51 protein-coding genes, 1 tRNA gene and 1 riboswitch (1 of these 53 running past the window's edge) are annotated in these 57,671 nt (G+C 62.9%); of the genes, 24 read left to right on the forward strand and 28 right to left on the reverse strand.

Annotation, left to right across the window (positions count from 1 at the left end):
* The 3 genes from B7X65_RS18035 to B7X65_RS18045 all read right to left on the reverse strand — a co-directional run.
* The coding region (locus tag B7X65_RS18035) for a tetratricopeptide repeat protein (RefSeq protein ID WP_293595682.1) at positions 1-1,642 on the reverse strand (1,642 nt) is incomplete at its 3' end.
* Complete coding sequence (locus B7X65_RS18040) at positions 1,542-2,900, reverse strand: tetratricopeptide repeat protein (protein ID WP_293595683.1); 1,359 nt, start codon at positions 2,898-2,900, stop codon at positions 1,542-1,544. The genes B7X65_RS18035 and B7X65_RS18040, both read right to left, overlap by 101 nt.
* Before the next feature lie 75 nt (positions 2,901-2,975).
* Entirely contained in the window at positions 2,976-3,758 is a 783-nt protein-coding gene (locus B7X65_RS18045) for a DUF4189 domain-containing protein (RefSeq protein ID WP_293595684.1), read from the reverse strand.
* 225 nt (positions 3,759-3,983) lie between these two features.
* On the opposite strand from B7X65_RS18045, the gene B7X65_RS18050 reads away from it, so the two are divergent.
* The 4 genes from B7X65_RS18050 to B7X65_RS18065 are packed head-to-tail and all read left to right on the forward strand — an operon-like array spanning position 3,984 to position 7,214.
* Entirely contained in the window at positions 3,984-4,679 is a 696-nt protein-coding gene (locus tag B7X65_RS18050) for a ProQ/FINO family protein (RefSeq protein WP_293595685.1), read from the forward strand.
* Between the two features lie 19 nt (positions 4,680-4,698).
* A complete protein-coding gene (locus B7X65_RS18055; RefSeq protein WP_293595686.1) occupies positions 4,699-4,959 on the forward strand; it encodes a hypothetical protein in 261 nt (86 codons plus the stop codon).
* 60 nt (positions 4,960-5,019) lie between these two features.
* Positions 5,020-6,750, forward strand: coding sequence for an ABC transporter ATP-binding protein/permease (locus B7X65_RS18060; protein WP_293595687.1), 1,731 nt, complete (start codon positions 5,020-5,022; stop codon positions 6,748-6,750).
* An 11-nt stretch (positions 6,751-6,761) separates the two neighbouring features.
* Positions 6,762-7,214: a GNAT family N-acetyltransferase gene (locus B7X65_RS18065; RefSeq protein WP_293595688.1), complete on the forward strand. Its 453-nt coding sequence runs from the start codon at positions 6,762-6,764 to the stop codon at positions 7,212-7,214.
* A gap of 92 nt (positions 7,215-7,306) precedes the next feature.
* On the opposite strand, the gene B7X65_RS18070 is transcribed toward B7X65_RS18065, so the two are convergent.
* The 11 genes from B7X65_RS18070 to B7X65_RS18120 form a co-directional block, all read right to left on the reverse strand.
* Positions 7,307-8,173, reverse strand: a complete 867-nt coding sequence (locus B7X65_RS18070) for an alpha/beta hydrolase (RefSeq protein WP_293595689.1) — start codon at positions 8,171-8,173, stop codon at positions 7,307-7,309.
* A gap of 52 nt (positions 8,174-8,225) precedes the next feature.
* Positions 8,226-9,368 (reverse strand): ABC transporter substrate-binding protein, encoded by a 1,143-nt coding sequence (locus B7X65_RS18075; RefSeq protein WP_293595690.1) that lies wholly within the window; start codon positions 9,366-9,368, stop codon positions 8,226-8,228.
* A gap of 28 nt (positions 9,369-9,396) precedes the next feature.
* On the reverse strand, positions 9,397-10,488 hold the full coding sequence (locus tag B7X65_RS18080) for a branched-chain amino acid ABC transporter permease (protein ID WP_293595691.1): 1,092 nt from the start codon (positions 10,486-10,488) through the stop codon (positions 9,397-9,399).
* Positions 10,489-10,498: 10 nt separating this feature from the next.
* Positions 10,499-11,482, reverse strand: a complete 984-nt coding sequence (locus B7X65_RS18085; RefSeq protein WP_293595692.1) for a branched-chain amino acid ABC transporter permease — start codon at positions 11,480-11,482, stop codon at positions 10,499-10,501.
* Positions 11,479-12,204, reverse strand: a complete 726-nt coding sequence (locus B7X65_RS18090) for an ABC transporter ATP-binding protein (RefSeq protein WP_293595693.1) — start codon at positions 12,202-12,204, stop codon at positions 11,479-11,481. The genes B7X65_RS18085 and B7X65_RS18090 overlap by 4 nt, the downstream gene beginning before the upstream one ends.
* Complete coding sequence (locus B7X65_RS18095) at positions 12,201-12,977, reverse strand: ABC transporter ATP-binding protein (protein ID WP_293595694.1); 777 nt, start codon at positions 12,975-12,977, stop codon at positions 12,201-12,203. The genes B7X65_RS18090 and B7X65_RS18095 overlap by 4 nt, the downstream gene beginning before the upstream one ends.
* A gap of 143 nt (positions 12,978-13,120) precedes the next feature.
* Positions 13,121-14,314 carry a substrate-binding domain-containing protein gene (locus tag B7X65_RS18100; protein WP_293595695.1) on the reverse strand — a complete coding sequence of 398 codons (1,194 nt, stop codon included), beginning with the start codon at positions 14,312-14,314 and terminating at the stop codon, positions 13,121-13,123.
* Between the two features lie 151 nt (positions 14,315-14,465).
* On the reverse strand, positions 14,466-15,959 hold the full coding sequence (locus tag B7X65_RS18105; RefSeq protein ID WP_293595696.1) for a sigma 54-interacting transcriptional regulator: 1,494 nt from the start codon (positions 15,957-15,959) through the stop codon (positions 14,466-14,468).
* A gap of 144 nt (positions 15,960-16,103) precedes the next feature.
* Positions 16,104-17,606, reverse strand: a complete 1,503-nt coding sequence (locus B7X65_RS18110) for a tripartite tricarboxylate transporter permease (protein ID WP_293595697.1) — start codon at positions 17,604-17,606, stop codon at positions 16,104-16,106.
* A 237-nt stretch (positions 17,607-17,843) separates the two neighbouring features.
* On the reverse strand, positions 17,844-18,365 hold the full coding sequence (locus tag B7X65_RS18115; protein WP_293595698.1) for a tripartite tricarboxylate transporter TctB family protein: 522 nt from the start codon (positions 18,363-18,365) through the stop codon (positions 17,844-17,846).
* Between the two features lie 141 nt (positions 18,366-18,506).
* Entirely contained in the window at positions 18,507-19,466 is a 960-nt protein-coding gene (locus tag B7X65_RS18120; protein WP_293595699.1) for a tripartite tricarboxylate transporter substrate-binding protein, read from the reverse strand.
* A 97-nt stretch (positions 19,467-19,563) separates the two neighbouring features.
* Between B7X65_RS18120 and B7X65_RS18125 the strand changes: the two genes are divergently transcribed.
* From B7X65_RS18125 to B7X65_RS18135, 3 genes are all read left to right on the forward strand, one after another.
* Positions 19,564-20,259, forward strand: coding sequence for a response regulator transcription factor (locus B7X65_RS18125; RefSeq protein ID WP_293595700.1), 696 nt, complete (start codon positions 19,564-19,566; stop codon positions 20,257-20,259).
* Between the two features lie 200 nt (positions 20,260-20,459).
* Entirely contained in the window at positions 20,460-21,860 is a 1,401-nt protein-coding gene (locus B7X65_RS18130) for a sensor histidine kinase (RefSeq protein ID WP_293595754.1), read from the forward strand.
* 48 nt (positions 21,861-21,908) lie between these two features.
* Positions 21,909-22,316 (forward strand): S4 domain-containing protein, encoded by a 408-nt coding sequence (locus B7X65_RS18135; protein ID WP_293595701.1) that lies wholly within the window; start codon positions 21,909-21,911, stop codon positions 22,314-22,316.
* A gap of 59 nt (positions 22,317-22,375) precedes the next feature.
* On the opposite strand, the gene B7X65_RS18140 is transcribed toward B7X65_RS18135, so the two are convergent.
* The 11 genes from B7X65_RS18140 to cysS form a co-directional block, all read right to left on the reverse strand.
* On the reverse strand, positions 22,376-24,979 hold the full coding sequence (locus B7X65_RS18140) for a TRAP transporter permease (protein WP_293595702.1): 2,604 nt from the start codon (positions 24,977-24,979) through the stop codon (positions 22,376-22,378).
* A 124-nt stretch (positions 24,980-25,103) separates the two neighbouring features.
* Complete coding sequence (locus B7X65_RS18145; RefSeq protein ID WP_293595703.1) at positions 25,104-26,093, reverse strand: TAXI family TRAP transporter solute-binding subunit; 990 nt, start codon at positions 26,091-26,093, stop codon at positions 25,104-25,106.
* A gap of 31 nt (positions 26,094-26,124) precedes the next feature.
* Positions 26,125-27,465 (reverse strand): aspartate aminotransferase family protein, encoded by a 1,341-nt coding sequence (locus tag B7X65_RS18150; RefSeq protein ID WP_293595704.1) that lies wholly within the window; start codon positions 27,463-27,465, stop codon positions 26,125-26,127.
* Positions 27,466-27,469: 4 nt separating this feature from the next.
* Entirely contained in the window at positions 27,470-28,375 is a 906-nt protein-coding gene (locus tag B7X65_RS18155; protein WP_293595705.1) for a MurR/RpiR family transcriptional regulator, read from the reverse strand.
* A gap of 82 nt (positions 28,376-28,457) precedes the next feature.
* Positions 28,458-28,781, reverse strand: a complete 324-nt coding sequence (locus B7X65_RS18160) for an I78 family peptidase inhibitor (RefSeq protein WP_293595706.1) — start codon at positions 28,779-28,781, stop codon at positions 28,458-28,460.
* A 137-nt stretch (positions 28,782-28,918) separates the two neighbouring features.
* Positions 28,919-29,011: transfer RNA gene (locus B7X65_RS18165), tRNA-Ser, on the reverse strand.
* A 52-nt stretch (positions 29,012-29,063) separates the two neighbouring features.
* Positions 29,064-30,338, reverse strand: a complete 1,275-nt coding sequence (locus tag B7X65_RS18170) for an aspartate kinase (RefSeq protein WP_293595707.1) — start codon at positions 30,336-30,338, stop codon at positions 29,064-29,066.
* Positions 30,339-30,451: 113 nt separating this feature from the next.
* Positions 30,452-31,408 (reverse strand): tRNA lysidine(34) synthetase TilS, encoded by a 957-nt coding sequence (tilS, locus tag B7X65_RS18175; protein ID WP_293595708.1) that lies wholly within the window; start codon positions 31,406-31,408, stop codon positions 30,452-30,454.
* A gap of 28 nt (positions 31,409-31,436) precedes the next feature.
* Positions 31,437-32,414 (reverse strand): acetyl-CoA carboxylase carboxyltransferase subunit alpha, encoded by a 978-nt coding sequence (locus B7X65_RS18180; protein WP_096669818.1) that lies wholly within the window; start codon positions 32,412-32,414, stop codon positions 31,437-31,439.
* Between the two features lie 28 nt (positions 32,415-32,442).
* Positions 32,443-33,141 carry a DNA-3-methyladenine glycosylase 2 family protein gene (locus tag B7X65_RS18185; protein ID WP_293595709.1) on the reverse strand — a complete coding sequence of 233 codons (699 nt, stop codon included), beginning with the start codon at positions 33,139-33,141 and terminating at the stop codon, positions 32,443-32,445.
* A 55-nt stretch (positions 33,142-33,196) separates the two neighbouring features.
* Positions 33,197-34,573, reverse strand: coding sequence for a cysteine--tRNA ligase (cysS, locus tag B7X65_RS18190; protein ID WP_293595710.1), 1,377 nt, complete (start codon positions 34,571-34,573; stop codon positions 33,197-33,199).
* Positions 34,574-34,849: 276 nt separating this feature from the next.
* Between cysS and B7X65_RS18195 the strand changes: the two genes are divergently transcribed.
* The 6 genes from B7X65_RS18195 to B7X65_RS18220 all read left to right on the forward strand — a co-directional run bounded on the left by B7X65_RS18195 (position 34,850) and on the right by B7X65_RS18220 (position 40,024).
* Positions 34,850-35,911, forward strand: a complete 1,062-nt coding sequence (locus tag B7X65_RS18195; RefSeq protein WP_293595711.1) for a tetratricopeptide repeat protein — start codon at positions 34,850-34,852, stop codon at positions 35,909-35,911.
* A gap of 68 nt (positions 35,912-35,979) precedes the next feature.
* Positions 35,980-37,269 (forward strand): L,D-transpeptidase, encoded by a 1,290-nt coding sequence (locus B7X65_RS18200; protein ID WP_293595712.1) that lies wholly within the window; start codon positions 35,980-35,982, stop codon positions 37,267-37,269.
* Positions 37,266-37,874, forward strand: coding sequence for a peptidylprolyl isomerase (locus B7X65_RS18205; protein ID WP_293595713.1), 609 nt, complete (start codon positions 37,266-37,268; stop codon positions 37,872-37,874). Before B7X65_RS18200 ends, B7X65_RS18205 begins: the two co-directional genes overlap by 4 nt.
* Before the next feature lie 6 nt (positions 37,875-37,880).
* Positions 37,881-38,390 carry a peptidylprolyl isomerase gene (locus B7X65_RS18210; RefSeq protein WP_293595714.1) on the forward strand — a complete coding sequence of 170 codons (510 nt, stop codon included), beginning with the start codon at positions 37,881-37,883 and terminating at the stop codon, positions 38,388-38,390.
* A gap of 35 nt (positions 38,391-38,425) precedes the next feature.
* Positions 38,426-39,217 (forward strand): UDP-2,3-diacylglucosamine diphosphatase, encoded by a 792-nt coding sequence (locus tag B7X65_RS18215; protein ID WP_293595715.1) that lies wholly within the window; start codon positions 38,426-38,428, stop codon positions 39,215-39,217.
* A 9-nt stretch (positions 39,218-39,226) separates the two neighbouring features.
* Positions 39,227-40,024 carry a M90 family metallopeptidase gene (locus B7X65_RS18220; protein ID WP_293595716.1) on the forward strand — a complete coding sequence of 266 codons (798 nt, stop codon included), beginning with the start codon at positions 39,227-39,229 and terminating at the stop codon, positions 40,022-40,024.
* A 103-nt stretch (positions 40,025-40,127) separates the two neighbouring features.
* On the opposite strand, the gene B7X65_RS18225 is transcribed toward B7X65_RS18220, so the two are convergent.
* From B7X65_RS18225 to B7X65_RS18235, 3 genes are all read right to left on the reverse strand, one after another.
* Positions 40,128-42,932 (reverse strand): DUF349 domain-containing protein, encoded by a 2,805-nt coding sequence (locus B7X65_RS18225; protein ID WP_293595717.1) that lies wholly within the window; start codon positions 42,930-42,932, stop codon positions 40,128-40,130.
* A gap of 211 nt (positions 42,933-43,143) precedes the next feature.
* Positions 43,144-43,515 carry a hypothetical protein gene (locus B7X65_RS18230; protein ID WP_293595718.1) on the reverse strand — a complete coding sequence of 124 codons (372 nt, stop codon included), beginning with the start codon at positions 43,513-43,515 and terminating at the stop codon, positions 43,144-43,146.
* A gap of 372 nt (positions 43,516-43,887) precedes the next feature.
* On the reverse strand, positions 43,888-44,034 hold the full coding sequence (locus B7X65_RS18235; RefSeq protein WP_293595719.1) for a hypothetical protein: 147 nt from the start codon (positions 44,032-44,034) through the stop codon (positions 43,888-43,890).
* Positions 44,035-44,739: 705 nt separating this feature from the next.
* On the opposite strand from B7X65_RS18235, the gene B7X65_RS18240 reads away from it, so the two are divergent.
* The 11 genes from B7X65_RS18240 to ribD all read left to right on the forward strand — a co-directional run.
* Positions 44,740-45,582, forward strand: a complete 843-nt coding sequence (locus B7X65_RS18240) for a lytic transglycosylase domain-containing protein (RefSeq protein ID WP_293595720.1) — start codon at positions 44,740-44,742, stop codon at positions 45,580-45,582.
* Positions 45,583-45,638: 56 nt separating this feature from the next.
* Positions 45,639-45,770, forward strand: a riboswitch (ZMP/ZTP riboswitch).
* Positions 45,771-45,814: 44 nt separating this feature from the next.
* Positions 45,815-47,059, forward strand: a complete 1,245-nt coding sequence (glyA, locus tag B7X65_RS18245) for a serine hydroxymethyltransferase (RefSeq protein WP_293595721.1) — start codon at positions 45,815-45,817, stop codon at positions 47,057-47,059.
* Positions 47,060-47,159: 100 nt separating this feature from the next.
* A complete protein-coding gene (nrdR, locus tag B7X65_RS18250; protein ID WP_293595722.1) occupies positions 47,160-47,609 on the forward strand; it encodes a transcriptional regulator NrdR in 450 nt (149 codons plus the stop codon).
* Positions 47,610-47,727: 118 nt separating this feature from the next.
* On the forward strand, positions 47,728-48,372 hold the full coding sequence (locus tag B7X65_RS18255; RefSeq protein WP_293595723.1) for a GspH/FimT family pseudopilin: 645 nt from the start codon (positions 47,728-47,730) through the stop codon (positions 48,370-48,372).
* Positions 48,363-48,980 carry a type IV pilus modification protein PilV gene (gene pilV, locus B7X65_RS18260; protein ID WP_293595724.1) on the forward strand — a complete coding sequence of 206 codons (618 nt, stop codon included), beginning with the start codon at positions 48,363-48,365 and terminating at the stop codon, positions 48,978-48,980. Before B7X65_RS18255 ends, pilV begins: the two co-directional genes overlap by 10 nt.
* The gene (locus B7X65_RS18265; protein WP_293595725.1) at positions 48,977-49,978 is read left to right on the forward strand and encodes a PilW family protein; all 1,002 of its coding nucleotides are present in this window, start codon (positions 48,977-48,979) and stop codon (positions 49,976-49,978) included. Before pilV ends, B7X65_RS18265 begins: the two co-directional genes overlap by 4 nt.
* Positions 49,978-50,679, forward strand: coding sequence for a PilX N-terminal domain-containing pilus assembly protein (locus tag B7X65_RS18270; RefSeq protein ID WP_293595726.1), 702 nt, complete (start codon positions 49,978-49,980; stop codon positions 50,677-50,679). The genes B7X65_RS18265 and B7X65_RS18270 overlap by 1 nt, the downstream gene beginning before the upstream one ends.
* A gap of 10 nt (positions 50,680-50,689) precedes the next feature.
* On the forward strand, positions 50,690-55,795 hold the full coding sequence (locus tag B7X65_RS18275) for a PilC/PilY family type IV pilus protein (RefSeq protein WP_293595727.1): 5,106 nt from the start codon (positions 50,690-50,692) through the stop codon (positions 55,793-55,795).
* Between the two features lie 7 nt (positions 55,796-55,802).
* Positions 55,803-56,315, forward strand: a complete 513-nt coding sequence (locus tag B7X65_RS18280) for a type IV pilin protein (protein ID WP_293595728.1) — start codon at positions 55,803-55,805, stop codon at positions 56,313-56,315.
* A 33-nt stretch (positions 56,316-56,348) separates the two neighbouring features.
* Positions 56,349-56,954 carry a hypothetical protein gene (locus B7X65_RS18285; protein WP_293595729.1) on the forward strand — a complete coding sequence of 202 codons (606 nt, stop codon included), beginning with the start codon at positions 56,349-56,351 and terminating at the stop codon, positions 56,952-56,954.
* Positions 56,955-57,038: 84 nt separating this feature from the next.
* Positions 57,039-57,671 carry the 5' portion of a bifunctional diaminohydroxyphosphoribosylaminopyrimidine deaminase/5-amino-6-(5-phosphoribosylamino)uracil reductase RibD gene (ribD, locus tag B7X65_RS18290; RefSeq protein ID WP_293595730.1) on the forward strand. It continues 453 nt past the right edge of the window, so the window shows 633 of its 1,086 coding nt (coding positions 1-633); it begins with the start codon at positions 57,039-57,041; the stop codon falls past the right edge of the window.

Here is a 57,671-nt window from a genome sequence, read left to right on the forward strand (position 1 = left end):
CCCAGTCGCCAGGGGCGCTCTGCCTGAACAGCCGCGCTGAGCCGTACCACGGGCTGTCGCTTCGCCCCAGCAGCCAGCGCCAGTCCGGGCTGTAGGCCAGCAGCAGCCACACTTCTTTGCCCATCGCCCCTGCCAGATGCGCCACGCTGGTGTCCACCGTGATCACCAGGTCCATCAACTCCACCACCGCGGCCGTGTCGCTGAAGTCTTCGAACGAATCACCCAGGAAGGTCAGCCCGGGTGTGTTTGCAAGTGCCGCCCGGTCGTCCGGGCGCAGCTCTTTTTGCAGGCAGTAGTACTGGGCATCGTCGCTGATCAGGGGGGTGATCTGCTGAAGACCCAAGGATCGGTTGTGGTCGTTCTGGTGGCCGGTGCTACCGCTCCATACCAGGCCGATGCGGGGTTGGGTGCTGGCGCCCAGTCGTTCTTGCCATTGGGCTCGTTTTTTGGGCTCGCTGTGCAGGTAGGGCGCGCCGCTGATGTTGCCCAGATCGACCTTGAACGCCAGCGGCAGGCTTAGCAGTGGGCAGTGGTAGTCAAAGTCGGGCAGGCGTTCTCCCCGCCCCAGCACCAGGCTGACACCTTCAAGGCCTTGAAGCAGTGTCTTGAGTGCGGGCTGCACTTCGAGCACCACTCTGGCGCCCAGCGCCGCCACCTGTTTGGCGTAGCGGCAGAACTGAAGGGTGTCGCCCAAGCCTTGTTCGGCGTGCAGCAGTATCGTCTTGCCCTGCAGCGGCTCTTTGCCCAGCCACAGGGGTTGGGAGAAGTTGCGAAGCTTGTCCTGGTTGAGCTTTCGCTTCCAGCGCCATTCGTAGTTCTTCCAGCCCTGCGTAAAGTCACCCAGCAGCAGTTGGCACAGCGCTTCGTTCCAGTGCGCTTCGGCATAGTCGGGCTTGGCCCGCCATGCTTTTTGATAACTTGCCAGCGCTTCCTGCGGACGCCCCAGCGCCAGCAAGGCCACGCCCCGATTGTTCAAAACTTCTGCATGGTCGGGACTGACCTGCAGTGCGCGCTCATAACTTGCCAGCGCGTCTTCAACACGTTGAAGCCTTCGCCAGGCATTGCCACGATTGACAAGGGCATCCACAAAGTCCGGCTGAATGTCCAACGCGCGACCGTAACTCTGAAGCGCCTCCTCCATTTTTCCCTGGGCTTGCAAAGCATTTCCCAAATCATTGAGTACGCCCACATGGTCAGGCCGGGTCCTGAGCGCCTGCTCAAACAAAACAACTGCATCAGCGTTGTCCTTGCGATGCGCAGCAATGGTCGCCAGCATCTGCAGCGCATCAAAGTGCCGGGGCTGCGCAGTCAGAATCTCCTTGTACAAAACCTCAGCCTTGGTCAGATCGCCTTTTTGATGCAGGGCCAAAGCGCTGGTCAGCTTGCCCGCCACGCCACGCGTGTCTGCAGCCGCGTTGTCTTTGTGTCGACCCAAGCGCAGCTTCAACGCCGCCCACACCTGAGTCAACACACCGGCCCAGTCGCCCGGGGCACTCTGCCTGAACAGCCGCACTGAGCCGTACCACGGGCTGTCGCTGCGTTCAAGCAACCAGCGCCAGTCCGGGCTGTAGGCCAGCAGCAGCCACACTTCTTTGCCCATCGCCCCGGCCAGATGCGCCACGCTGGTGTCCACCGTGATCACCGGGCGTGTTTGCCAGCGCCTCCCGGTCGGCCGGGCGCAGCTCTTTTTGCAGGCAGTAGCAATCGGCCTGCTCGCTGAGCAGTCCCTGGATGTCCGTCAGCGCCAGGGATCGGGTGTGGTCGTTCTGGTGGCCGGTGCTGCCGCTCCACACCAGGCCGATGCGCTTGTTGCGGCCAGGGCCCAGTCGCTCTTGCCAGGCCTGGCGTTTGTCCGGGTCGCTGTGCAGGTAGGGCTCGCCGCTGATGGTGCCCAGATCGACCTTGAACGCCAGCGGCAGGCTCAGCAGCGGGCAGTGGTAGTCAACGTCGGGCAGACGCTCGCCGCGCCCCAGCACCAGGCTGACACCTTCCAGGTCTTGAAGCAGTGTCTTGAGCGCCGGCTGCACTTCGAGCACCACTCGCGCGCCCAGGGCCGCCACCTGCCTGGCGTAGCGGCAGAATTGAAGGGTGTCGCCCAGGCCTTGCTCGGCGTGCAGAAGTATCGTCTTGCCCGCCAACGACTCTTTGCCCAGCCACAGGGGTTGGCTGAAGTTGCGAAGCTTGTCCTGGTTGAGCTTTCGCTTCCAGCGCCATTCGTAGTTTTGCCAGCCCTGCGCAAAGTCGGCGCGGCCAAAATCCTCCAGCGCCTCCGCATGGCGGTTGAGGTCCTGCAAGGCGGCGCCCCGGTTGTTCAGTGCCTGGGCAAAGGCCGGACGGATCCGGAGCGCGCGGTCATAACTGTCCAGCGCCTCGGCATGGCGGTTCAGGGCCCGCAAGGCCGCACCGCGGTTGCTCAGCGCTTCAGCGTAGTCCGGCTTGAGTTTCAGTGCATGGTCGAAACTCTGCAGCGCCTCCGCCGGGCGCTTCAGCGCCCACAAGGCATTGCCGCGGTTGCTCAAGGCCTCTGCATAGTCAGGCCTGACCTGCAACGCGCGATCACAGCTGTCCAGCGCTTCCTGCGGCCGGTTCAGGTTCAGCAAGGCGGACCCCCGGTTGCTGAGCACGCTGGCATTCGCGGGATGGATCTTCAGTGCCAGCTCGAACAGAACCATGGCTTGCGCCGCATGGTTTCGTTGCACGGCCAGCGTTGCCAACAATTGCAGTGCATCAAAGTGCCGCGGCTGCGCCTGCAGGATTTCCTTGTACAGCACTTCCGCCTGATCGAGCTGCCCCTGCTGATGCAGGGCCGCAGCCGCTTGCAGCTTCACGCCCAGGGGCTGGGCCACCATGGGCGCAAGCGCAGGCCCGGGCTGCGGTGAGGGAACTCTGCGGTGTTTCATTCACCCGGATTTTAGGTCGGGCCCGATGTGCAGGCGCTGGCCCAAGCGGGACACCCGACCGCCCCCCGGAGGGGTTTATCGCCGGGTGATCACCACGGAACCGCCAGCGCCCCCGGCATCGTTGTTCTGGCCGCGCATGACATTGGAACTGCCTATGGTCATGGTGTAAGTGTCGGGATCGTAGTTGCCCGAACCCTGCAGGTAGACAGGATTGCTGCCCTTGATCGTGACGATGTTTCCGCGAACCGTGATCAGCGTGTTCTGCTGAACCTTCTTGGATTGGCCCTGATTGTTGGTGTAAGCCAGAACCATCACGCCCCGATAGACGCCGTTGCCGGACTTTTCGTTGACGCGCAAGGTTCCCCGGTAAGGAAATCCGGCTGATCCGGCATAGTCGACCTCCCAGTCACCCTGCATCTGGAATTCCGCGCTGGCCGCGTTGTTGTCCCTGGACCCGGAATCCTGGTCGGCCGAGGCCTTCGTGGCGTCACAGCCCCATGAACGGACCTTGCAGCTTGAGCCGCCCTTGGCCCGGCATTCCGACAATGCGCGCTGCTGGACGATGGAACTCGTCGCACCCGTTCCCCAACCGTAGGCATTGGAGCCCTTGGCCTGGTCTGCGGCGTAGGCGCCGCATTCGGCGCGGAAGCGCAGCACCACGGCGCAGTCTGAACCACACTCCCTCATCGCACGCTTCTCGGCCTGGTCGGACGTCGGGTGGTTGAAGGAGAATCCGTATTTTTCACCCTGCAGGCTGTCAATGGCCAGCGCGCCCGCGGCCATGGCCTGGGCCCCGGCAAATGAAAGCAGCAAGGCAAAAGCGAGTCTGGCTGCGACAGCCTTGATTCCAGAAGTCATGGTTGTTTCCTGTCAGAAATATTTTGAACACAAAGCGCAAACAAACCGGCGTGCGCGGCAGGCCTGGCATGCGGCGATCCCTTCCCGCATGACAGGTCAAATTATGGATGCCCGGAGCAGCCAAAAACCAGAGGCTGACGACAATTCAGCCCCCATGAACATGGGGTTTACACAGCGGGCGGGCCGTTTGGTTGACAATCACGGGTTGACCCCAAGATGACCCCCATGACCATGACCCCTTCAGAAACAAGCGTTGCCCCCGGTGAAACCGTCCTGGCGGACGAGATCACGCCGGCCGGGCAGCCCTCCAGCGCGCCGGCAGGCGAGCCCACCCCTGCAGCGGGTCGTTCGCGTTCGGTGCAGCCCGTGCTGGAAAAGCTGTTCGAGCTGTACCCGCACCTCTTCGGCGCCAATTTCCTGCCGCTCAAGCTCGGCATTTTTCAGGAACTGCTGGCCGCGCACCCCGAACACTTCCAGCGCGACAGCCTCAAGGCGGCGCTGGGCATCCACACACGCTCCACGCGTTACCTGCAATGCGTGACCGCCGGCAACAAGCGCCACGACCTGCAGGGCAATGCGGGTGACGACGTGGCGCCCGAACATGTCTACCTGTCACTGCTTGAACTGTTCCGCCGCCGCCAGGCCCGCGCCCGCGAGGACCTGCGGCCCAAATTCCGTGCACAGTTGATGGCCGCTTTCGAGGCCAGCGGCCTGACCCGCCAGGACTACCAGGCCCGGGTCCAGACCAATGACCTGGAGGCCACCGCCCTGCTCGAGGAAGCCTTTGCCGAGCGCGACCAGAAGCTGGCCAAACGCGAAGCACTGCGCCGCACGTTTGAAAGCAGTGGCAAGACCGCCGAGGAATTTGCCGACATGTACGGCCTCGACAAGCGCGAGCTCTTCGCGGCCATCAGGGCCTGACGATGGCCGGTGGCCGGGCATGTCCGGGCAAGCGCAGATGAAGGCCTTGCCAGCCCTGACGCTCAGCAGGGTCAATGACGGCGTGTACCGCGTGCTCGCCGGTCCGGACCTCCACGTGGGCAACCTCAAGCTGATTGGGGGGCAGTGGAAGTTCAAGGCCATTGGTTACGGCGCCCAGGGTGAAGTTTTTCCCGGCGGCGGCCCCCTGACCGAGCGGCACAACACCACCTTCGCGGCGCCCGACGAGGCCGTGATCACCGCCGTGCTGACCCCGCCCTGAATTCATGTCCAATAGGGGAATGGACCTCCCCTCCGACATCGGCCCGCAGGCCTTGCACCCATGACCCCGGAAGCAGCACCCGGCTTCAATGCCCGCCTGTGGCGACGCTTCGTCGCGATCGCCCGGCCCTACTGGCTCGCGAATGAACGCTGGCGTTCCCGGGGGTTGCTGGCCCTGCTGATTTTGCTGTTGCTGGCGCAGACGGCCGTCAGCGTGCTGTTCAACCACGAGACCGGCGAGTTCACCTCGGCCCTGGCCGCCGGAGACACCGAACGCTTCTGGGCCTCGATCTGGCGCTACACGGCCATCCTCGTCGCGGCGGTTCCGCTCTATGGCCTGTACTACTTCGTGCGCGACACCCTGGGCCTGCGCTGGCGCCGCTGGCTGACACACCACTTCCTGGCGCGCTATTTTCATCAGCGCGCCTACTACCGGCTCAACGCCGTCGCCGGCATCGACAACCCCGACCAGCGCATTGCCGAGGACATCAACACCTTCACCCAGCAGTCGCTGTACTTCTCGATGATCGTGCTGGGCTCCTTCATCCAGCTGATCGCCTTTTCCGGTGTGTTGTGGTCCATTTCCCAAGGGCTGGTTTATTTCCTGATCGGTTATGCCGTGTTCAGCACCTGGTTCACCGGCTCGGTGTTCGGCAAGCGGCTGATCGGCCTGAATTTCCGCCAGCTGCAGCGCGAGGCAGATTTCCGTTTCAGCCTGGTGCGGGTGCGCGAACATGCAGAGCCGATCGCCTTTTACGACGGAGAAGCGCGCGAGATGTCGGCGCTGCAGCGTGTCTTCCAGGCGGCTTATGCCAACTTCCAGCAGGTGATTCGCTGGCAATTCAAGCTCAACCTCTTCCAGTTCGCCCACAGCTTTCTGACGGTGGTGCTGCCTACCGTGATCATTGCAGGCGATGTGCTCTCCGGGAAGCTGGAGGTCGGCCGGGCTATCCAGGCCGCCGGCGCCTTCGCCGCCATCCTGAGTGCGCTGACGGTGATCGTCGAACACTTCGAGGGCCTGAGCCGCTTCTCGGCCGGGGTGGACCGGCTGCATGCCTTCTCGCAGGCGCTGGACGCCCAGGCCAACCAGCCCCCCGGGCCCGGCGATGACGCCCCGCCACAGATCAGCACCACACCCGGCTTTGCGCTGGCCCTGGACCGCCTGACGGTGCTCACGCCCAACCGGGAGCACCTGCTGGTTCAGGGGCTCACGCTGGCGGTCCCCCCGGGCGAAGGGCTGCTGATCGTCGGCGCCAGCGGCGCAGGCAAAAGCTCGCTGCTGCGGGTGATGGCCGGCTTGTGGAACACGGGCTCGGGCGAGGTGGTGCGCCCGGCCGGGCCGGACATGTTGTTCCTGCCCCAGCAGCCCTACCTGCCGCTGGGCGATCTGCGCTGCCAGCTGACCTACCCCCAGACCGATCGCGAAGTCTCGGACCAAGAGTTGCTGTCATGGCTGGACCGGGTGAACCTGCCGACGCTGGCGGAACGTTTCGGCGGCCTGGACGCCGAGCTGGACTGGGCCAAGGTGCTGTCCGTCGGCGAGCAACAGCGGCTGGCCTTCGCCCGCGCCCTGCTCGCCAAGCCGCGCTACCTGCTGCTCGACGAGGCCACCAGCGCGCTGGACGCGACCAACGAGGAGCGCCTGTACGGCCAGCTCGCCGGCCTGTCGATCACCCCTGTCAGCGTCAGCCACCACCAGGCACTTTTGAAGCACCACCACCAGGTGCTGGAGCTGCCCGGTAACGCCAGCTGGACGCTGCATGCGGCGGCCACCTACCACTGGGCCCCCTAAGATGGCGACCCTTGATTGAACAGGAGAACAATGTGCCGCTGGTCTGGACCCACCTCGTCGACAACATCGACTGGAACGAACTCTCCGCCCTTTACCTCGCGGCGCCGCTGGGGAACAAAAAGCCGGCCGACCTGAAAACCGTCTTCACGAACAGCATGTTCCGGTGCTTCGTTCGCGAGGACGGCAAGCTGGTCGGGGTTGGCCGGGCGCTGGCCGATGGCGTGGACTGCGCCTACATCTGCGACATCGCTGTCTTGCCGAGTCATCAGGGCACCGGCCTGGGTAAAGAGATCGTCGGCAAACTCGTGGACCTGTCCCGTGGCCACCGGAAAATCATCCTCTACGCGGTTCCCGGCAAGGAAGGCTTCTACCGAAAACTGGGGTTCAGGCGCATGCGCACAGCCATGGCGATTTTTGAAAACCAGGCCTTGGCCACGGAGCGCGGCTATCTCGATGAAACGTGATCCGCGCCAGCGCGTTGGCGCCGGGAAGATGCATAAAATTGCTCTCCAGCCCTTTCTCCACGGGCGCAACCAGCTATCGAATCAATAGCAACTCAGCCCGCCGCGTCGATGAATGCCGCCACCCGCTCCAGCTGATCGGGCACGTTGAGCGCCGGCGCATGGCCGCAGCCCTCAATCTCCACCACTTGCGTCAAGCCGGCCGCACCCGGCCCCCGCGTCAGCATCTCGGCGGTGGTGTCGCGCAGCACGAGGTCGGACTCCGCGCCACGCAGGCACAGGACCGGAATCTTGAGCGCGTCGTAATGCTCCCAGATCAGGTAGTCGCCCGGGTGGTGGGTGAACTGCTGCACCATGGCCGGGTCGTAGTGCGGTGTCAGGCGGCCGTCGGGCAGGCGGCGCGCCGAGGTCTCGGTCATGCGGCGCCACTGGACGTCGCTGAGCCAGCCATAGGGCTTGTACACCTGCCGGAAGAAAGCTTCGAGCGCCAGCATGGTGTCAAAGGCCGGCGGGTTGCCGGCGTAGGACTTGATCCGCTCGACGGCTGGATCGGCAATCTGCGGCGCCGTGTCGTTGAGCACCAGGCTCTGGATGCGGCCTTTCATGGCGGGCTCGAACAGGCCGGACGCGCAGACCGTGCCGATGGCGCCGCCCATGGAGGTGCCGACCCAGTGCGCCTTGTCGATGTGCAGTTGCTCAAACAGATCAGCCGCAATACGCGCGTAAAACGCCAGCTGGTATTCGCCTTTCGGGTCGGGGCTCCACTGACTCAGGCCGCGTCCGATGGTGTCGGGGCAGATCACGCGGTAGCGGTCGCTCAGGTGCGCCGCCAGTTCGTCCATGTCGCGTCCGGTGCGGGCCAGCCCGTGCCAGGCGATGACGGTAGCGCTGTGCTGCGCTCCCCATTCGGTATAGTGGATCTCGCGCCCGGCGCAGGTCAAATACTCAGACGTGAATTGCATGAAGCGGACTCTCTTGTTTAATCTGTTCGTCTCTGGGCGCGCGCCGCAGTGGCTACTTCAGCAGCTTGCCGGAGCTGCCGATCACGGTCACTTCCACATAACGTGAGCCGATGCGGTTGGCAGGTGAATAGTTGACGATGACACCGCCGGTGTCGAAGCTGTTCATGGACTCCAGCGCCTTGACCACCCTGGCGCGCGTGGGGTTGGGGCCGGCGCGCCGCAGGGCTTCGACCAGCACCTTGGCGCCGACAAATTCTTCAAAACTCGTGTAGTTGACGACTTCGCCGGGCGCGTATTTTTTCAGCAGCGCATGGTATTCGCGCACCACCGGCGTGTTCGGCATGAAGGGGTAAGGCACCACCTGGCTGATGCCCAGTCCGTGGGCGTTTTTCAGGCCGGCGAGCCTGACGAGTTCGGCCGGATCCACCACCGAGATGTTGTAGAGCTGCGCGCCGCCGCCAGTCTCGCGGTAAAGCTTGACAAAGGCCGCCGTGGACTTGTTGACCGAAATCATGATGATGGCCTGCGCGTCCGACGCCTTGATCTTCTTGACCGCCTCTTCGACCTTGTCGGTGTTGCGCTCATAACCGGCCGCCACGACCAGCTTCAGCTTGCGTTTGGCCAGCGCGTTTTCGACGCCCAGCAGGCCGGCCTTGCCGAAGCCGTCATCCTGGTACATCACGGCGATGCGGCTCATGCCCAGCGTGGTCACCTGCTGCACCATGTGTTCTGTCTCGTCGGCATAGCCGGCACGCACATGGAAGATCCAGGGGTTGAACGGGTTGCGCAGCGACTCGCCGCCGGTGTAGGGCGCCACCAGCGCGGCACCGCCGACATCGAGCACCCCGTCTGTCAGCAGTTGGGTGACGTTGGCCGTGCCGGCAAAACCGAACAGCGCCACCACTTCCGGTTTGGCCAGCATGTCGCGCGTGAGGCGCACGGTCTCGGGCACCTTGTAGCCGTCGTCCACCACTTCGTGGCGGATCCTTGCGCCGTGCACCCCGCCCTGCGCATTGATGTGGTCGAAATAGATCTTGCCGCCCACCACCATCTGGTGGCCGGTGCTGGCCAGCACGCCGGACAGCGGCGCCACCTGGCCAATGACCAGATCAGCCGCCTGCGCCATCCCGCCCAGCCCGCAAAGGGCCAGCACGGCCAGCGTCTGCCGGCCCCAGGTCTTCAAGCTTGTCTTCATTTTTTGTCTCCTGCTTGTGGCCTGGCGTTCAGGTCCGGGTTGTTGTTCCCTGACTGCGCACGGCCCTGAGCCGCCCCACAACGCCGGTGGGAAAGTAATACACCGATAAAACAAACAGGACGCCGAGCCAGAGCAGCCAGCGGTCGGGTGAAAGCAAGGCCGCCAGCCACGGCAGGCCGGCCGCGGCTTCGCTGCCCAGGCGCAGCAGGTCCTGCAGGTAGCTCTGTGCCACCAGAAACAGGGCCGCGCCTATGGCTGCGCCATAAATCGTGCCCATGCCGCCTATCACGACAATCAGCAACACGTCGATCATGATTTCGAAGGACAGCGAGGTGTCCGGGCCGTTGTAACGCAGCCAGAGCGCGAGCATGGCGCCGGCGACGGTGGCAAACAGGGCCGACAACACGCTGGAAGTGGTGCGGTAGACCACCACGCGGTAACCAATGGCTTCAGCGCGGAACTCGTTCTCGCGAATCGCCTGTAGCACGCGGCCGAAGGGCGAGTTGACGATGCGCAACAGGCTCAGCAGCAACACCAGGGTCACCACAAATAGCAGGTAGTAGGTCAGCAGGCGCCCGTCGATGGACACACCGAGGAAGGGCTGCTCAAAAAACTCCATGCTTGGCGACAGCAGCTCAGGCACCTTGAAGCTCAGCCCGTCTTCGCCGCCGGTGACCTCCGACAGTTGCGAGGCCAGCGTCTGGAAGGCCGACGCCACGGCGAGCGTGATCATGGCAAAAAAGATGGCCTTGACCCGCAGCGAAAACAACCCGACCGCGAGTGACAGCACAAACGACAGCGCCAGCGCGCACAGCAGGCCCACCGCCAACGCTCCCCAGGTCGGGCCCAGGTGGGTGGTGGCCACCGCTATGCCATAGGCACCGATGCCGAAGAACATGGTGTGCGCAAAACTGACAATGCCGGTGTAACCCAGCAGCAGGTCGAAGCTGGCCACCAGCACAATAAAAACCAGCACCTTGGCAGCGACACTGAGGGCCTTGACGCCAGGGAAAATAAACGGCGCAAAGGCCAGGGCCAGCAGCAATCCGACCAGAATAACGGCCAGTACGCGGCTGCGCGGGAAGTCGTTGGAGACGATGCGTGTGAGGATGTTGTTCATGGCGTCATCCTCAGCGGTTGGTCACGGGGTAGATGCCCTGGGGCCGCCACAACAGGATGGCAGCCATCAACGCGATGTTGGAAAACAGCGCCACCTTGGGGGCCAGAAAACCGGTGTAGTTGGCCATCAGGCCGACCAGCAAGGCACCAATCAGCGCACCGCCGGTGGAACCGAGCCCGCCAATGATGATGACGATGAAGATCAGCACATTGACCTGGGCACCCATCTGCGGGGTCACGCTCTGCTGGTACATGCCCCACATCACGCCGCCCAGGCCGGCCAGCGCGCTGCCGACCACAAACACGCCGACAAACAGGCGTTTGATGCGATAGCCCAGCGATTCGACCATCTCGCGGTCCTGCACACCGGCGCGGATCAGCAGGCCGACCTTGGTACGCACCAGCGTCCAGGCCAGGACTCCGAACACCACCACGCCCACAGTCACAGCGATGAGACGGTATTTTTCAATCGCCGCGTCGCCGAACAGCAGCGAGCCTCGCATGCCTTCGGGCATGGGCAGGGCGATCTGCGCCGGCCCCCAGATCACCTTGATCAGTTCTTCGCCGATGATCATGCCGCCCATGGTGATGAGGATCTGTTTGAGGTGCTGGCCGTAGACCGGCCGCACGATGAAACGCTCAAACACCAGGCCAACGGCACCGGCCACCAACATGGCCACCAGCATGGCCGGCAGCACCGCCACCAGGTTGCGCCACAACTCCTGTGAGCCGGTCCAGTCGCCCATGGCGCCCAGCACGCTGGTGGCCACAAAGGCCCCCAGCGCGATGAACACGCCGTGGCCGAAATTGAGCACGTCCATCAGGCCGAACACCAGGGTCAAGCCCGAGGCGATGATGAAGATGATCATGCCCATGGCCAGGCCGGCGACCGTGAGCGTGAGCCAGGTCGAGCTGGAGCCGATGAAGGGGAACACCCCCATGGCGAGCAGGGGCACGAGCGCCAGCGGTTTCCAGTCGAAATCAAGAGTTTTCATAGTGCAAGTCCAAGCAGGGATTGCTGCAGCGCCGCGTCTTCGGCCAGTTCGGCCATCGACCCCGCATGCACGACGCGGCCGTTGTCCATCACGGCCACGGTGTCGCCCAGGCGTTTGGCGAAACTGATGTTCTGTTCCACCAGCAAAATCGTCACGCCGCTGGCCTTGAGTTGTGCAAACGCGTCAATCATGTTGTTGATGATGGCCGGCGCCAGGCCCTTGCTGGGCTCATCGACGATCAGCAGTTCACGCGGCTCGACGATGGCACGCGCCACGGCCAGCATCTGCTTTTGTCCGCCGGAGAGCTTGCCCGCCGGGTGGTTCCAGAATTTCTCCACCGCCGGAAACAGCGAGAAGATCCACTTCAGCCGTGCCTCGTCCATCTGGCTGGCACGCCTGGCGCTGCGCGCTGCCAGCAGCATGTTTTCCTTGACGGTGAGGTCCGAGAAAATGCCCATGCTTTCAGGCACATAGGCAATGTTGAGTTCGGCAATCTGCGGCGTGCTGAGCCTGGTGATGTCGCGCCCCGCAAAACTGACGCGCCCTTGCGAGGCCTGCCACAAGCCCATGATGGTGCGCAGCGTGGTGGTTTTTCCGGCGCCGTTGCGGCCCAGCAGCATGGTCAGCTGTCCGCGCGGAATGGCCAGGTCCACCCCATGCAGGATGTGGTACGCGCCGATGTGGGTGTGCACCCCTTCGAGGGTGAGCAGGTTGTCGCTCATGCGCCCTCCCCTGCACGTTCGGGCGCCACGCCCAGATAAGCTTCCTGCACAATCGGCGATGCGATCACCTCGGCCGGCTCGCCATCTGCCACCAGCGTGCCGTTGTGCAGCACGATGATGCGGTCGGCGAGTTCGCGCACCACGTCCATCTTGTGCTCCACCAGCAAAATCGTTTTGGTCTTGTCCTGCTTCAACTGACGAATCAGGTTCAGGATCACGGGCGCCTCGTCGGTACTCATGCCGGCGGTCGGTTCGTCGAACATGAACACCTGCGATTCCAGCGCCATCAGCAAGGCCACCTCGAGCTTGCGCTGATCACCGTGCGGCAGGCTGGCCACCGGCATCGCGGCCTTGCCCTGCATCGCCACGATTTCCAGGATTTCTTCGGCGCGCTGCAGCAAGGCCTTGTGGTCGCTCCAGATGCTCCACAGGTTCAGGCCGTGCCGGTGCGCACCGTGGCGTGTGGCCTGAACCGCCAGACGCACGTTTTCCAGCACGGTGAGGTTGGGAAACAGGTTGGTCAGCTGAAAGGCCCGGCCCAACCCGGCATGGGTACGTGCCGAGGCGCTTTTGCCCGACAGATCCTCGCCGTTGAGCATGACCGTGCCGCTGCTGGCCTTGAGCTGACCGGAGATCAGATTGAAATAGGTCGTTTTGCCCGCACCATTGGGGCCGACGATGGCGGTGAGCGTGCCTGGCTCGAACGAGCAGGTCACGGCATTCACCGCCACGTGGCCACCAAAGCGGATGGTTAGTTCGTGGGTTGCCAGCATGGGTTCAGCACCAGGCTCCAGGTCATTTTTGGGGTAAAAGCAGCCCCCGGCGCTTACGGATCAAGCACCAGCAGCTATCAAAACAGGAGTGAAGGAGGGCAGGCACTCGCCAACTCTGGCGAGCGCCCTCCCCGATCAGCGCATCAGCGCTTGTTGAGGATGGGGATGGCCATCTCTTCGGGTTTGATCTCGCGAACCAGCTCTGGCACACCCCAGGCAAATGCCGGGTCGGCCTTGATGCGGAAGTGGAACATGCTCTGCATGGCCTGGTGGTCTTCCTTGCGGAAGGTCATCTTGCCCTTGGGCGTGTCAAAGCTCATGCCTTCCATGGTGGAGATGAGCTTGTTGGTATTGGTGTCGCCTCCGGTTTTGGTGAGCGCCGTCACCACGGCCATCGCTGCGGAGAAACCGCCCGCCGTGAAAAAGTCCGGCGGTGTCTTGAACTGCTGGTAGTGCTGGGCCACCATCGCTTCGTTCACCGGGTTCTTCGGGATACCGAAGTAGTAATACAGCGCGCCTTCCATGCCCGGGAAGCTTTTGTAGGCGACCATGGCGGGCAGGATATTGCCGCCGGTGGCGAGCTTGATGCCGTAGCGCTTTTCAAGGTCCAGATCGGCGATCTTCGGAAACGGCGTCGGGCTGCCCGACCAGCCGACCGAGAGGTACTTGTTGCCCGGCTGGTCCTTGAGCTTGTCGACAATGCGCTGCAGGCCCGCCGTGAAGTCGGTGGTGCCCACGGGCAGGTACTCTTCGTGAACGATCTTGGCGTTCTTCATGAACGACTTGGCGGCCTTCACGCCATCGCGACCGAAGGCGTTGTCGTTGGCCAGAAGGGCGACCACATTACCTGGCCGGTCCAGCGCGACGGCATTGGCGGCAGCATCCTGGCTGGAATTGCGGCCGGTGCGGAAGATGTACTTGTTCCACTTGTCGCCGGTAATGCTGTCGGCCACGGCAGGCTCGACCAGCAGGATCTTCTTGTATTCCTCAGCCACCGGCAACATGGCCAACGCGACCGGCGAGGCGGTGGGGCCGACGGCGATGTCCACCTTTTCGTCGGCATAAGCCGCAGCCAGCGCCGCCTTGCCCACGTCGGGCTTGCCCTGGTCGTCCTTCTCGATCACCACGAGCTTCTTGCCCGCCACCATCATGGTGCCGCCGGTGGCGTAGTTCAGCCCCATGTGGAAGCCAACGATGGTCTGTTTGGCATAGGCCTCCAGCGGACCCGTCTTGCTGGCAATGATGGCGATCTTGATTTCTTTGGCCTGGCTCAGGGCCAGTGGCGAAACGAAAGCGGTGGCGAGTGCGGCAAGCGCGATGAGGGTACGACGATGCATGGATGTCTCCTGTTGTTTGGCGATGCACCATGATTGCACATGTCGTGCCAGAAAAAGACCGTTGATCTATATAGGCTTTTTCAGGATCAACATTGATTTGTCTGTTTATAAGTCATTTTTATTGACTTATTATCATGCAATTGCATTTTTTTTATACAGGGTTATCCAGACGCTCATACAGCTTGGCGCGCGAAATTCCGAGCAGGCGCGAGGCCGCCAGCTTGTTGCCGCCGGTCGCCGCCATGGCGGCGGCAATGGCGCGGCGCTCCACTTGTGCCACCTGCTCGGCCAGCGGGCGCAGCGGATCGGAGGCGGACTCTGCGCTGTCCCCCAGCCCGTCCAGCGGCAAAGGTGCAATACGCTCGATGCCCGCCTCCTTGAGCACCTCCTCAAACTGCGCGCGGCCGATGCTCGGCGAGTCGCTGCGCATCACCGCCTGCTCCAGCACGTTGCGCAGTTCGCGGATGTTGCCGCGCCAGGTTTGCGCCGACAGCAGGGCCAGCGCGTCGGGCGCCAGTTCGGGCTGGCGGTCGCCGCTGCGCAGCGCCATTTCCTCGCCCAGCACTTCGAGCAGCGCCGGAATGTCGGAGCGACGCTCGCGCAACGGCGGCACCTTGATCGGCAGCACGTTGAGGCGGTAAAACAGGTCTTCGCGGAACTTGCCCTCGCGCACCAGCGCGCCCAGGTCACGCGAAGTGGCTGCAATCAGGCGCGCGTCAAACGGAATCAGCTTGTTCGAGCCCAGCGGCTCGATCTCGCCCTCCTGCAGGGCGCGCAGCAGCTTGGCCTGCAAGGCCTGCGGCATGTCGCCGATCTCGTCGAGAAACAGCGTGCCGCCGTCAGCGATCTTGAACTTGCCGTCGCGCCCCTTGCGGTCGGCGCCGGTATAGGCACCGGGCGCCACGCCGAAAAATTCGGCCTCCAGCAGGGTGTCGGGCACGGCGGCAATGTTGACGCTGATGAAGGGCCCGCGCGCCCTGCTGGAGGTGGCATGGATGGCGTGGGCCAGCAACTCCTTGCCGGTACCGGTTTCGCCGAGCAGCAGCACCGGGCTGGAGGTCTGGGCGGCGCGGCGCGCCTGGCGCTTGACCTCGACCGCGGCCGGGCTGGTGCCGACAAAACTGGCAAAGGTGTATTTGGACTGGCGCTGGCCCGGCGCCTGCAGCCGCTGGCTGGCCAGTTCACGGCGGGCGTCATCGAGGTCGCGGTGCAGCAGCGCAAACTTGCTGATCAGCGGCTGCAGTGTGGTCTCGGGGTGGTCGAACAGCACGATGCCGATGGCACCGATGACGTCGCCGCCGCTTTCATCGCGCAGCGGGATGCGGCTGACGACAAAGGTGCCGGCGCGGTTGGTCAGCAGGTCGATCAGGAAAGGCTCGCCGGTTTCCAGCACGCGGCGCATCTGCGTGTTGGGAATGACCTCCTCCACCATGTGGCCGACAAACTGGTCCACCGACGAAAAACCCAGCGCCGGCAAAAACCGCTTGTAGCCGTCGTTGACCCAGACAATGCGGCCGGTGCGGTCCACCAGGAACATGCCCTGGCTGATGCTGGAGAACAGCTGGAACATGGACCTTGCGGCCAGCTCCAGAATGCTCTGCGCATCGAGCGGCAAACCGTGCGCCGTGGTGTCGGTGTGTTCCATGCGCCGATGGTAGCGCGGCGCCTGGGCCACTGCCGCCGGTCAGGTGCAACACACACCGGTCAAGACGCACACTACTCCTCTTTTGATAGCTGCTTACGCCCGTGGATATTGGGCTGGAGTCCTATTTTATGATAAACATCGACCTCAGGCCGCGAGCCGGCGCGCCGACCAGCGTTTGGCCAGGCGCGGCAGGATCAGCACCGCCAGCACCACCACGATCAGGATCACCGACATGGGCCGCTGCAGAAACACCATCGCGCTGCCCTCGCCGATCGACATGGCGTTGCGCAGCTGCGCTTCGGCCAGCGGGCCCAGGATCATGCCGACCACGACGGGCGCGGTCGGGAAATCAAAACGCCGCATCACCACCCCGAGCACACCGATGCCATACAGCAGGAACAGGTCAAACGCACTTTGCCGCATGCCGTAGACGCCCACCGTCGCAAAAATCAGGATGCCCGCATACAGGTAAGGTTTGGGAATCTTCAGCAGCTTGACCCACAGGCCTACCATCGGCAGGTTGAGTACCAGCAGCATCACATTGCCGATGTACAGCGAGGCGATCAGCGCCCAGACCAGGGCCGACGACGAGGTGAACAGCTGCGGCCCCGGCTGGATGCCGTAGTTCTGGAAAGCGCCCAGCAAAATCGCCGTGGTGTTGGAGGTCGGGATGCCCAGTGTCAGCAGCGGAATCATGGCCGCCGTGACCGTGGCGTTGTTGGCCGCCTCGGGGCCGGCTACCCCCTCGATGGCGCCGGCCGTGCCGAACTCGGCCCGGTCGCTTTCTTTCGCCAGCTTCTTCTCGGCGGCGTAACTCAGGAAGGTCGGAATCTCGGTGCCGCCTGCGGGTATGCAGCCAAACGGCGCGCCGATGGCGGTGCCGCGCAGCCAGGCCGGCCAGGAACGGCGCCAGTCCCGGCCGGTCATGTGGACGCGGCTCATCTTGTTTTGCGACTCGACCACGCGGCCCTCGTAAAGCACGGCGTACATGGCTTCGGCCACAGCGAACAGGCCGACGGCCACCAGAACGATTTCGACACCATCGAGCAGCTCGGGCACGCCACCGGTGTAACGCGCCTGGCCGGAAATCTGGTCCAGCCCGACCAGGCCCGCCCCGAGCCCGACAAACAGGGCGGTCAGGCCGCGCACCGTGCTTTTGCCCAGCACGGCACTGACGGTGGTGAAGGCCAGCACCATCAGCATGAAGTACTCGGGAGGACCAAGCTTGACGGCCAGCTCCGCCACAACGGGCGCAAACAGCGTGACCAGCACGGTGGCAATCGTGCCCGCCACAAACGAACCCACGGCGGCCGTGGCCAGCGCCGCGCCGGCACGTCCGCTCTTGGCCATGCGGTTGCCTTCCATGGCCGTGACCATGCTGGCCGTTTCCCCCGGCGTGTTCAGCAAAATGGAAGTGGTCGAGCCACCATACATGGCACCGTAATAAATACCCGCAAAAAAGATCATGGAGGCCGTGGGCTCGACCCTGGCCGTGATGGGCAGCAGCATGGCCACCGCGACGGCGGGCCCGATGCCGGGTAGGACGCCAATGGCCGTGCCCAACGCACAGCCGACAAAACACCAGAGCAGGTTGACCGGTGTGGCCGCAGTGGCAAAGCCCTGCAGCAGCTGGTTGAAGATGTCCATAGAACCTGGAAGTGTCAGTTGAACGCGCCCGAGTGGGCCGTCATGGGGTGGGCTGGGTAGGCGTGAGGACGCGGCAGGCAAACGCCTCCAAGGACGAGCAACGCCCCCAGGTCGCGCCAGGGCGGTTCAATCGGGTGTGTAGCGCTACCGCGCAAAGCAATGCGGTTGGAAAATCAGGGTGGGCGGCATTCATACACATCCTTTAGCACCACGGGCGGTCAACTGACATTTCCAGGTTCACAGCCAGCCGGTGGAGGTGAGGCCCGGCAGGTTGATCGCCAGAAATTGAGTGAAGGTCCAGTACACCGGTGCGGAAATCGCGACACCGATCCCGACGTCCTTGAGCCAGGCGACCGGTCGCCGATCTGCCTTGCCTTCGGCACCACGCAGCCCCTGGACCGCGAGCACAAAACACAAGGTGCAACTGAAAATGAAGCCGATGGTGGTGATCAGCGCGGCGTTAGCCAGCAAACCCGCAGAGACCCATGCAAATCCGACCCAGTCGCCATGGGCCGCACCACCGGGCTCATCCAGGGAGCGGAAGCCGCCGGTACGCGCTTCCCAGACAATAAAGGCGCCGCAAACCAGCAAGGCCGCAGACATCAGCCAGGGCAGGAAGTTCGGCCCGACCCCGCCATAGCCTGCCGCAGACGGGATGCTGACGGCGCCGCCGGCCAGCCCCAGGGCGAGCAGCACGATGCCGGCACCGACCACGGTCTGCAGACGGATTTGAGCAGGGGAAGGGGTTGCTTGTGTCATGAGTTGTCTCGCTTGAATGCGGACTGTCATCCCGGACTTGATCCGGGATCCATGCACATCAACTGCAGCCTTGCGTGCGCGAACATGGATGGCGGCACAAGGCCGCCATGACAAACCGAAAAGGCAGGTATGCCGGTTGCTTTAGACCATGCCAGACTTGACCATGGTGGCACGCAGGCTGGCGAAGTCGTCGTCGACAAACTTCTCGAAAGCCGCGCCGGTGAGCACGGCAGCCGTCCAGTTGTTTTTCTCGGAGGCTTCCATCCAGCTCTTGGATTTGACGGCCTTGAGAATCATCTCGGTCAGTGTCTGGCGCTCGGCAGCCGAGATGCCGGGTGCACCGTAAACGCCGCGCCAGTTGCCGATCACCACATTGATGCCTTGCTCCTTGAGCGTGGGCACGTTGACACCCTTGAGGCGGGCATCCGATGTGACGGCGAGCGCCTTCATTTTTCCGGTGTTGATGTATTCCGCAAATTCGCTGTAGCCGCTGCCGCCCACGGTGACGTTGCCGCCCAGAATGGCTGCCGTGGCTTCACCGCCGCCCCGGAAGGCCACGTAGTTGATCTTGGAAGGGTCCACGCCGACTTCGCGTGCAATCATGGCGGCGGCGATGTGCTCGGTGGATCCGCGCGAACCGCCACCCCACTTGACGCTGCCTGGGTCTTTCTTGAGCTGCGCGATCACGTCGGCCATGGTTTTGAACGGCGAGTTGGCGGGCAGCACAAACACGTTGTACTCGCTGGTCAGGCGCGCAATCGGCGTGACCTGCGACAGGCTGACCGGCGGCTTGCCGGTGATCAGGCCGCCAAGCATGACGGCACCCATGACCATCAGCGCATTCGGGTCGCCCTTGCTGCCATTGATGAACTGGGCCAGGCCGAGCGCGCCGGCAGCGCCACCCTTGTTGTCATAGGTCACGCTGGATGCAGCACCCGATTCCTGCAGGGCCTTGCCCAAGGCGCGGCCCGTGGCGTCCCAGCCGCCGCCGGGATTGGCCGGAATCATCATTTTTACATTGGCAGCAGCCAGGGCCGACAGGGGGAACGCACCTGTGGCGGCCAGGGCGGCCAGGGATTTCAGAAAAGTATCGCGACGCATGTATGTCTCCTTTGGTGTTGGTAACAGAGCGATGATGCGCTTCCTGTCTGTCAAACGGCTGTCCGAAAGCCCTAGGGAAAGTGCTAATGTCCCGCCCATGCTGACCACCATGAAATTGCTGCTGATCGAGGACGACCCTTCCATGCAGGCAGCGCTGCAGCGCGCCCTGGGCCGGCGCGGCATGGAGGTGCTGGGCTGCACCGACGGGCGCAAGGCGCTGGCGTTATGGACGGCCGCCCAGCCCGATGTGGTGGTGCTGGACCTGAGCCTGCCCGGGCTGGACGGCCTGCAGGTGCTGGAGCAGGCGCGCCGCCAGGGGCTGGCCACGCCGGTGCTGATCCTGACGGCACGCGGCACGGTGGGCGACCGCATCATCGGCCTGAACACGGGCGCAGACGACTACCTGCCCAAGCCCTTTGACCTCGACGAACTCGAGGCCAGGCTGCGCGCCCTGAGCCGCCGGCGCACGGCATTCGGCAGCGAGCCGGGGGCCGGCGACCACCTGGTGGGCCAGCTTCGTTATGAAAAGGAAAGCGGCGCGATTTACCACCGCGACCAGGTCCTCGAACTGACGCCGCGCGAGCTGGCCCTGCTACAGGCCCTGATCGTCAAACCCGGCCAGGCGGTGTCCAAGGAAAAACTGTTCGAGCTGGTGTTTCCCGGCGAGACCGATGTGCAGTACGAGGCCGTGGAGGTGGTGGTGTACCGCCTGCGCAAGAAAATGGCGCACACCGGCGTGACCCTGGTCACCTTGCGCGGCCTGGGTTATCTGCTGAAAGTGGACGCGCCATGAAAGGTGTTGAGGACGACGTGCGCAGCGCCGGGCCGCCCCAAGCAAGCACAGCCCCCCCGGGGGGCAGCGTATTACACGAAGTGAAAAGCGTGGGGGTCAAAGCCTTCAGCGCCGGGCCGCCCCCAGCAAGCACCGCCCCTTCTTCCGGTGAAAGGGGCAGCGCAACGCCGCAGGCACACGAAGTGAAAAGCGTGGGGGCCATCTCGCTCAGGCGCTACCTTCTCTTGGGCATCCTGCTGCCTGTGGGCCTGCTGGTCACGCTCAACACGGCCAGCCTGTACAGCCAGGCGCTGGGCGCCGTCAACACCGCCTATGACCGCACGCTGCTGGCCTCGGCCAAGTCGATCGGTGAGCAGCTGGACGTGAGCGGCTACGACGGGCAGTCCGAACTGCGCGTGACCGTGCCGTATGCGGCGCTGGAAGCCTTCGAGGCCGACAACCAGAGCCGGCTTTTTTACCGGGTGTCCAGCCTCAATGGCGAAATGGTGTCGGGTTATGCGCAGCTGCCTTTCTGGCGCGGCCGCATTCCGGCCAAACCGCCCTACGCGGCGTTGGTCGATTTTTACGACGATGTGTATGCGGGCGACGCCGTGCGGGTGGCCGTCCTGCTGCAGCCGGTGGCCAGCTCGAACGGGCGCGGTATGGCCGTCATCCAGGTAGCCGAAACACTGGAACTGCGCACCACGCTGGCGCAAAAAATCCTGTTCGACACCCTGTGGCGCCAGGCGCTGCTGCTGGCCGTGATTGCCCTGGTGGCCGTGGTGGTGGTGCAGCGCGCCACGCGCCCGGTGCGTCGCCTCAGCGCCGAGCTGCAGGCGCGCCCCGAGGGCGACCTGACGGCGATTGCCGCACCGGACGCGCCACGCGAGCTGCTGCCGCTGGTTGACGCCACCAACGAGGTCATGGGCCGGCTGCAGCACCTGCTGGACAACCAGAAACGTTTTGTGCGCGACGCGGCGCACCAGCTGCGCACACCGCTGGCGGTGTTGAAGGTACAGGTGCAGTCGGCGCTGCGCGGCGACATGGACGCCCAGGCGGCGCTGGCCGAGATCAACCAGACCGTGGACCGCGCCACGCTGCTGGCCAACCAGATGCTGGCGCTGGCCAAGGTCGAGCAGTTGCGCCAGCAGGCGGACCTGGGGCCGGTGGACATGGACGCCATCGTGCGCGCCGTCGCGCTGGATCTGGCGCCGCTGATTGCCGAGAAGGACCTGGACTTCGATATCGAAACCACGGCAGCCAGCGTCAATGCGCATGAATGGATGCTGGGCGAACTCTGCCGCAACCTGCTGCACAACGCGATCAAGCACAGCCAGCGCGGCGGCCCGCTGTCGGTGCGGCTCGTCACCGATGCCCGGTACCTGGCCCTGACCGTCAGCGACAGCGGTCCCGGCATTTCGGGCGAACTGGCAGCACGCCTTTACCAGCCCTTTTCGGCCGGCAATGTGCGCCACGGCTCGGGCCTGGGCCTGGCGATCTGCCGCGAGATCACGCAGGCGCTCGGCGGCAGCATCACGCTGGAAAACCGCGAAGACCATGGGCGTATTGCCGGGCTGGACGCCACCGTGCGCCTGCCGCTGGTACACAATGACGGGCAATGAAACACAGGTCTCCCCTTCCCTGGCATGGCGGCGCACGAGAGGTCAACCATGCGCCTTGACAAGTGGCTCTGGGCCGCACGCTTCTACAAGACCCGTTCACTGGCGAGCGACGAAATCGGCAAAAACCGCGTGCAGGTCAACGGCCAGGACGCCAAGCCTGCGCGTGAGGTGAAGGCCGGCGACACGGTGGCGATGCGGCAGGGGCCGGTCACGCGCACCGTGCTGGTCCGGGGCCTGAGCCAGCAACGCGGGCCGGCACCGGTGGCGCAGCAGCTCTACGAAGAAACGCCGGACAGCATCACGCTGCGGGAAGCGGCGGCCGAGCAGCGCCGGCTGAACCATGAACCGGCCGGCAGTCTGGAGCACGGCCGCCCCACCAAACGAGACCGGCGCTCGTTGGACAAAGCCCAGGACAAAGCCTGGGGTGACCGCTGGAGCGCCTCGGTCGACTCCTGAAACGCTCCTTTTTTGATAGCTGCCTGCGCCCACCCAATAAGGGCAGAAAGCCGATTTCTTTATAAGGAAGCAGCAGCAGTGGCTGGCGGCACCGGACCGCTGCCACGGCGCATGCGCCGGCCCTGGGACCACCAGACCAGCAGGGCCAGTAACAGCGCGGGCAGGTAGAACCAGTGGGCTGTGGGCCTGTCGGTCGGCACCTTGATGGCAGTCACGTCCCAGCCCTGCTCCACGCCGGCCTTGGCGGCACGCGAACCGAATTTCGCCTGGCCGATCTGCAGGGTGTCACCGAGCGGAACCAGTTGCAGGCCGGCGTCGGCCAGGCGCTTGCGGCCCTCCGGCCCCTTGTCACCGAGCTGGACCGCCACGGTCTTGACGATCTCCCGGCCTTCCAGCGTGGTGCCGCGCGTGACCATCACCACGCGGCCGTCACTTTCCACGTTGCGCGCGATCTCGAACACCTCGGCGGGTTTGGCATCGCGGTATTCGGGGGCGATCCGGTCCATGAAAAAGTCCGGGCGGAACAGCAGGATCACCGCCAACAGCAACGCCAGCGTTTCCCACAGGCGATTCTTGATGCGGAACCAGTTCATCGTGACGGCGGCAAACAGCAGCGTGGCCAGCATGCTGGCGGTCACGATGCAGAAAAAGGAGAAGGCCCCGCCGACATCGATCAGCAGCAATTGCGGATTGAAGATCCAGATGAAGGGCAGGATCACCGTGCGCAGCGCATAGATGGCCCCCTGGATGCCTGTTTCTATCGCGTCCTCCCCCGAGATGGCGGCCGCCGCGAAGGTGGCCAGCCCCACCGGGGGCGTGATGTCCCCCATGATGCCGTAGTAGAAGACAAACAGGTGCACCGCGATCAGCGGAATCACCAGCCCCGACTGCGCACCCAGGTCCACCACCACCGGCGCCATCAGCGTGGCCACCAACACGTAGTTGGCCGTGGTCGGCACGCCCAGGCCCAGCACCAGGCAGGAAAACGCAATGAACAGCAGCATCACCATGACATTGCCCTGAGACACAAACTCGACAAATTCCGTCATGCGCAGCCCCAGGCCCGTGAGCGTGATCCCGCCGACGATGATGCCGGCCGTCGCCGTGGCCACGCCAATGCCGATCATGTTGCGCGAGCCATTGTGAAACCCGTCAACCACCGAACGCCAGCCCTCGTGCCAGGCATCCGGCGTGCGCGTACGGCGCAGCGCGTCGATCAGCGGGCGCTGCGACATCATCAGCACCACGAGGATGGTCACCGCCCAGAAAGCAGCCAGCGCCGGTGACATCTCCTCGACCATCAGGCACCAGATCAGCGTGCCGATGGGAATGAGGAAGTGCAGGCCCGCGCGCACGGTAGGCCAGGTGTCCAGCGCCTTGGGATGGTCGATGTCAATGTCCTGGGCCAGGTCGGGGCTGCGCGCCGCCTGCTGCAGGCACACGCCATAAAGCGCCATCACCGCCAGCACGATGGCATAGGGAGCGGCACCGCCCAGCATGGCTTTCATGCCTTCGAACAGGTAGTACAGGGACCCGATCACGATGATGCTGCCCGAGATGCCGAAAGCATTGCGCAGCACGCGATCGCGCAGCGGCTTGGGTTCGCGCCGGATGATGGGCTGCATGCCCATCTTCAGCGCTTCCAGGTGCACGATGTAGAACAAGCCGAGGTAGGACAGGATGGCCGGCAGGAAGGCGTGGCGCACGATGTCGGTATAGGGAATGCCGACGTATTCCACCATCAGGAAGGCAGCTGCCCCCATGACCGGCGGCATGATCTGACCGTCCACCGACGACATGGTCTCGATGGCGCCGGCCTTGACCCCGCCGTAGCCGGATTTCTTCATCAGCGGGATGGTGAAAATTCCGCCAGAGACCACATTGGACACCGACGACCCGGAGATCATGCCGTTGAGGGCCGACGACACCACCGCCACCTTGGCCGGCCCGCCGCGCAGATGGCCGAGCGCCGCAAAACTCACCTGCATCATGTAGTTGCCGCCGCCAGCGCGGTCCAGCAAGGCGCCGAACAGCACATAGACAAAAATGGTGCCGGCCGACACGCCCAGCGCGATGCCGTACACACCCTCGGTGGTTAGCCACATGTGCGAGACCAGCCGGTTCAGCGAGGCGCCGCGGTGGGACAACACATCGGGCAGCCAGGGGCCGAGCATGCTGTAGGCCACGAAAACCACAGCCAGGGCCGCCATGGGCCAGCCGACCGCACGGCGCGTCGCTTCCAGCAGCAGCACCATGCCGGCGCTGGCCACCACCACATCCATCGTGGTCGGCTGGCCGGGACGGGTGGCGATCTGTGCATAAAACAGCATGATGTAGGCGCCCGCAAACGCGGCAAGAAATGCCAGCAACCAGTCCTGCACCGGCACGTGGTCGCGCGGCGAACTGCGCAGGGCCGGCCATGCCAGGAAAGCGAGAAACAGCGCAAAGCCCAGGTGGATGGCGCGTGCTTCGGTGTCGTTGAGGATGCCGAAACCCAGTGCAAACGGCAAGGGCGAGGCGTACCAGTACTGGAACAGCGCCCAGATGAGCGCCACGGCAAAGATGATGCCAGCGGTCAGGCCCGTCGGCTTGCGCCCGCCGGTATCCACCTCGGCGACGAGTTGCTGCAGCGCTTCAGGCGCTTTTTCGATATCGGTTGCCATGGTCATCTTTCAGGAACAGGAAGTCGTAGGCACGGGCATTAAAAAAAGGGCGAAGTCCGCTCCGCCCTTTTGTGGTTGGCAAACCGCACCCCGGTGCGGTTTGCAGCTGGCGTGCTGCGCCGGATTACTTGATCCAGCCCTTTTCCTTGTAGTAACGCGCCGCGCCTTCATGCAGCGGCGCGCTCAGGCCGTCCTTGACCATGTTCTGCGGGTTCAGGTTGGCCAGGGCCGGGTGCAGCTTCTTGAACTCGTCGAAGTTTTCGAACAGGGCCTTGGTGACCTGGTACACCGTCTCGGGTGAGGTTTTGGCCGACGTCACGACGGTGGCCAGCACGCCGTAGGTGGCGGTAGGCTGCGGGTTGTTCGGGTACAGGCCGCCGGGAATCGTGACCTTGGCGTAATAGGGCTTGTCGGCCACCAGCTTGTCGACCACTGGACCGGTCAGCGACACCAGCCTGGCACCGCAGGTGGTGGTCGGATCCTGGATGTTGGCTGAAGGATGGCCCACACCGTAGAAGAAGCCGTCGATCTTGCCGTCGCACAGGGCCGGGCCGTGTTCGTCGGCCTTGAGTTCGGAGGCCAGCGAGAAGTCACCGAGTTTCCAGCCCATCGCGGCCAGCAGTTCCTCCATGGACGACCGGGTGCCGGAGCCGGGGTTGCCGACGTTGAAACGTTTGCCCTTGAAGTCCTCGAACTTGGTGATGTTGGCTTCCTTGCGGGCCGCGACGGTGAAGGGCTCGGGGTGTACTGCGAACACGGCGCGCAGGTCGCTGTAGGCGCCATCCTTGTACTGGCCCAGACCCTTGACGGCGTTGTACTGCACATCCGACTGCGTGAAACCGAAGTCGAGTTCGCCGGCCTTGATGGTGTTGACGTTGAACACCGAACCACCGGTGGACTCGACCGAGCACCGGATGCCGTGTTTGGCGCGGTCCTTGTTGACCAGGCGGCAGATGGCGCCACCAGCGGCGTAATACACACCGGTCACACCACCGGTGCCTATGGTCACGAATTTCTGCTGCGCAACGGCCGGCGCAGACATCAGGGCGGCGGCCATGGCCACGGCGGCACTCGCGGTGCCCAGCGCACTCAACGCAAACTTCTTCATGCTCATATCAGTTTCTCCAGGTTGTAAAACTTGTTGTTCAAGCCGCGGCGATCGCGGCATCCATGGCCGAACCAAGACGCTCCACCACCATGCTCAGTTCGGCTTCACTGCTGATGAACGGTGGCGCCAGCAGGACATGGTCACCATAACGGCCATCGACGGTGCCGCCCATCGGGTAAACCATCAAGCCGCGCGCCATCGCCTCCTTCTTGACGCGTGCATGCACTTTGCGTGCCGGATCGAAGGGTGTCTTCTTCGCGCGGTCCTGCACCAGCTCGATGCCCCAGAACAAACCACGGCCGCGGATGTCCCCGACATGGGGATGTTCGCCCCAGCGGCCCTGCATCAGCGTCTGCAAAAACGCGCCCCGCGCGCGCACCTGAACGATGAGCTGGTCCCGCTCGAACACCTGCTGCACCGCCAGCGCCGCCGCACAGGCCACCGCATGGCCCAGGTAGGTGTGGCCGTGCTGGAAAAAGCCGGTGCCGCCCCGCATTGCATCGACAATTTTTTTCTGCGCGAGCACCGCGCCAATCGGCTGGTAGCCGCCGCCCAGGCCCTTGGCCACGGCCAACAGGTCGGGCACCACACCCTCCTGCTCGCACGCATGCAGGGTGCCGGTACGGCCCATGCCGCACATCACTTCGTCCAGGATCAGCAGCACACCATACCGGTCGCAGACTTCGCGCACCGCCTTGAAATAACCCGGTACCGGCGCCAGCACACCGGCGGTCGCGCCACCCACGGTTTCGGCAATGAAGGCGATCACGCGGTCTGCGCCTTGTTCAAGGATGGCGTCCTCGAGTTCCCGCGCCAGGCGCTGGCCATAGTGCTCCGGCGTTTCGCCGGCCTGCTGCTCGCGGTAGGGATAACAGGGCGACACATGGGTGGCCGGCATCAGCAGGGGCGCGAACGGTTCGCGCCGCCACTGGTTGCCGCCTATGGCCAGCGCGCCCAGGGTGTTGCCGTGGTAACTCTGCCTGCGCGCGATGAAATGCGTGCGCTGCGGCTGGCCGATCTCGACAAAATACTGGCGCGCCATCTTCAGTGTGGCCTCCATCGCCTCCGAGCCGCCGCTGACGAAATACACATGGCTCATGCCTTGCGGCGCCGTCCTGATCAGTTGGGCAGCCAGTGTCTCGGCAACCTCGGTGGTGAAAAAACTGGTGTGGGCATAAGCCAGCTTGTCGATCTGCGCATGCATGGCGGCCAGCACGTCGGGATGGCCGTGGCCCAGGCAGGACACCGCAGCGCCGCCCGAGGCGTCGATATAACTCTTGCCATCGGCATCGGTCAGGTACACCCCCCGGCCGCTGACGGCCACCGGCGGCGTGTGCTGCAACTGGCGGTGAAAGACATGGGTGGAGGCTGCAGGCATGGGCTTATTTCCTTGGTGAAGAAGTCAGTGGCCGGCCAGTGGCGACCTTGTCGGCGCGTTCGTCCCAGTAGGCGCCCTCGCTGTCCAGGCGGTCCTGCCGGGTTTGCAGGTAGACCAGCACCTTGCGGCCGCCGCGTACCGCCACGGCGGCGGCCAGCGCTTCGGTCAAAGCCAGGGCGCCGACCATGGAATGGAAATACGAGGGGCTGTCGGTACGGAACAGCAGCGTGTGGGTGGCCGAACGGGCAATCGGCGAGAGGGCACTGTCCGTCAGGGTCAGCACATCGGCGCCCTGCGCCCGCGCCGTCACCACGGCGTCCACCGTCTGGCGCGTGTACGCGGCGGCAGAAGTCGCCACCAGCAGGTCCCCCGTGCCCATCTCGCCGATCTGGTCGGTCAGCGTGCCGCCCAGGCCCTGCACCAGCACGCCGTTGGACGCCAGCAGGCCATAGGTGTAGTGCAGGTGCAGCGCCAGGCCGTGGCTGGCACGCAGGCCCAGAAAATAGACGCGCCGCGCCTTAAGCATGGCATCGGCCGCGGCCTCCAGCTGCGCGGCCTGATTCAGCCCGCTGACGGACGCGGTGTTCGCATGTTGCGTTTCATTGAGCAGCGCCAGCCAGTCCTTGTCATGCCGCGCGCTGGCCTGCAGCACCTCGGCCCGCCCGGCATAACCGGCCTGCGCTGAAAAAGACTCCTGGCAGAGATGCTTGATCGCCTCGAAGCCCTGGAACCCCAGGGCCTGCGACAGGCGGCTCAAGGTGGCCGGTGCCAGAGCGGCCCGGCGCGCGCATTCACGCATGGAATGCAGCGCCACCTCGCGCGGATGCGCCTCGATCCAGCGCGCCGCACGGAGCAACTCCGGACTCAGACCATCAAGCGGAAGGTTGGCAAACAGTGAGGAGGTCGGCATGAAACATTTGTATCAATATTTCATGAAATATAGCACGAGTGTTTCATTCAACAAAACAGGCGCAGACTGCGCCCGGCGGCCTTCAGCCGCAGCGCACCCGTCGAATCACGCCGGCAGCATCCAGCTCGAGGTTGAGTCGCTGGGCGTTGAATTCCATGGTGGCGGCCTGGTTGGGACGCAGCACCCGCGCCATGTAGGAGCCCGAGCGCTGGCGCGCTTCCTCGACCACACTCGCCCCCGGTGCCTTGCCGATCACGAACCGGGCTCCGTCCGCATTGCAGGCAGTCCCCGGGGGCGGGGGCGGCATGGGGCTGGTGCCCGTGGTAGGTGCGCCAGGCGCGGCACAACCGGCCAGAACAGCCAGACATGCCAGCGTCGCGCTGATCAGGGGGGTCTTTAACACCATGGGGACTCCGGGAGGTAAAGCGCCACCATAACGTCTGCGCCCCGGCGGCGCCCGCTTTTTTACGACTGGTTGCGACACGACGCGCGGCGGCATCTGGAGCAGCACAAAAAAAAGCCACCTTGCGGTGGCTTTTTGTCTGGCGGAAACGGAGGGATTCGAACCCTCGATGAGGCTCTACACCCCATACTCCCTTAGCAGGGGAGCACCTTCGGCCACTCGGTCACGTTTCCTGAATTCTGTCTGAGCCCGGATTATCTCACGACTTGGGCTGCCGTCCAGCGATCAGGCGCTGGCGGCGGGCTGGTCCAGGTCAAAAGCCTTGTGCAAGGCGCGCACGGCCAGCTCCATGTATTTCTCGTCGATCACCACCGAGGTCTTGATTTCGCTGGTGGAGATCATCTGGATGTTGATGCCTTCTTCGCTGAGGCAGCGGAACATCTTGCTGGCGATGCCGACATGGCTGCGCATGCCGATGCCGACGATGCTGACCTTGCAGATCTTGGCGTCGCCGGTGATCTCCTGCGCGCCCAGCTTGGGCAGCACCTCGGCCTTGAGCAGGTCGATGGCGCGCGCGTAGTCGTTGCGGTGCACGGTGAAGCTGAAATCGGTTTTGCCGTCCTTGCTGATGTTCTGGATGATCACATCGACTTCGATGTTGGCGTCGGCCACGGCGCCCAGGATCTGGTAGGCAATGCCCGGGGTGTCTGGCACACCGAGAATGGAGATTTTGGCTTCGTCGCGGTTGAACGCGATGCCCGATACGATGGCTTGTTCCATTTTTTCGTCTTCCTCAAAACTGATCAGGGTGCCGGACTTGGCCTCTTCGTCGATGTCGATGTCCCAGGGCGTGAAGCTCGAGAGCACACGCAGGGGCACCTTGTACTTGCCCGCAAATTCGACCGAGCGGATCTGCAGTACCTTGGAGCCCATCGATGCCATCTCGAGCATCTCCTCGAAACTCACGGTCTGCAGGCGGCGTGCTTCCGGAACGACACGCGGGTCGGTGGTGTACACGCCGTCCACGTCGGTGTAGATCAGGCACTCATGCGCCTTCATGGCGGCCGCCACTGCCACGGCCGAGGTGTCGGAGCCGCCGCGGCCCAGCGTGGTGATGTTGCCCAGGTCGTCCATGCCCTGGAAGCCGGTGATGATGACCACCTTGCCGGCATCCAGGTCGGCGCGCACCCGCTTGTCGTCAATCGACTCGATGCGGGCCTTGGTGTACGCGCTGTTGGTCCGGATGGGCATCTGCCAGCCGGCGTAACTGACGGCGTCCATGCCCTCGGCCTGCAGCGCGATCGCCAGCAGCGCACTGGAAGCCTGCTCGCCGGTGGCGGCGAGGGCGTCGAGTTCGCGGTGGTAGGCGTCGCTGGCCTTGCCAGGCGCCAGTTCCTTGGCCAGGCCCAGCAGGCGGTTGGTTTCGCCGCTCATGGCACTGGGCACCACCACCATCTGGTGGCCGGCGCGAGCCCACTTGGCCACGCGTTTGGCAACATTGCGGATGCGCTCGGTCGAGCCCATCGAGGTGCCGCCGTATTTATGAACGATCAAAGCCATTGCAGGAGGTCAATCAGGAGTTGGGAGTGCGGTTTTTTGCTTTTGTGGCGGAAAGCGCTGCGAAAAGCGCCCTGACCGCGGGCCAGCAAAGCCCTCAATTATACCCAGCAGCGTCAGCGGGCCGGCTCGGCGGCGTAGTGCAAATGCGCGCCGGCCCGCGTCACGTGGCCGTTGGCCACCTTCAGGTGAATCCTGTGGCCGCGTGTGGTGCAGGCCGCCACCTGCGCCAGCAATTGGTCGAGTTGCGCCGCGCTCGGTGTGGCCTGGTGGGCGTCAAGCAGCCAGTGGCGCAGTACGTTGGCCTGGCGCGGGCCGGACAGGAGCTGCAGGGCCCTGATCTCGGGCGGGCTGCCGAGCAGCTGCAGGTCTTCGCGCGCCACCTCGAGCAACACCGCCTGCGCCTGCGCCGCATGCCGGGCACTGCGCGCAAAGGTCTCGCGGAACTGCGGGAAGGCCTGCGCCAGCGCCGGCAGCAGGCGCGCACGGATACGGTTGCGCGTGAAACGCTCGTCGGTGTTGCTCGGGTCCTCGATGAAGGCGGCACCGCGCCGCGCCAGCCAGGCGCGGATTTCGGGCGCCGGCACCTGCAGCAGGGGACGGTGGTAGTCCAGGCCGTCCCGCTGCCAGCGGGCGGGCATGGCGCTCAGGCCGGGCAGCCCGGCACCGCGGCTCAGCGCCAGCAGGATGGTCTCGACCTGGTCGTCGGCATGCTGCGCAAGCGCTATGCTTTTGATAGCTGGCTGCGTCCACTCCTCATGCGCCAGAGCCCGAAATGCTTCATAACGCGCCTTGCGGGCGGCATCTTCCGGACTGTCGCCGGGCGCATGCCGGGCCATCACCCGCACGACCCGCAAGGGCACCTGCAGCTGCGCGCACACGGCTTCGCAGTGGCTCGCAAATCCGTCGGCAGCGGCCTGCAGGCCGTGGTGCACATGCACCGCCCTCACCTGCCCCGGCCACTTGTCGACGCAGGCCAGCAACAAGGCCGTGGAGTCGGCGCCGCCGCTGTAGGCCACGGCCAGAGGCAGTTGCGGCGAAAAGACGCGAATGGCGTCGTCGACGGTGGTCATGTGAAGTCAACCACCCGTCGGATGGAGGCTATTTCGCGTCAGCCTTGGTGTCGGTGTAGCGGCCATAACTTTGCAGGCGCTCGTAGCGGCGGTCCAGCAGTTCCTTGACCTTGAGGTCGCTGACCTGGCGGAAGGCGTCGTTGAGGGCGCGCTTGAGGAAAGCGGCCATCTGCTTGTGGTCGCGGTGCGCGCCGCCCACCGGCTCGTTGACGATCTTGTCGATCACGCCGAGCGCCTTGAGGCGGTGTGCGGTGATGCCCAGGGCCTCGGCGGCTTCCTCGGCTTTTTCCGATGTTTTCCAGAGGATGGAGGCGCAACCTTCCGGGCTGATCACGGAGTAGATGGAGTACTGCAGCATCACGACCTGGTCGGCCACCGAGATGGCCAGCGCGCCGCCGGAGCCGCCTTCGCCGATGATGGTGGTGATGATGGGCACCTCGAGCTGCGCCATCTCGAAGATGTTGCGTCCGATGGCTTCGGACTGGCCGCGCTCCTCGGCATCGATGCCGGGGTAGGCGCCCGGCGTGTCGACAAAGGTGAACACCGGCAGCTTGAACTTCTCGGCGGTTTTCATCAGGCGCAGGGCCTTGCGGTAACCCTCGGGCTTGCTCATGCCGAAGTTACGCAGGCCGCGCTCTTTCGTGTCGCGGCCCTTCTGGTGGCCCAGCACCATGCAGGCCGTGCCGTTGAAACGCGCCAGACCGCCGACGATGCTCAGGTCGTCGGAAAAATGCCGGTCACCGTGCAATTCGACAAAGTCGGTGAACAACTCATTGACATAGTCCAGCGTGTAGGGCCGCTCGGGGTGGCGCGCGATCTTGGTGATCTGCCAGGGCGTCAGGTCGCTGTAGATGTCCTTGGTGAGCTGCTGGCTCTTTTTGGCGAGCTGGTCGATCTCTTCGGAAATATCGACGGCCGACTCGGTCTGCACGTAGCGCAGCTCTTCTATTTTTCCTTCGAGCTCCGCAATCGGCTGCTCGAAATCGAGAAAGGTCTTCTTGGCCATGGTCTGCTCCTCAGGCTTGCTTTGAAATTCAGGTCTTCTCGGCACCCAGGACCGGCAAGGGGTCCAGCGAGCGCCAAATATACCAAGTTGCGACGCTGCAAAACGGCGCCCAGGCGGCGGCGACTTCGCGCGCATCGCTGCGGCTGACCGATTCACCGGAAAAATAGTTCTGGCTGATGCCGTTGATCAGCCCCACATCGTCGAGCGGTAACACGTTGGGGCGTGTCAGGTAAAAGATCAGGAACATCTCGGCCGTCCAGCGGCCAATGCCGCGAATCGCGACCAGCTCGGCAATGATGGCCTCGTCGTCCATCGCCGCCCAGTCCTTGACGTGCACCGTGCCGGCGTCGAAGTGGATCGCCAGGTCCACCAGGTACTCGATCTTGCGCGCGCTCAGGCCGGCCGCGCGCATGTCGTCCACCTTGAGCTTGAGCACGTTGCCGGGCGTCATTTTTTTCGGCAACGCATCGAAACGGTGCCAGACTGTCTGCGCCGCCTTCACGGAAATCTGCTGGCCCACGATGCTGCGTGCCAGCGTGCTGAAGGCGTCCCCGCGCGACTGCAGGCAGGCGTCGCCGAACTGCGGAATCAGGCGTTTCATGACCCGGTCTTTCTTGACCAGGTGTTTGCAGGCCTCGGCCCAGTAGCCCGGCACGATGGTCGCCACCGGCTCGGCGACATCGGCCAGTTCGGTGCTGGCCGGGCCGCTTTTTACTATCTTTTTCATAGCTTCTTGCGCCCATCCGTCATGGGCTGAAGGCCTTTTTTAATTGAAAACCTCATCACGAACCGACCTCCCAGGTCGTTCCGGCCGGTGTATCTTTCAGCACAATGCCGCGTGCCAGCAGGTCCTGGCGGATACGGTCAGCCTCAGCAAAGTTCTTGCCAGCCTTGGCGGCGGCGCGCTGCCCGATCAGGCTCTGGATGGCGGCCTCGTCCAGGCCGGCGCCGGCCTGCAGGAAGGCGGCCGGATCGTTTTGCAGCAGGCCCAAGCACGCGCCCAGGGCCTTGAGCAGCCCCGCCAGTTCGGGCGATCGGGTCTTGTTGACCTCGCCGGCCAGGTCGAACAACACGGCCATCGCCTCGGGCGTGCCGAAATCATCGTCCATGGCCGCCTTGAACCGCGCGGCAAACGGTTGCGACCAGTCGATCACCACCGCAGCCGGCTGGACCAGATGCAGCGCGGTGTACAGGCGCTTGAGCGCATTGCGCGCATCGTCCAGGTGCGCATCGCTGTAGTTGAGCGCGCTGCGGTAGTGCGCACGCACAATGAAAAAGCGCACGGTCTCGGCATCGTATTTGGCCAGCACCTCGCGGATGGTGAAGAAGTTGCCCAGGCTTTTGGACATCTTCTCGTTGTCCACCCGCACAAAACCGTTGTGCACCCAGAAGCGGGCCAGCGGCTTGCCGTTGGCGCCTTCACTCTGGGCGATCTCGTTCTCGTGGTGCGGAAACTGCAAGTCGGCGCCGCCGCCGTGGATGTCGAAGGTCTCGCCCAGGGTCTGACAGCTCATGGCCGAACACTCGATGTGCCAGCCGGGCCGGCCGGCGCCATAGTCGCTGGCCCATTTGGCATCGTCGGGCTCGGTCGGCTTGGCCGACTTCCAGAGCACAAAGTCGAGCGGGTCGTCCTTGCCGTCCAGCACGGCGACGCGTTCGCCGGCGCGCAGTTCGTCCAGGGACTTGCCCGACAGCTTGCCGTAACCCTCAAACTTGCGCACTGCGTAGTTCACATCGCCGTTGCCGGAGCGGTAGGCCAGGCCCTTCTTTTCCAGCGTGTCAATCATCTGCAGCATCTGTGGCACGTATTCGGTGGCGCGCGGCTCCAGCGTGGGCGGCTCGATGCCGAGCGCGCCTATGTCCTGGTTCATGGCCGCAATCATCTCGTCGGTCAGCGCGCGGATGGTGATGCCGCGCTCCACCGCCCGCTTGATGATCTTGTCGTCGATGTCGGTGATGTTGCGCACATAGGTGACCTGGTAGCCACTGACCCTGAGCCAGCGCTGGATCACGTCGAAGGCCATCATCATGCGGGCATGGCCGATGTGGCACAGGTCGTAAATGGTCATGCCGCAGACATACATGCGCACCTGGCCGGGAACCAGGGGCGAAAAATCTTCTACGGCACGCGTCAACGTGTTGTAAATGCGAAGGCTCATGAAAAGTCTGGGTGTTCAGTCTGGCTGGAATCGCCGGAACCGGAAGGGGGCGCTGGAGCGGGGGCGGGTCATCAGGTGCATCAGCAAGGGGGAAAAGCTGCTCCGAAAGGTCTGGCAACGGCATGCCAAGGGTGATTTTTCGCAGGAGCTTAAACTATACCCCTCAGATACAATCATCCAGTATAGCCAGCCAGGAAGAGCCCATGCAGCACGCTGCACAGCCGGCTTCTTCGTTTCCTGTTTGATACCAGCCACTCCATGCGTTCCAGAGGAAATATGTCCAAGTCAGCTTATTTTTCAAACCAGGCGCTGCCGACTGCCCTGCGCTTGCTGGCTCTGGTCGCGGCCCTGTGTGTGCCGCCCGCTCATGCCGACGATTACACCGAGGTGAACGCCCTCGTGCGCGCCGGGCAGCTGGGGGAAGCCATGGCCAGGGCCGACAAATACCTGGCCACCAAGCCGCGCGACCCACAGATGCGTTTCATCAAGGGCGTGATCCAGACCGAAGCCGGCAAACCGGGTGACGCGATCACCACCTTCACCAAGATCACACAGGACTACCCGGAGCTGCCCGAGCCTTACAACAACCTGGCCGTGCTTTACGCCGGCCAGAACCAGTTCGACAAGGCCAGGGCCGCCCTCGAAATGGCCATACGCACCAACCCGAGCTACGCCACCGCGCATGAAAACCTGGGCGACGTGTATGCCAAGCTGGCCAGCCAGGCGTACAGCAAGGCGTTGCAGCTCGACGGCGGCAACAGTGCCGTGCCCCCCAAGCTGGCACTGATCCGCACCCTGTTCACGCCGGAAGCCAAAACCCAGAAGCCGGCCGCAGCGACACCAACCGCGCCCGCCGTGACGGCCCAGACACCTGCCGCCCCGGCCAAACCGGCGCCAGCACCTGCTGCACCGCCAACACCGGCCGCAGCCCCCGCCCCTGCCGCGCCCGCCGCACCGGTATCGGCGCCCGCACCGGCCGCCGCCACACCGGTCAGCGCCGCCGAAAAGGAAGTTGAAACAGCCGTCAGGGCCTGGGCCAGCGCCTGGGCCGGCAAGGACATGACCGCTTACCTGGCCGCCTACGCCAAGGACTTTGACACACCGGGCAACCAGTCGCGCAAGGCCTGGGAAGAAGAGCGGCGCAACCGCATCGTCGGCAAGTCAAAGATCAGCGTGAAGATCAACAACCTGGCGGTCGACGTCAAGGGCAGCAAGGCCACCGCCAAATTCAGGCAGGAGTACAGCGCCGATGCGCTCAACATCTCCAGCCGCAAGACGCTGGACATGACCAAGGCCGGCGAACGCTGGCTCATCGTCAGGGAATCCACCGGCGGCTGATGGCAGGGACCTGCGTGCGCACCCCTGGCACTTGCCTGACATTTTTCACGGCACCTGACCCCTCACCCATGCAACGGGCATCCGCCACGCTCCTCGTCACGGCACTGGCGGTGATGTGCGGCTCCGCCCTGGCCCAGAGCGTGGACAAGAGCAAGCCCCCCCCCTCCACCACCACTTCCCCCGGCAGCGCAGCAGCCGACAAACGCCGTGCAGCGCCCTCCCGCGCAGCCGTGCGGCCGGCGGTCAAGGACGGCGAAGCCGAAGCCCGCCTGATCGAGATCTACAAACTCGCCGGCCAGGCCAGGGGACGCGAGGCACTGGTCAAGGCCGAGCGCCTGGTCCATGACCACCCCAACTTCCAGCTCGCCCAGCTCGTTTATGGCGACCTGCTGGCCGCCCGGTCCCGTCCGCTGCGCGCGCTGGGCGATGTGTCTGAGGGAACGGCCAAGGCCGGTGCCAGCACGCTGGCCGAGTTGCGCCAGGAATCCCTGATGCGACTCAAGGCGCTGCGCGAGCGGCCGGCGCCGGGCACCATTCCCTCGCAGTTCCTGGCACTGTCGCCGCGCAACAAACATGCGATCGCGGTCGACGCCTCGCGGGCCCGGCTCTACCTGTTTGAAAACAACGACACCGGTCTCAAGCTGGTGGGCGACTACTACATCTCGGTGGGGAAATCCGGCATCGAAAAATCTGTCGAGGGTGACTCGCGCACCCCGCTGGGGATTTATTTCGTCACCAGCAACCTGGACCCGAAGTCGCTGAAAGACTTTTACGGCTCGGGCGCCCTGCCGATCAACTACCCCAACGCGCTGGACCTCAAGCGCGGCAAGACCGGCAGCGGCATCTGGCTGCACGGCACGCCGCCGACCCAGTTTTCGCGCGCGCCCCTGGCCAGCGACGGCTGCGTGGTGCTGGCCAATCCGGACCTGGAGCGCATCATCCGTACCGTGGAAGTGCGCACCACGCCGGTGGTGATTGCACAAAGCCTCACATGGGTTGCGCCGCACAGCATCAAGGCCGACAGCAAGTCGTTTGAAGAGGCACTGAACAGCTGGCACCAGGCCAAATCAGTCGGTGATCTCGCCACCCTGACCAGCCTGTACAGCAGCGACTTCAGCAGCTACGGCAAGACACGCGATGACTGGACGGCCCAGTTGCGTTCCGAGGCCGACAAACGGCGCGGCCGCACCGTGCAACTCAAGGACGTGTCCTACCTGCGCTGGACCGACAGCACCGATACCATGGTGGTAACCTTTGGCGAGGTGCTCAGCGGCTCACGCACCGGTCCGGTCCGGCGCCAGTACTGGATGCGCCAGGGCAAGGACTGGAAAATATTCTTTGAAGGAGTGATTGGATGACTTTCAGCAACAAGGCCATCGGCCGGCGTGCCTGCCTGGCGATCGCAACGCTGGCCCTGCTGGCCGGTCAGGCCTGGGCGCAGGGCGCGGCCAGCGCGCCCAGGGTCAGGTTTGCGACCAGCGCCGGCGATTTCGTCGTCGAGGTCTATCCCGACAAGGCGCCAAAAACGGTCGCCAATTTTCTTCAGTACGTCAGGGACAAGCACTACGACGGCACGGTGTTTCACCGCGTGATCGACAACTTCATGGTCCAGGGCGGCGGCTTCGATGCCAGCTACGCGCAAAAACCCACACGGCCGCCGGTGGTGCATGAAGGGCGTGAAGCGCTGGCCAAAGGCGGCGACAAAAACGTCGTCGGCACGCTGGCCATGGCGCGCACCAACGATCCGAACTCCGCCTCGTCGCAGTTTTTCATCAACGTCAGGGACAACGACTTCCTGAACCCGAGCGCCCAGTCTCCGGGCTACACCGTGTTCGGCAAGGTGGTCAGCGGCATGGACGTGGTCGGCAAGATCAAGGCCACGCCCACCGGCCCGGGCGGCCCCTTCCCGAGCGACGTCCCCAGAACACCCATCCTCATCAACTCTGCAACCCTGGTCAAATAAATCCCCATGAGCAACCCACAAGTCGAACTCCACATTGCCGGCCACGGCGTCATCACCCTTGAACTCGACCAGGACAAGGCACCGAAATCGGTTGCCAACTTCCTCAGCTACGTCAACAAGGGCCACTACAACAACACGGTGTTCCACCGCGTGATCCCGGGCTTCATGGTCCAGGGCGGCGGTTTTGAAGTCGGCATGAAACAAAAGCCCACCGACGGCGAGATCGAAAACGAAGCCAACAACGGCCTGAAAAACGACCACTACACCGTGGCCATGGCGCGCACCAATGCACCGCACTCGGCCAGCTCGCAGTTTTTCATCAACGTGTCCGACAACGCTTTCCTGAACCACACCGCGCCCAACGCTTCGGGCTGGGGTTATGCGGTGTTCGGCAAGGTGGTGGGCGGCACCGACGTGGTCGACAAGATCGCCGCCGTCAAGACCGGCCGCAAGGGCTTTCACGACGACGTGCCACAAACCGACGTGGTGATTGAAAAAGCCGTCCTGCTGGCCTGATCTCCGTCTGGACTGGGCCCGTTCAAGTTCAGCCCGTGAAAATCCCGTCGACCGTTCCCCGGGTTGCGGAGCTCCATGCGCCGCCTTCCTGGGGCACGGTCGATTTCATTTCCGACCTGCACCTGCAGGCGGCCGATGCCGCCACGTTTGCCGCCTGGCGCGACTACATGGAAAGCACCACCGCCGACGCGGTGTTCATTCTGGGCGACCTGTTTGAAGTCTGGGTCGGTGACGACGCCGTCGATGTGACGGCAGGCGCTCAAGACAACTTCGAAGACCGCTGCGCCCGCCTGCTCGGCCAGACGGCCGGCCGGCTGGCGCTGTTCTTCATGCACGGCAACCGCGACTTCCTGGTCGGCCCGCACCTCATGGCGTTGTGCAACACCACCCTGCTGGCCGACCCGACCGTGCTGGGCTTCAATAACCAGCGCTGGCTGCTCTCGCACGGCGACGCCCTGTGCCTGGGCGATGTGGACTACCTGCAATTTCGCCGCGAGGTGCGCAGCCCCGCCTGGCAACGCAGCTTTCTGGCCCGGCCGCTGGCCGAGCGGCAGGCCATTGCCCGCGGCCTGCGCGAGCAAAGCGAGGCGCGCAAGCAGTCCGGCGCCCCTTATGCCGACGTGGACAGCCGCGCGGCCCGCGAGCAACTCAAAGCCGCCAACGCCCAGATCCTGATCCACGGCCACACCCACCGGCCGGCGGTGCACGACCTCGGTCACGGCTACTCACGCGTGGTGCTCAGCGACTGGGACGCCGCAGCAGCCCTGCCGCGCGCGGAAGTGCTGCGCCTGACGGCCAATGGCCTGCGCCGCATCCCGTTGTTGTAGGCGGTCGCCATGCTGAACTGGTTGCGCCAGCTGTTCCTACGCACGCCACGCGCCGACACCATTCCCGACGCCCTGTGGCGGGCCACGCTGGCTGCCCATTCTTTTCTGGCCGAGCGGCCGGCGGCGGAGCGGCTGCAACTGCGCCGCCTGGTCGGCGAGTTTCTGGCACACAAGGAATTTACCGGTGCGCACGGCCTGGTGGTCACCGACGAGATGGCGGTGGCGATTGCCGCGCAGGCCTGCCTGCCGGTGCTGCACCTGGGACTGGGCTGGTACAGCGACTTCGTCGGCATTGTGGTTCACCCCGGGCAGATGATCGCGCGCCGCGAAATGCAGGACGCCAGCGGCGTCGTGCACCGCTACAGCGAGGTGCTGTCCGGTGAAGCCATGGAGCGCGGCCCGGTCACGCTGAGCTGGCAGGACGTGGCCTCGGCCGGCGCGCTGGCCGGCCACGGTTACAACGTCGTGATCCACGAGTTCGTCCACAAGATCGACATGAAGGATGGCGCCGCCGATGGCTGCCCGCCCCTGCCCTCGCGTGCCGCGCACAAGGCCTGGCATGACGTGATGCAGCCGGCCTACGACGCCTTTCGTGAACAGGTCACGATGGCCGAACGTTTCGGCGGCGAGCCACCCTGGCTGGACGCCTATGGCGCCACGGCACCGGCGGAATTTTTTGCGGTGAGCTGTGAAGCCTACTTCGTGAACCGCGAGCGCTTCACGCAGGACTTTGCGGCCCTGACCGCGCTGTTCGACCAGTTCTTCAAGGTCAATCGGCCTGCAGCCCTTGAAGGACGGGCGCAGTAAGCTATTTAATTGATAGCGATTGACGACTGTTCCACGCGGCGCGCCGGGGTGGCCCCGGGCGACACCGCAAGGATCCCGCCTCTCGTCGCTTGATCGGCGCTGATCAGCGCTTGATCAGCGCCTTCAGCACATTCTGCAGACGCCGCACATGCGCCGCGTCATACGGCGCGGCCAGCACTTTGGCTGCGTCCTCAGCCCAGGTCTGCGCCGGCGCCGGGTCGTTGCGTTTGGTCAGCAGCACCAGCTGCAACATGCGGCGCGCGCTGATGTGTTCGGCCGGGGTCGGCAGCTCGGCGGCAATTTCCAGGCGCAGCAGGGTTTCTGCGGCATCCCCCTTGGGCGCCGACGACAGGGCCTTCATCCACGCGCTGCGTGTGGCCGGCGTCACCAGCTTGCCCAAGGCCTGGGCATCCGGCAGCAGCGCAGGGTCGCGCTTTTCCCAGGCCGTCAGCAGGTGGGTCAACACTTCGCCGTGCGCCTGTTCGGAGAGTTTGCGCAGCGCCTGCTGCGCGTGTTCGAAAGCTTCGCGCTGCGCGCGGAAGGCGGCGTCGCCCAGCCGCGGGCCACGTTCTTCGTAGGCCGGCCTGTCGCTGAAACGGCTTTCCCGCTCGGGGCGGTAGGGTTCGAACTTGTTGTCGGCTGGCCGGTTGCCGCGGCCGTCGGGCTTGCCGCCGCCGGGTCGCGCGTCCTTGCGGTCGCCAAACTTGCCGCCGCGGCCTGCGGGCGCGGCTTCGGCCTTGCGCATGCCAGGGCGGTCATCGCCGCGCATGGCCACCACCGGTTTGGCGGGTTTGGGCGGCGGCGCGGCCGGTGCCGGCGCAGCTTCTTCTGCTTCCGCAGCGGGCTCGGCCGCCGCTTCAGCTTCAGCCTCGGCCGGGGCGTCCTCTTTCGCTATTGTTTCAGGAGCGGCTGGCGCAGACGCATCGGGCGCTGACGCCTGATCGGGCTCAGAACCCTGCGGTGCTTCGGTCGCTGCAGGTGCAGGCGCTGCGACGGCAGCCGGTGCGGCCGGCTTGAACTGCCCGCGCAAACCAGCTTCCAGATCGGCCATCGCGGTGCGGATTTTCTGCACGTCGCCGGTGGCGTTGGCAGCGTCCAGGGCTTTGGACAACTCCAGCACCAGGCGGTCATGCTCGCCCAAGGCCGACGCGGCTTTTTCACGCTCGGCGGTCTTGCGCTGGAAGGCGTCGTCGATCGGCTTGCGGAAAGCGTCCCAGAGTTTTTGCTCCTGCTTGCGCTCGATCGGCACCGCCTGCGCTTCGTGTTGCCAGCGCTGCTGCAGCGCCTTGACCGCGTCGATGTGCAGTTGCGGCTCGGCGCCCAGCACCTGCGCTTCCTCGATCATGGCCTTGCGGTGCGCCAGGCTCTGGGCGCGTGCGGCTTTCAGCGGCGCATCGGCGGCATCCATCGCGGCCTTCCACTGCGGCTGGATCTCGGCAAAGGCTTTTTCGCCCAGGTGGCCGGCGGCCGTCCACTTCTCGACAAAACCATTGAGGCTGCGGATCTGGAACTTCCAGTCAGTGTTGCCCTTGTTGGCCTCGGCCCAGGCCAACACCTCGTCGATCAGCGCGCGGCGCTCGGCCTTGACGGCTTCGCTTTGCTCCTTGACCTTCTCGAGCCAGACCTCGACCACCTTGTGGGCTTCGTTGCAGGCGTCGTCAAAACGCTTCCACAGCGCGTGGTTGGGGATGCCGCCCTGGTCGCTGGTTTTCCAGAGTTCGCGCATGGCGCGCAGCGCCTCCTGCTGCTTGCGCCCGCCCAGGGGCTTGGCCACTAGCGCTTCGGCCTTGGCCACCAGTTCTTCACGGATCTGGTCGGCACGCCAGCGCTGCCAGCCTTCGAGTTCGCCGGCCGCCGTCAATGCGGCATGTGCCGCGGCTTCGAGTGCGCTGTCGATGTTGCGGATGTTTTCCTTCAGCGCCTGGCGCAGCTCGGCCGCGACCTTGGGCGTGGATTTGCCATGGCCTTCGGTGACTTCATGCTCGAGCTTGGCCAGCGCAGCCTGCACGATGGCCGCCGATTTTTCACGCATGTCCTTGAGCACGGCGGGATCGATCTTGACCTTGGGCGCGCGCGCGGGCTGCTCACCGGCAGCGGCGTCGCCGCCACGCGGCGTGCCGCGTACGCTACGCAGCTCATCGGCCCAGACCGGCACCGCCGGCAGCGGTGCCGCGGCGTCTTCGGCGGCCGCGACGGCCAGCGACAGCGCGCCCTGAAAGGCTTCCCACACCGCCAGCAGCTGGCCGCGCGAGGCGTCGAGCAGCGGCGGGAACTTGGCGTCCACGCTGGGCCAGTTCGCGTCCTGCGCGAGTTCGTCGGCTTGGGCCTGCCAGTGCGTCACATCAGAACGCAGGGCTTCCCACACGCCTTGTGCATCGCGCCAGGGTTTGGTCGACAGCACTTCAATGCGCTGGGCAATCAGCACGGCCGCCTCGCGCTGCACCTGGGCGCGGTGCTGCAGGTCTTCAATCGTCTTGACGCGCTCGGCCAGCTGGGCTTTCAGCCCGGCCAGCGGCTCGCGCGACAGCGGAGCACCGGCCTTGGCGGCATCACGCTGCCAGGCCAGCGCATCGGCCATGTTGAGCTTTTTCAGGGCCAGCAGGGCATGGCCTTTTTCAGCCCACTCGGCGGCCACGGTCTCCTGGCTTTTCAGGCGCTTGGCTTCGTCGAGCTTTTCCTTGAGCGGCTTGGCCGCACCCTTGTCCCGGTTGGCCAGGTCCTTGTAGACCTCGGCCATCTGCTCGGCCGTGGGTCCGGTGGCGAGCCACTCGCGAATGCGCGCGGTGCGTTCACCCGACGTGGGCGCTGAGAAAGCCCCGCCCGTCAGGCCATCGAGCGGATGGCTGTCGGCGCTCTTGGTGGAAGGCGTTTTCACGGCGGGTGTTTCGGGCTTGGCAGATTTGGACATGGGGAAACGCAGCATATGGATAAGTAGGACGGGCGAAGCGGGGATCTTCAGGGATCAGGACATTGCAGGTCTGCTCCTTGGGCGCTGTCACCGGTTGGCGTGAACAGGCACGGGGGGCGGGACCGGCGTAAAAAAGAGGAGCCGCAGGACAGATATCCGCGACCCCGACCCAAGCTTCAGAAATAAAGCAATGCGGCTATTTTCGCTGTTTTTAGGGCATCGCCAAATTAAGTTCGGCACGGGGTGTCCATTTGGCGTCTGAAGGAACACTTTTGGGTGCACCCAAAAGAGCCTGCCGGGCGCAATACCACTTGTACCGAGGTAGACCCTGAGCGCCACGGCGCGCTGCACGGCCAGTTCGCGCATGGCGTTGTCGCCCACTGCCATGCTGGCCGTCGCTGAGCACGAGGTTGCAGAGGGCAAAACGCAGCGGACTGCTGGCCGGTTCATCGGCCGGAGGCTTCAGGCGTGCGAGGATGTCGTCAACGTCATAACGGCCCTGACCCAGATGGGTGAGCGACAACGTCAGGCCATCGACCTCGATGGCGCCGGCAACCGGTGCAAGGCGCAGGAGCGACTGCATTTCTGCATCTATATAGAGACGTGCAATTTTCAGCTGGGGTACCCCTTGGAAAAGCAGGCTGCTTTCCGGCCCCGCAGCAGGCGCCGGCGGGCTGCCGGCTTTTGCGATGCGATGGTCAGATCACGGGGGCCAGCTCCAGCAACCACGGACGAAAGTCCACTGCGCCCACCGTGAGCTGCCGGCCCAGCTTCTGAGAAACCGCTTTTCAAGTTGCGACTTCAGCACCACCGGCACCAGGATATAGACCAGCGCCCAGAGCCATAGCAAGCCACCCACGGCCCGCGCTGCGCGGCGATGCCAGAGCGGTGAACGCAGCACGGCCACTGCTTTGCCGGGAGGAGACTGGAGAGTCGGGAGGGATCGCGTTTCAGTTCACGGTCGGGCATAGGCCTTGAGTCTTGAACGCTCGGGGAAAAGGTCAATGGCTGATTGGGCTAATTTGGCCAAAAAGGCCGGCCTCAAAATAAAAACCCCGGACAGCAAAGGCCGACCGGGGTTGACGGCGGGCGTGATGCTCATGCCGTCGGGCTTCGCAAAGAAGAGAAGATCGTCTCCAGTGCGATGAAAGCAAGTGATTGCTCTCAGTTTGACCGGGATTGGTTACCCGGCTGATGCTTGAGGTACTCAAGCAATTGCAGATTAAACCTCCGGCACCCGAGGCGCAAGTCGAAATTTGTAATCAAAAATCAGCCCGCGATTGCCATTTTCTTCGGAGTTACATCTTTGCGCCCTTCTCCTACATCGCCATGAGGTATTCGCCGCATCGCCTCCAAAAAACGTCCTGCTTGAATGCTCCGGCAATTTCTCTGAAAAACGCTGCAAGCACTTGAGTTAAAAGCCCTTACTGGCAAAACATACAGCTTTTCTCTCAAAATACCGCGCCAACTTCACGACCTAGAGCGAAACCCCAAAAAACCGCTCAAATGGGAGAAATGGGGGGTCTTGACCCCTTATTTCAGCTTTTAATGCATTATTTTGCATATGAAATAGCTTTTATATTATTGACAAGTTATTTAGCGCCCTCATAAAATCCGCCGTCCCATCCAGAACTACGGGACAACCCGAATCCGCTGCCGAACCCGGCAAAGTCAGACAAGGGGTCAACACCCCCAAGGCCAGGCCTTGGTTTGATGGCGACCCAATCAAAGCGTACGGCTCAAGAAGTCGATGCGCATAGAAAGGAGTGCTATGACAGCGCCAGGACAATCCACCCCCGCATCGGTAATGCGGACACTTCAGAAAAACGTGAGCAACAGTCTGGCAAACATTGCCGACGACATTGCCCAGGGCTTTTTTGAAATTACCCACAACAGCTTCGCACTCGTCGGTCTGGCCGTCGTGTTCGCCGTGATCACGCTGACCGCCCGTCCCGACCTGCGTCAGGCCGGCGAATCCCGGCTGATGACCTGGCTGCAGGAGCGCCAGGAAGCCGCGATTGGCTTCACCGAACCCGATGCCATCGACCGGGCCACCGCAGCCAACCCCAAAGACCTGCCCCGGCAACAGGCGGCGGTAGCCTTCTGGCTCAGCAAAAAATACAACGTGGCGCCCGAACCCCTGAGTGTGCTGGTTGCCGAAGCCTTCGAGATTGGCCAGAAGGCCAAGCTCGACCCCACGCTGATCCTGGCCATCATGGCCATTGAGTCGGGCTTCAACCCGTTTGCGCAAAGCCCGGTGGGTGCCCAGGGCCTGATGCAGGTCATGACCAACATCCACCACGCCAAGTACGAAAACTTCGGCGGCAAACTCGCCGCCTTCGACCCGGTCACCAACCTGCGGGTAGGTGTCAAGGTGCTGCAGGAATGCATTGCCCGCGCCGGTTCGGTCGAAGCGGGCCTGAGGTTCTACGTGGGCGCAGCCAACCTGGAAAGCGACGGCGGTTATGCCGCCAAGGTGATGGCCGAACGCGCACGCCTGCTGGCTGTTGTGGGCGGCCGCGCACCGGCCTACATGCCGACGGTGCGCCCGCCGCTGGCCATCCCAGCGTCCCTGCCCGCAACCACAGACGCGGAAGACCTGCCCGGCGGCAAGGCCGGCGAGAAAGTCGCCAGCCTCGCCAGCTCCTGAGCGCGGCCCGGCCTTTCACAGGCCGGTCGTCAGCCAGACGCCGGGTCCGTTACACTAGGGGTGTGCGCGACTGGCGATAGGCAGCCCCTGTTTTGCAGGGCGGTTGCTGACGTGGGATACCACTGGGAAGCGCACCGCTGGGCTCAAGCCATGACCACAGCGTTCAGCCGTTCGCCTGGGCAGCCCTTGTTTCATTCATCCGATGACAGGGACCACGTCTTGAAGGACTGCCATGTACGACCGCACCATTCTTGTGGAACAAACCGACCCCGAACTGTGGGCTGCCATCGTTGCTGAAAACGCGCGCCAGGAACACCACATCGAGCTGATCGCCAGCGAAAACTATGCCTCGCCCGCCGTCATGGCCGCGCAGGGTTCGCAACTGACCAACAAATACGCTGAAGGCTACCCCGGCCGCCGCTACTACGGTGGCTGCGAGCATGTAGACGTGGCAGAACAGCTGGCCATCGACCGCATCAAGAAAATCTTCGGTGCCGAAGCCGCCAACGTGCAACCGCATTGCGGCGCCTCTGCCAACGAGGCTGTCTTCCTGGCCTTTCTCAAGCCTGGCGACACCATCATGGGCATGAGCCTGGCCGAAGGCGGCCACCTGACACACGGCATGGCGCTCAACATGAGCGGCAAGTGGTTCAACGTCGTCTCCTACGGTCTGAACGACAAGGAAGAGATCGACTACGACGCGATGGAGCGCAAGGCCCACGAGTCCAAACCCAAACTGATCATCGCGGGCGCCTCAGCCTACAGCCTGCGCATCGACTTCGAACGCTTCGCGAAAGTGGCCAAGGCTGTCGGCGCGATCTTCATGGTGGACATCGCCCACTACGCCGGCCTGGTGGCCGCGGGCGTGTACCCCAACCCGGTGCCGCACGCCGACGTGGTGACCTCGACCACGCACAAGAGCCTGCGCGGCCCGCGCGGCGGCATCATCCTGATGAAGGCCGAACACGAAAAAGCCATCAACAGCGCCATCTTCCCCGGCCTGCAGGGTGGCCCGCTGATGCACGTGATTGCGGCCAAAGCGGTCGCTTTCAAGGAAGCGCTGGCCCCCGAGTTCAAGACCTACCAGCAGCAGGTGCTGAAGAACGCCCAGATCATCGCGGAGACCCTGACGCAGCGTGGCCTGCGCATTGTCAGCGGGCGCACCGAAAGCCACGTCATGCTGGTGGACCTGCGCGCCAAGGGCATCACCGGCAAGGAAGCCGAGGCCGTGCTGGGCAGCGCCCACATGACGATCAACAAGAACGCCATTCCCAACGACCCGGAAAAACCGATGGTCACCAGCGGCGTGCGCATCGGCACCCCGGCCATGACGACGCGTGGTTTCAGGGACGAGGAAGCGCGTTTGACAGCCAACCTGATCGCCGACGTGCTCGACAACCCGCGCGACACTGCCAACATCGAAGCGGTTCGCGCCAAGGTTCATGCACTGACGAGCCGGCTTCCGGTTTACCGCTGATGGACCGGTGCATGTGCAACCGCTATGCTTTTGATAGCTGCTTGCGCATGCCCTGTAAGGGCTGGATGCCAATAATGCTTAAAAATTCAGGCAAAGCTGCATGAAATGCCCTTTCTGCGGCCACCTTGAAACCCAGGTCGTGGAAACACGGGTGTCGGAAGACGCAGACTTCATACGCCGCCGCCGCCAGTGCGGCGCGTGTGAAAAGCGCTTTACCACCTACGAGCGGCCCGACGTCAACTTTCCGGCCATCGTCAAAAAGGACGGCCGCCGCATCGAATACAAACGCGGCAAGATCCTCGACTCCATGAACCTCGCGCTGCGCAAGCGACCGGTCAGCACCGAACAGGTGGACTCGGCCATCGAGCGCATCGAGGAAAAACTTCTCAACCTGGGCCTGCGCGAGGTCCCGTCGGCCCGCCTGGGCGAACTCGTCATGCGCGAGCTCAAAAAGCTCGACAAGGTCGCCTACGTGCGTTTTGCCAGCGTCTACCGCAGCTTTGAAGATATTGACGAGTTCAAGACGCTGGTGGATGAGGTGCGGCGGTAGTGCCATAGTAGAAGCGCAGCCACTGACCGCAGTCAGGCCTTGATCGCAGCAGATTAGTGGTAGCTGGAACCCGACGGTCGGAGCCAGTGATTGCAAGCTGGGTTCCTATACTGAACCCATGAATCAGCCCTCAACTGCCTGTTCAAACCCTTTACTGTCCAATCCCGACCGCGTTCGGGTTGCTCCACGGGGATCCGGGGCGGGTTTCACCATTATTGAACTGATGGTCACGATGGTGGTTCTGGGCCTGATCCTGGCGTTCGGCCTGCCAAATTTGAGAGAGTTTCTGGTGCGCAACCAGGCTGCCGCCATCACCACCGAATTTTCCAGCGACATCGCCCGAGCCCGAATCGAGGCCATCAGCCGAAACAACTGTGTGACCATTTGCATGTCAAGCAACACGGCCAATGCGCTAACAGGGGGAACACCAACCTGTGCAACAACTGGTAGCAACTGGCAGGCCGGCTGGATTACTTTTTCCAACCCCAGTTGCAGTGGCGCCCAAAACAATCCGACGACCAATGGCTCCAGCCTGATTTCAGTTCGCCAGGCGGGTTCGGACGCATTTGAATTAGCAGCCAATCCGTCTGCCGTGCGGAGATTCATGTTTGAGTCGAGAGGCCTGACTAATGGCGGCCAGTCCAACTTTACCCTGAGTTATGTTCCGGAGAGTGTCAGCAGCCCTCACTACCGGTCCATTTGCATCAGCTCAGCAGGCCGAGTAACCATCAAAGAATACGCGGGTGATAGCGCATGTCCATAAAGTGTCAACGGGGTGCCGGCCTGATTGAGGCCTTGGTCGCCATCCTCGTACTTTCCATCGGCCTGCTGGGCATGGTGGGCATGCAAACGGCCTCCATCAAATACGAACAGACCGGATGGGTGAGGTCTGCGCTTTCTTCCAACATCAGCAGTCTTGCAGACCGCATCCGGGCCAACGCCAGTGCGGACGCGGACGCCTACACTTTTTCCAGAACATACGCTGCGGAACGCGCCTCCATCGAGGCCACGCCTTTGCCCAACACCTACCTCACCCCGGCAAAAGACTGCAACGCCGCGGCTTGCACCAACGCCGAACTGGCTGCCTATGACCTGGTGGTCTGGCGCAACGATCTGAATCAACAACTCCCAGGCGCCGTGGGTTTTGTAACGCCCACGGGCGTGAAAGGGATTGATTTGCGTTTCGGAGTTACTGTCGCTTGGTTCAACAAAGACAACCTGGACGGCACGACCTTGCGGCAGCCCGAGATATGTCCTGTGCCCGCCGTGGGGACCACAGGCATTGCCGCCCGTAACTGCTGCCCGGCATCGGTAGGGACCGCAGCGGCCCTGGCCGGCGTTCAGTGTGTCAACCTGGAGATTATTCCGTGATCAAAACCGGCCATCACCATAAGACATCCTTGAGCGCGCAAAGCGGGCTGAGCCTGATCGAACTGCTGGTGAGTCTGGTCATCAGTCTGGTGATCGCGCTGGCCGCCGCCGCCGCCTATCTGGGAACGCGCAGTACTGCCACCGCGATGGCCAACATTGCGGGCATGAACGAAACCGGGAAACTAGCGCTGGACATGGTCGGACGCGAGTTGCAGATGGCCGGGTATTACCCCGCCATCGTTCCCACGAGCAACGTCAACCTCAATCTCATGGGCCGGTTCAGCAACACAAAAAATACGGCTTTTGCGGCTTACAACCAGGGGTTGTTCGGCTGTGACGGTGGCGTGTTTAATCCGACCACGGGGGCATGCCCCGCCGCGACCGCCGGCGCACCTGACTCGGTGGTGATTAACTATTTTGCGAATACCGAGCTGGATGCAGCGACCTTTGTTAGTGGTTTCGATTGTCTGAGAGTCAGCGTTGCGGTCGATCCCAGCAACGTCGTTCAGGCGGCGACGGGACGGCCTTTTTATGTTTCCAACCGGTTTGGACTCACCAATACGAATTACACCAAGCCGGGGCCAGGCGGCACCACACAAACCGTCACCACCAAAAGCCTTGCCTGTAACGGCAACGGGAAAGCCGCCGAGGACACCGTGTACCAACCCCTCTTCGAGGGGATTGAAGACATGACCTTTGCCTATGGGGTGCATGACGGGACCGGAAACCTTTCTCCACAAACTTATTACACGGCGACGGAAGTGACGGCGTTGCCCACCGTGGGAACCTTGACCAGTTGGCAACGCGTCACCGCAGTGCGGGTGTGTGTGCTGACACGCGCGTCCGACAACATCAGGACCCAGGACAAGGCCGGCAGCTTGCGCACCTATACCAATTGCAGGGGCGCGACCGTCACTTACGCCGAGTCTGACCGATCTCTGTACAAAAGGTATGAGCGTGTATTTGCGATCCGCAATAACCTGAATGGAACCTTCTGATGAAGCCTGGCATGTTTCGACGACGAAGCCAAACATCATCGGGTCACGCCGAAGGCGGCGTTGCGCTCCCTGTGGTCCTGATGTTTCTCCTGGTCATCACCATCCTCGGTACGCTGGGCATTCGGCGTGCCACCACTGGCGAAACCCTGTCCAGAAACCAGCTGGACTACGAAGTGGCCCGGCAGGCAACCGAGGCCGCCCTGCGCGATGCCGAGCGCGATCTCTTGCTGAATGCATCGGCCATCATGCCCAACGCCCTTTGCTCGCGCGGTACTGACAGGCCGGTAGGCAGCGCGCTTGGTTCGCCCGCCTTCGACACCAATTGCCCGCGCGGCCAATGCCGGTTTGAGTTGTCTTATTACGACTCAAGCAACTACACAACTGTCACCAACCCTGAACCCTGGTGGCCCACGATCAACGCCAAGCAAGGCCGCTGGGACGGCGACCCCGCCAGTGCGGCCAGCGCCAAACCAGGTGATGCCACCGGCGCCAATACCAATTGCACCTTCAATGGCTCCGTCCCATTGGGGACCTTCACCGGTGTGGCACGCATTGCGGGTGTAGCGCGGCAGCCTGAATACCTCATTGAATACCTTGCCCGAGCGGACGACAAGGTAATGCGCATTACCGCGCGGGGCTTTGGTGCCGACATCAACACTGAAGTTGTCATGCAGACCTATTTCCGTCCGTATCTGCGATAAGGAACACGCCATGAAAAAAATTCTGACCATTGCCGGGCTATTTTTGGCGGCTGCTTTTTCGCAAGTCCCTGCTGTCGCAGCACCCTTGTCGCCGGCGATTCCGCCCAACATCGTGACCTCCACGCCGAGGCCGATGATCATGCTGAACATGTCAAAAGACCACCAGCTTTTTTACAGGGCTTATGACGAATTTTCCGATCTCGACGGAGACGGACTGCCGGAAACCACCTATAAGCACAGCTTTAACTATTACGGTTATTTCGACTCCTACAAGTGCTACAGCTACAGCGGCACCACCAACCGGTTTGACCCGGTCAGCACCAACACCAACAAATATTGCACGGGCGACTGGAGCGGCAACTTCCTGAACTGGGCCACCATGACACGCGTGGATGTGGTCCGCAAAGTGCTTTATGGAGGCTACCGTTCCACCGACACCGCCGCACTGACTGTTTTGGAGCGGGCCAGCCTGCCGACGGATGCCCATTCATTCGCCAAGTATTACAAGGGCGACGACCTTGCCCAACTTACCCCGTTTAGTGCATCCCAACTGGCAAGCTCCAGCACCATCAGCAACAACAACGACGACAACGCCAGGCGACAGGTCCGGTTTGTTGCTGCGGACAACAAACTTCATAGGAACAACGGCGGATCGGCTCCTTCGGCGGCAGTTTCCAGCACTTGTCAAAGCAAGGTCGATGCTTATTACGCAGCCCAAGATCCTCCCAGCACACCTCCCCCTCAATACCACTGCATCACCCACTCGGTCACCCTCAACGGGACCTTTACCATTGAGGTAGGAGACCAAGTCAGGGCGGTGGACCAAGACAATTCAGCCCGGTATATGGAGGGTGTCGCCCTCGAGGTCAACAGCACAAGCGGCTGGGTAACTATGGTCATAGCTCCTGATGGTTTTGTGACGCCCAATAACCCAAGCAACAATTTCAAAAAATGGACCATCCAGAACCTGACGCAAACCTCTGCCACCATCTGTAACACCACGCTCGGCGACAACCTGACCGCAAACTCCCCATTCAACACTAACACAGCGGGCAATGGGAAATCCCATACCAATGCCAACCCGCCCTTGATGCGCATCGCGCGAGGCGACTACCAACTGTGGAATGCCAATGAGCGTTGGCAGTGTTATTGGAGTAGCGAAAAAAATGCTCCGAACGGGAATAACGTGAGCATCACTGGCTTGGGAGCAGGCTCAAACAATCCCTCCAAAACCACCCAGGGCGTAGTTATCGGTGGCGCCGGCCCGGATTTTATTGTCAGGGTGGCTGCTTGTAACTCAACCCTTCTGGGTACTGAAAATTGCAAGCAGTACCCTTCGGGGAATTTCAAACCCCAAGGATTGCTGCACGAATATGGAGAAGGAAATTTGGCCGAGTTTGGTCTGATGACCGGTTCTTTTACAAAGAACATCAGCGGCGGCGTACTCCGCAGCAACCTGCAGTCTTTCAAAACGGAGATCAATCACAGTACGGATGGCAGCTTTACCTCCACCCAAGGAATTGTCTACACCCTGAACAAGCTACGAATCTATGGCTACAACTATAGCGATGGCACTTATCTAGGCGACGGCAGCTGCAACTTCCAACTCACCTCGCTGACCGACAACCAGTGCACGAGCTGGGGCAATCCCATGGGTGAAATTTTCACGGAATCCTTGCGCTACCTTGGCGGGCTTCAACCCAGCTCCCAATACGATTACACCCAAACGGGGTCCAAGGACGCGGAGATGGGGCTCCCAAAGCCTGCGTGGATTGATCCGGTGAACCGCGCAGACGCGGCAGCAAAAACGGCTGCTGATGCCATATTTGGCCAAGGGCAATGCCGAGCCATTAACGCCATCAATTTCAACGCCAGCGTGACGTCCTACGACAACAATACTGGCACCCAATGGGATCCGTTTGCGACCTTGCCGACCAGCCCCAGCCTGGTGAACATGATCAACGTCATCGGTACGGACGAAGACATTCACAACAAGAGTTTTTTCATCGGAAACAACGGCACAACGAACGACGCAACCTGCACCGCAAAAACCATCTCCACCTTGGCCACAGCAACGGGTTTGTGCCCCGACGCGCCCGCTTATTCAGGCTCCTACGCACTGGCTGGAGCCGCTTACTGGGCCAGGACCAACCCGGTCCGCACACCCACAGACCCACAACTCAAAGCCAATGCAGACGCATTCAAAGTCAAAAGCTTTTCGGTTGCGCTGTCACCAGGCAAGCCTCGTATTGAAGTTCCACATCCAACAATCGCCGGTCGAAAAATTGTTATTCAACCGTCCTATCAGCTGAAAAAATCCGCAACCGAAATTGGTGGCGGTACCTTGGTCGACTTTCGGGTGGTGGGCACACCGACAGCCACTTCAGGAAAATTTCTTGTCATCTGGGAGGACTCCGAACAAGGCGGCGACTATGACAGCGACGTTTCCGGTATTCTTCGTTATGAAGTGGTGGGAAGCACTCTCTACGTTTACACCCAGGTTTTCTACGAGGCAACTAATCAGCCGCAAGGCTTCGGTTACACCATCTCAGGAAGCACCAAAGATGGCGCGCATTACCACTCGGGCATTGAAGGTTTCAACTATACAGATGCAACGGCCCTGACCGTATTGCGAAAGAAAGCCGATGGCACATGGGAGACCAATCCAAATGTCAACGCCTCTGGAGGTTGTTCGAATTGCCAGGTAAGTCAGGCCGAGAGTCGAGCCGAATATGCTTTTGGCACCAGCACAGCCGGACAACTGGAAGACCCCCTCTGGTACGCTGCCAAATGGGGTGGCTTCAGCAAGAACGAAAACGTCACAACCCCACCTTCAGACCCCAAGATCTATTTTGAGAAGCCTACGGCCGATAAAGCCAACTGGGACACCAAAAAGCTTGACGGAACAGCTGGCGCTGACGGTCTTCCGGACAACTATTTCCTCGCGATTCGACCCAGCGAGCTTGAAAAAGCCCTTCGAGCGGCGTTCAGTGCCATCGTGGGTGCCTCCAACACTGCCCCGGCCGTGGCGTCAGCCCAGATCCAGTCTGGCAGCCTGAAGTACCTGGCCAGCTTTGACGGCGACGATGGGCACGGCGAATTGCTGACCTTTATCGTCAAGCCTGACGGTAAATTTGATATCCGCCTCAAAACAGATGGCACGCTTGACCGCGAATACTATTATTGGGCGGCTCACACCAAATTGACTGCCCTGCCAGCTGCGTCGCGCCAGATCATCACCAATGTCGGCAACTCGAGTGGTTTCGCGTTCTCATGGGCTGCGCTGTCCGATGCCGCCAAAACGATCGCTTTCGGAGGTACCAACGCCACGGCAGAGGCCAAACTGAATTGGCTGCGCGGCAGCAGGACCGATGAAACTCCCAACGGCCTGCGTTTCCGAAAACGCAACGCCAACTCCATCATGGGTCCGGTGGTGAGTTCAAACCCCACCGTCACCTCGCCGCCAAGCGCAGACTTTTTCGGAACGAGGTTTCCAGGGTATGGGGATTTTGTCACCACGTACAGGAGCCGCAAGAGCATTGTCTGGGTAGGCGCGGGAGATGGCATGCTTCACGGATTCAATGCAGCCACATCTGCATCAACAGGTGGTACACCCATTGTTTCGTATGTCCCGCAGCTTCTGCATTCGCGCTTGCAGGACTGGGTGGATCCGGCCGGCGAAAAAGTGCAGGCCTTTCAGGATGGAACCCCCTACTCGGCTGATGTGCTTCTGGGATCGACCATTACCAATACAGGGGATCCCGCTTACGATGCCGCCGCGCCTGCGGCCGCCTGGAAAACCTATTTGTTCGCGTCCTTGGGGCGCGGCGCCAAAGGCATCTTTGCTCTCGACGTGACTGACCCGGATGCCTTGACGGAAACCAACGCCGCCAGCATCTTTAAATGGCAGTTTTCGGAAGCGGATGACAACAGCGGTGACCTGGGCTACAACCTGGCCCAGATGGGAACGATCAGCCGCGTCAGCGAGCAATCCGGGGCGGTCGCAAAAATGAACAACGGCAAGTTCGCCGTACTCGTGCCTAACGGGATCAACAGCACCAATGGCTCGGCGGCCCTCTACATCCTGTTTGCCAATGGACCTTACAGCGGTGTCTGGTCGCCTTCGACCAATTACGTCAAACTCGTTGCTGATGTTGGGCCCAACAATGGGCTGTCGCAGGCAACCTGGATTGACACGAACAACGATGGCGTCGCCGACTACATTTATGCGGGCGACCTGAAAGGCAATTTGTGGAAGTTCGACGTGTCAAGCGCCAACCAGGCCAACTGGAAGGTCGCGTACGCAAACGCAGATGGAACGAACAAACGCCCATTGTTTGTCGCAAAGCAATCAGACGCTTCCGCGCTTCGTCTACCTATCACGTCGGCGCCCGAGTACCGCTTTCATCCGCTGGGCGGCGTTGTGATCAATTTCGCGACCGGAAAATCCGTCGTTTCATCGGACTTTCCGGACGGCTCGGGCCGGAATCACGCCATCTTCGGCATCTGGGACGCTCCGCTATATTCAAGCGCCGCCTATGTTGCGGATCCAACTTTGCTAGACAATGCGACAACCGGCTTGCCTCGCCTTCGTACCCAGCTGACAGCACGAACGTTCAATCGGATCACCGTCGAAGATTCGGATCCGACGAACGGAGTTGTCGGAGAGGGTTATGTGACCGGAAGCGCCATGGACTGGACCAGCAAGAAGGGGTGGTATGTCACGCTTCCAGACACCTCTGAAATGGTCGTCAGTAATCCGACGATCACTCAGGGCCTGCTCGCCACGGTCTCCATTGCCCCCGCCGCGACAAGCACCGATGTGTGTTTCAGCGGGCCAGTCGCCTATGCCACATTTGTGGATCCCATCACCGGTCTTCTGGACTCAAACGTCTTCGGAACAATTACCATCGGTGGCGTCACCTACCAAACCGCATCGATAAGAATTACCGACCAGCGTGTTACCTTCTCGCGAGATGCGACCAACACCGCATGTGCGGCAGGTCAACAGAATTGCACCCGCATCATCGGTGAAACAACCGATGAAACAGCGCAATCGCCAAATACTTCGGCGCGGATTTACTGGCGTGAGATTCCTTCCTTCAAGACAAGGTAAGACAAGCATGAAACTCGTTCAAAAAAAGTCAACCACCGGCGGCAGGTGCCACCCCACCAGACGCGCCAGCGGCGGCTTTACGCTTATCGAACTCATGATCGTCGTTGCGGTCATCGGAATTCTGGCTGCTGTTGCCTTCCCGAGTTACCAGGAATACATCGCCAAGAGCAGGCGGGCCGAAGTCCGAACCATCCTGCTGGAAGCCTCTCAATGGATGGAGCGCCACTACTCCGAAAATTTCAGGTACGACCAGAACACCGCTGGAACGGCTGTTGCAGACATCTTTCCCGCAAACCTGGCACAGTCGCCCAGGGACTCAGGAGGTGCCTACACCATTGCGGTATCAGCGTCAGCTCAAAGAAGCTACACCCTCACGGCAACGCGCGTTGCGGGGGGACCTGTGGCGTCTGACAAGTGCGGCAATTTTCAGATTACCAACACCGGAGTAAAAAGCAACCCCGGATTCTCCACATCATCCTTCAGCTCTGCATCTGCAGCAGCTACGGCTTGCTGGAAGTAGTTGTCGTCCGGTGCACGGAAACCAGGGCCTGAATTGAAATTCCGTGAACTGCCGGACATGCGGTGGATGGTCGCAATCGCGGCCTCCATGGCCCTGCATTACGGAGTTTTTGTCGCACAACCGCTGCTCTCCCGTGTCGGCGCGCCTCAAGGCCAAATCCAGTCCGGCGGTGGCGGTCAGCGCATCGCTGCTCGCGTCATCGAACAAACACCAGTGTCAGTGGACAGCCCCCCAATCACAGCTGCAATGGAAACACGTGAAATGGCGCAACCTGCCAAGATCGAAGCGGGTAGTGTGCATGCTGTGGCCACGAAGCCTCTGAACACCTGGCGCCCAGACGCAGACATGAGGTTTTATGCCATTGAAGAAGTTGATCAACCAGCCCTCCCTGTCCTGAACTGGCAATTTCCTTCGCAAACTCCTGCCTCCATCCAACTTCGACACCTGGTCGTCCAAGTCTGGATCGCGGAGAATGGAGATATCCTGAATGTGGAGTTACTTTCCTCAGAACCGCAAATCGCGGGGGAGCAGAAGCAGAACATCGAACGGAGCTTGATTCAAACCTCAATGACTCCTGCCACGAAAGATGGCCGACAGGTAGCCAGCCAACGGACTCTCGAAATGGCTCTCGAGTTCTGATTTTTTCCGCTTGCGTCTTTGCAGGTACGTTTTTTCAGCTCCGGACTGCACAAAATTGACTGACTTACCTTGATCCCAAGCAACATGACAAGCGCCCTGGAGCTGGCCAGGAACTCCCTGCTCCTGACCTCTCCCAACCCCCGGGTTGGGGCGATCTTCGCCTCGGCTGAAGGTCATATCCTGGGCAAAGGCCACACCCAACGCGCTGGCGGCCCCCACGCAGAAATCGTGGCCATGCGGGACGCACAAGCGCAGGGCCACTCGCTGCGCAGTGCCACCGCCTACGTCACCCTCGAGCCCTGCTCCCACCACGGGCGCACCGGGCCCTGCTGTGACGCCCTGATCGCCGCCGGCATCAAAAAGGTGGTGGCATCGATTGCGGATCCCAATCCTCTGGTGTCCGGCCAGGGCTTTGCGCGCCTGCGGGCCGCGGGCATTGAGGTGGAGGTCGGCCCGGGTGCGGCAGAATCGCGCGAGCTGAACATCGGTTTTTTCAGCCGCATGATTCGCAAGACGCCCTGGGTGCGGATGAAGGTGGCGGCGTCGCTCGATGGCAAGACGGCGCTGGACAATGGCAAAAGCCAGTGGATCACGTCCGACGCAGCTCGAACCGACGGCCATGCGTGGCGCGCACGCTCCTGCGCCATGCTCACCGGCATTGGCACCGTGCTTGAAGACAACCCGCGCCTCGATGTGCGGCTGGTCGACACGCCGCGC

The sequence above is a fragment of the Polaromonas sp. 39-63-25 genome (genome assembly GCF_002278925.1).
In the GTDB taxonomy this organism is placed as follows: domain Bacteria; phylum Pseudomonadota; class Gammaproteobacteria; order Burkholderiales; family Burkholderiaceae_C; genus Polaromonas.

Bases quoted from the DNA above. Each gene is read 5' to 3' on its own strand.
- B7X65_RS18040 (WP_293595683.1), bottom strand. From the start codon at position 2,900: ATGAAACACCGCAGAGTTCCCTCACCGCAGCCCGGGCCTGCGCTTGCG.
- B7X65_RS18045 (WP_293595684.1), bottom strand. From the start codon at position 3,758: ATGACTTCTGGAATCAAGGCTGTCGCAGCCAGACTCGCTTTTGCCTTG.
- B7X65_RS18050 (WP_293595685.1), top strand. From the start codon at position 3,984: ATGACCATGACCCCTTCAGAAACAAGCGTTGCCCCCGGTGAAACCGTC.
- B7X65_RS18055 (WP_293595686.1), top strand. From the start codon at position 4,699: ATGTCCGGGCAAGCGCAGATGAAGGCCTTGCCAGCCCTGACGCTCAGC.
- B7X65_RS18060 (WP_293595687.1), top strand. From the start codon at position 5,020: ATGACCCCGGAAGCAGCACCCGGCTTCAATGCCCGCCTGTGGCGACGC.
- B7X65_RS18070 (WP_293595689.1), bottom strand. From the start codon at position 8,173: ATGCAATTCACGTCTGAGTATTTGACCTGCGCCGGGCGCGAGATCCAC.
- B7X65_RS18075 (WP_293595690.1), bottom strand. From the start codon at position 9,368: ATGAAGACAAGCTTGAAGACCTGGGGCCGGCAGACGCTGGCCGTGCTG.
- B7X65_RS18080 (WP_293595691.1), bottom strand. From the start codon at position 10,488: ATGAACAACATCCTCACACGCATCGTCTCCAACGACTTCCCGCGCAGC.
- B7X65_RS18085 (WP_293595692.1), bottom strand. From the start codon at position 11,482: ATGAAAACTCTTGATTTCGACTGGAAACCGCTGGCGCTCGTGCCCCTG.
- B7X65_RS18090 (WP_293595693.1), bottom strand. From the start codon at position 12,204: ATGAGCGACAACCTGCTCACCCTCGAAGGGGTGCACACCCACATCGGC.
- B7X65_RS18095 (WP_293595694.1), bottom strand. From the start codon at position 12,977: ATGCTGGCAACCCACGAACTAACCATCCGCTTTGGTGGCCACGTGGCG.
- B7X65_RS18100 (WP_293595695.1), bottom strand. From the start codon at position 14,314: ATGCATCGTCGTACCCTCATCGCGCTTGCCGCACTCGCCACCGCTTTC.
- B7X65_RS18105 (WP_293595696.1), bottom strand. From the start codon at position 15,959: ATGGAACACACCGACACCACGGCGCACGGTTTGCCGCTCGATGCGCAG.
- B7X65_RS18110 (WP_293595697.1), bottom strand. From the start codon at position 17,606: ATGGACATCTTCAACCAGCTGCTGCAGGGCTTTGCCACTGCGGCCACA.
- B7X65_RS18115 (WP_293595698.1), bottom strand. From the start codon at position 18,365: ATGACACAAGCAACCCCTTCCCCTGCTCAAATCCGTCTGCAGACCGTG.
- B7X65_RS18120 (WP_293595699.1), bottom strand. From the start codon at position 19,466: ATGCGTCGCGATACTTTTCTGAAATCCCTGGCCGCCCTGGCCGCCACA.
- B7X65_RS18125 (WP_293595700.1), top strand. From the start codon at position 19,564: ATGCTGACCACCATGAAATTGCTGCTGATCGAGGACGACCCTTCCATG.
- B7X65_RS18135 (WP_293595701.1), top strand. From the start codon at position 21,909: ATGCGCCTTGACAAGTGGCTCTGGGCCGCACGCTTCTACAAGACCCGT.
- B7X65_RS18140 (WP_293595702.1), bottom strand. From the start codon at position 24,979: ATGGCAACCGATATCGAAAAAGCGCCTGAAGCGCTGCAGCAACTCGTC.
- B7X65_RS18145 (WP_293595703.1), bottom strand. From the start codon at position 26,093: ATGAGCATGAAGAAGTTTGCGTTGAGTGCGCTGGGCACCGCGAGTGCC.
- B7X65_RS18150 (WP_293595704.1), bottom strand. From the start codon at position 27,465: ATGCCTGCAGCCTCCACCCATGTCTTTCACCGCCAGTTGCAGCACACG.
- B7X65_RS18155 (WP_293595705.1), bottom strand. From the start codon at position 28,375: ATGCCGACCTCCTCACTGTTTGCCAACCTTCCGCTTGATGGTCTGAGT.
- B7X65_RS18160 (WP_293595706.1), bottom strand. From the start codon at position 28,781: ATGGTGTTAAAGACCCCCCTGATCAGCGCGACGCTGGCATGTCTGGCT.
- B7X65_RS18170 (WP_293595707.1), bottom strand. From the start codon at position 30,338: ATGGCTTTGATCGTTCATAAATACGGCGGCACCTCGATGGGCTCGACC.
- tilS (WP_293595708.1), bottom strand. From the start codon at position 31,408: ATGACCACCGTCGACGACGCCATTCGCGTCTTTTCGCCGCAACTGCCT.
- B7X65_RS18180 (WP_096669818.1), bottom strand. From the start codon at position 32,414: ATGGCCAAGAAGACCTTTCTCGATTTCGAGCAGCCGATTGCGGAGCTC.
- B7X65_RS18185 (WP_293595709.1), bottom strand. From the start codon at position 33,141: ATGAAAAAGATAGTAAAAAGCGGCCCGGCCAGCACCGAACTGGCCGAT.
- cysS (WP_293595710.1), bottom strand. From the start codon at position 34,573: ATGAGCCTTCGCATTTACAACACGTTGACGCGTGCCGTAGAAGATTTT.
- B7X65_RS18195 (WP_293595711.1), top strand. From the start codon at position 34,850: ATGTCCAAGTCAGCTTATTTTTCAAACCAGGCGCTGCCGACTGCCCTG.
- B7X65_RS18200 (WP_293595712.1), top strand. From the start codon at position 35,980: ATGCAACGGGCATCCGCCACGCTCCTCGTCACGGCACTGGCGGTGATG.
- B7X65_RS18205 (WP_293595713.1), top strand. From the start codon at position 37,266: ATGACTTTCAGCAACAAGGCCATCGGCCGGCGTGCCTGCCTGGCGATC.
- B7X65_RS18210 (WP_293595714.1), top strand. From the start codon at position 37,881: ATGAGCAACCCACAAGTCGAACTCCACATTGCCGGCCACGGCGTCATC.
- B7X65_RS18220 (WP_293595716.1), top strand. From the start codon at position 39,227: ATGCTGAACTGGTTGCGCCAGCTGTTCCTACGCACGCCACGCGCCGAC.
- B7X65_RS18225 (WP_293595717.1), bottom strand. From the start codon at position 42,932: ATGTCCAAATCTGCCAAGCCCGAAACACCCGCCGTGAAAACGCCTTCC.
- B7X65_RS18230 (WP_293595718.1), bottom strand. From the start codon at position 43,515: ATGCAGTCGCTCCTGCGCCTTGCACCGGTTGCCGGCGCCATCGAGGTC.
- B7X65_RS18235 (WP_293595719.1), bottom strand. From the start codon at position 44,034: ATGAGCATCACGCCCGCCGTCAACCCCGGTCGGCCTTTGCTGTCCGGG.
- B7X65_RS18240 (WP_293595720.1), top strand. From the start codon at position 44,740: ATGCGGACACTTCAGAAAAACGTGAGCAACAGTCTGGCAAACATTGCC.
- glyA (WP_293595721.1), top strand. From the start codon at position 45,815: ATGTACGACCGCACCATTCTTGTGGAACAAACCGACCCCGAACTGTGG.
- nrdR (WP_293595722.1), top strand. From the start codon at position 47,160: ATGAAATGCCCTTTCTGCGGCCACCTTGAAACCCAGGTCGTGGAAACA.
- B7X65_RS18255 (WP_293595723.1), top strand. From the start codon at position 47,728: ATGAATCAGCCCTCAACTGCCTGTTCAAACCCTTTACTGTCCAATCCC.
- pilV (WP_293595724.1), top strand. From the start codon at position 48,363: ATGTCCATAAAGTGTCAACGGGGTGCCGGCCTGATTGAGGCCTTGGTC.
- B7X65_RS18270 (WP_293595726.1), top strand. From the start codon at position 49,978: ATGAAGCCTGGCATGTTTCGACGACGAAGCCAAACATCATCGGGTCAC.
- B7X65_RS18275 (WP_293595727.1), top strand. From the start codon at position 50,690: ATGAAAAAAATTCTGACCATTGCCGGGCTATTTTTGGCGGCTGCTTTT.
- B7X65_RS18280 (WP_293595728.1), top strand. From the start codon at position 55,803: ATGAAACTCGTTCAAAAAAAGTCAACCACCGGCGGCAGGTGCCACCCC.